The sequence below is a fragment of the Streptomyces sp. E11-3 genome, assembly GCF_046540415.1.
Classification (GTDB): domain Bacteria; phylum Actinomycetota; class Actinomycetes; order Streptomycetales; family Streptomycetaceae; genus Streptomyces.
On the sequence record NZ_JAZGRL010000002.1, the window covers coordinates 920311 to 975428 of the forward strand.

The following is a 55118-nucleotide window of genomic DNA, read 5'->3' on the forward strand; positions in this document are numbered from 1 at the left end:
TCTCATGCCCCGTGAAGGCCGGGGTGACGTCGGCGAAGGTGAATCCGTGGTCGGCGGCGCGCTTGGCGGTGGCGGTGTTCAGGTAGTCGGCGGCGCCGTTGATGGCGGCGCGCTTGGTCTCGGACAACCCCAGGAAGCAGCCGCCGCCGAGCTTGTAGAAGCGCGGATAGCCCAGCACGACCACATGGGCGTTGGACGCCCTGGACTCGATGGCCGAGTAGACGGAGTCGAGGCGGCCGGGCAGCGTGGTGTCGACGTACCGCTCGGCCTCCTCGATTCGGCTCAGGCAGGCGCTGTCGGACTGGAGCACACAGGTGAGCATGACGTCGGCGAAGCCCGCGTCATTGCCGCCGACCGAGATCGAGACCAGTCCGGTCGTCGAACTCAGCGGCCCCAGCTGGGAGTTCACCACATCACTGGTACGGGCGCCGGAGCAGGCGGTGAAGTGGAACGTCGAGGGTGCGTTGGCGGCCGCCCACAGGGCGGGGTAGGCACGGTTGCTGCGCTTGCAGTCGCCACTGCCGCTGTCGTAGTTACCGGCCCCGACGCCTGACGAGTAGGAGTCGCCGAGTGCCACATAGCCGGAGGCCGCCTGCTGTTCGGCGGATGCGGAGTGCGCCGCACTCGCCCCGGCGAGGGTGAGACCGGCGGCGAGGAGGAGCGAGGTCAGGTATGCCGTGAAACGGGATAATCTCATGGAACCTCCTTTAGCAGGATCACTGCCACAACTGTGGTAGCACGCACCCCATGGCGCCGATAGTGTCCATGCCAAGAAGTTTCAGTACAGAAGTCTTCACCCTGTACAGGTTTAAGTGACCGGTGCCGTTGGGCGGTTCAACTTTCGCTCTGTGTCCGACAAGTGACTCCCCGTCGAAGTCGAGGGGACCCACAGGGCCTTATGGCACCTTGACGGGCCCCCGCCGGTTGCGCGACATTGAAGCCCGCATCCGACGCTTCGGGGGGAAAAGTCGCGTATGCAGACCACCAGTGACACCTCATCAGCACAGCGGCCCCAGAGAGCCGGACCGATGGGCACCCGGCCTTCCGATCACGGGCCGCTGCCCGCACTCGCCGGGGCGGCCTGCGCTGTCGGCGCGGTCGGCGGCGTGCTCGCGTTCGCGGACATCGACGCCTCGCTGCGCGGCCCCTTCGCGCTCTTCTTCCTGCTCGCCGCGCCCGCGAGCGCGGTCGCCCTGGCCCTGCGAGGGCTGGAACCATGGGGCCGCCTGGTGGCGTCCTCGGCAGCAGCGGTAGCGGTCAACATCCTGGTCGCCCAGGCGATGCTGGCCCTGCGGCTGTGGTCGATACGGGGCGGAATCACGGCAGTCGCCGGGATCAGCCTCCTCATTCTGCTGCTGGCCCTGGTGCGGCGCCCACGTGGCGATCGCACGGCGAGAAGACGGACTCCCTGACGTGGACATCAGCGTGTACCGGCCCGGCGAACTGACCGCCGCCGATCGGGCGGCCTGGACCGCCCTGCAGTCCAAGGCACATCTGCAAGGCACACCCGAGCTGGCCAACCCGTTCCTGTCACCCGAGTTCGCCCTCGCGGTGAGCCATGTGCGACACGGGGTGCGGATCGCCGTCGTACGCGAGGACGGGGAGCCCGCGGCCTTCCTGCCGTACCAGCGCTCCCTCACCGGCGTCGGCCGGGCCATCGGTCTCGGCGTCTCCGACTGCCAGGGCCTGGTGCACCGGGCCGGTTTCGCGTGGGACGCCCGGGAGCTGCTCAAGGCCTGCGGGCTCGCGGTGTGGGAGTTCGACCACCTGGTCCAGGGCCAGCCGCCGTTCGCGGCCTTCGCGGCCGCCGACTTCCCGTCCCCGGTCATGGACATCGACCAGGGGTACGCGGCCTATCTCGCCGAACTCCGCTTACGGTCACCGAAGTTCACCAAGTCGACGCTCGCCAAGGAACGCAAGCTCGGCCGCGACACCGGCCAGGTGCGCTATGTGCACGACGAGCGTGACCCGGAGGCCTTACGCGTCCTGATGGAGTGGAAGTCCGCGCAGTACCGCAGGACGGGGCGCAGCGACCGCTTCGCGCACCCCTGGATCACCCAGCTCGTGGAGCGTCTCTTCCACACCCGTTCCACGCCGTCCAGCGGACTGCTGTCGGTGCTCTACGCGGGCGAGCGGCCGATCGCCGCCCACTTCGGACTGCGCTCCGAGCGCGTGCTCGCCTGCTGGTTTCCCGCGTACGACCCGGACTTTTCCAAGTACTCCCCCGGACTGATCCTGCATCTGCGGATGGCCGAGGCGGCCGCCGCCGACGGCATCGCCTATCTCGATCTCGGCCGGGGCCAGAAGGAATACAAAGACTCCCTCAAGACACGGGAACTGACCGTGTCCGAGGGCTGGGTGACCCGGCGTCACCCGGTGGCAATCGGACACCGGGCGCGCCGCGCCCCGGTCCGCGCGCTGCGCAACACCGTGGTGTCCAGGCCCGAATTGTTCGAGCCGGCCGATCGGTTGCTCAAACGGATCGGCAAGATCCGTTCAAAAGAATGAAGCCAGTGGACTCAAAAGAACAAGGAACCGGCCCGCGAACAACATGATCCGTTTGTGCCGGTGAAAACAACTCCAAAGCCAACAAATGCGAGGCCTTGTTCCAGGTCTTGCCATACCGACCCAGTCATCAATACCGTCGTACATCCACCCGCATCGGGCCATCATTCACGCGGATCTAGGGGAGGGCTCAAGAACCGCGATGGTCGTCGGCGCGGGGCGCGGTAGGGGGGTGCCGTGCTCGGTGACCACATGTGCCGAGTCGCGTGCCACGCGGCCAGCTTTGCCAGCTCACCTGGCATGTCCGGTGTTCCACACCGTCATGCCCTCGGTGAGGCCCCCTCTTTCGAACCGGAAACTCATCCGGGCTGCCCGGGGGCGGGCAGTCCACCGGACGAGAGGGAACAGACTCATGAGCTCGATTGTGCGCCCGGCCATACCGGGAAAAGATCCATTACCGTACCGTCCGATCTCCACCCACCTCGCGATAGCGCCTCCGGTGAGCGTCGTCATCCCCGCCATGAACGAGGCGGAGAATCTCCCGTACGTCTTCAAAACACTCCCGGACTGGATTCACGAAGTGGTCCTGGTCGACGGGAACTCCACCGATGACACGGTGCGCGTGGCCCGTGAACTGCGGCCGGACATCAAGGTCGTCCAGCAGCGCGGCAAGGGCAAGGGGGACGCCCTGATCACCGGCTTCGAGGCGAGCACCGGCGAGATCATCGTGATGGTCGACGCGGACGGCTCGGCCGACGGTGAGGAGATCGTCTCCTATGTCTCCGCGCTGGTCTCCGGGGCCGACTTCGCCAAGGGCTCCCGCTTCGCCAACGGCGGCGGCACCGACGACATGACGCCGATCCGTAAGCTGGGCAACCACGTCCTGTGCGCCGTCGTCAACGCCAAGTTCGGCGCCCGCTACACCGATCTCTGCTACGGCTACAACGCCTTCTGGCGGCACTGCCTCGACAAGATCGACCTCGACTGCACGGGCTTCGAGGTCGAGACCCTGATGAACATCCGGGTGGTCAAGGCCGGGCTCAAGGTGCAGGAGATCCCCAGCCACGAGTATCTGCGCATCCACGGCACCAGCAATCTGCGCGCGGTACGGGACGGCCTGCGGGTGCTGAAGGTGATCCTCAAGGAGCGCTCCAGCCGCCGCGCACAGCGCCGCCGTACCCGCGCGGCGGCGGTCCTGCGGGCCGGGCGAGGGGCGGCGTCTTGAGCCACCGGGACATCTCCGTGGTGATCTGCGTGTACACCGAGGACCGCTGGGAGGACATCCTCGCGGCGGTGTCCTCGGTGCGCGCGCAGTCGCTGCCCGCCCTGGAAACACTGCTGGTGGTGGACCACAACCAGCCGCTCCTGGACCGGCTCACGCGGGAATTCAAGGACGCGGACGACACGGACGGCGCAGGCGACCAGGTGCGGGTGCTCGCGAACGCGGGCCCCCGCGGGCTCTCCGCGGGCCGCAACACCGGGATCGCCGCCTGCCGGGGCGAGATCGTCGCCTTCCTCGACGACGACGCCGTCGCCGAGCGGGACTGGCTCCGGCACTTCGCCTCGGGGTACGAGGACCCCCGGGTCCTCGCGGTCGGCGGCCGCACCGAGCCCATCTGGGGCTCGGGCCGCCGCCCCGCCTGGTTCCCCGAGGAGTTCGACTGGGTCGTCGGCTGTACGTACCGTGGCCTGCCGCGTGGGCGCGTCCAGGTGCGCAACGTACTGGGCGGCAACGCGTCCTTCAGGCGCTCGGCCTTCGACATCGCGGGCGGCTTCGCGACCGGCATCGGCCGTGACGGCGACAAGCGGCCGCTGGGCTGCGAGGAGACGGAGTTGTGCATCCGGCTGACCGCGGCAAGGCCGGACGCGGTGCTGCTGATCGACGACCGCGCGGTGATCCACCACCGGGTGCCCAAGGCCCGCGAGCGGCTGCGCTACTTCCGTTCGCGGTGTTACGCCGAGGGGTTGTCCAAGGCGCTCGTGGCGCGAAGTGTGGGGAGCAGTAAGGGACTTGAGTCCGAACGCCGCTACACCACCCGGGTGCTGCCCGCGGGCGTGGGCCGCGGGGTGCGCGACGCACTGCTCGCCCGTCCCGGCGGCGCGGGGCGGGCGGGCGCCATCGTGACCGGCGTCGCCGCCGCGGCCGGCGGATACGTACTCGGCAGCATCCGCGCCCGGCGCTCCGGCGCCGTCTTCACGGCCGCGGAAGTACCGGCCATCGGGGGTCAGCGGCCGTCGCGGCCGCCGGCCGCGGAGGAGGGGGCCGCAGCGTGAACCAGCCCGTACCGGTCCTGATGTACCACGCCGTGGCGCGGACGCCCGCGCTCGCGACCCGTGACCTGTCGGTGTCGCCCGACGCCTTCTCCGAGCAGATGGCGGTACTGGCCGAGCGCGGCTTCACGCCCCTCACCACGCGGGGCCTCGCGGCGGCCTGGCGCGGTCACGGGCAGCTGCCGTCCCGGCCGGTGCTGATCACCTTCGACGACGGGTACCAGGGGGTGCACGGCCATGCCCTGGAGGCCTTGGTCCAGCACGGCTTCCCGGCCACGCTGTTCGTCTCCACGGGCTGGCTGCGCGGCTCGTACGACACCGGCGGCGCCCCGGACACCATGCTCGACTGGCCGCAGGTACGGGCGCTCGCCGACGCCGGTGTGGAGATCGGCGGGCACAGCCACACCCACCCCCAGCTCGACCAACTCGACGACGAGGCACTCTGGTTCGAACTGCTGCGGTGCCGCGAGATCATCGCTGACGAGCTCGGCGAGCGGCCGGTGTCCTTCGCCTACCCGTACGGCTACTCCAGCCGACGGGTGCGGCGCACCGTGCACGACGCGGGGTTCCGGCAGGCGCTGGCCGTGGGCAACGGGCTCGCCCGGCGCTGCCAGGGGCCGTACGCCCTGCGGCGGCTGACCGTGCGCCGCACCACGTCGGCCGAGACGTTCGCGCGCATCGTGGAAGGCCGCGCGATCGGGCGCGCCTTCGCCGCGGACCGTGCCCTGACCAAGGGGTACGCCGTGGTCCGCAGAGCCCGCTGGGCCCGTCGGAAGGCCATCCGTACCCGTGGCTGACACCACCACCCAGGCCGGAGCCGAGGCGACCGAAGCGACCGGGGCGGCCGGGCAACCGCCGGCCGGCCGGCGGTTGCGCCTGCCGCTGAAGAGCTCGGGCGGCAGCCCGCTGTTCCGCAACGCGTACGCGCTGATGCTCAACACCTGCATCAGCGGAGTGCTCGGCCTCGGCTTCTGGCTGGCCGCCGCCCGCTACTACTCGGACTCCGCGGTCGGCCAGGGCTCGGCCGCGATCGCCGCGATGAAGCTGCTCGCCGGGCTGACCGCGGTGACCCTGACCGGGGCGCTGGCCCGCTTCATCCCGGTCGCCGGCCGCGCCACCGGCAGATTCATCTTCCGTACGTACGCGGGCAGTTCGCTGCTGGTCGCGGTCGCGGCCGGGATCTTCCTGCTCACCCTGGACCTGTGGGGACCCTCGTACCGCTTTCTGCACGGGCCGCTGAACGGCATCGGGTTCATCCTGGCCGTCGTCGCCTGGTCGGTGCTGACGCTGCAGGACGGGGTGCTGACCGGGCTGCGCAACGCCATCTGGGTGCCGGTCGGGAACACCGTGTTCTCGGTGGTCAAGCTGGTGCTGCTGATCGCCTTCGCCGCGGCGATACCGACGGCCGGGGTGTTCGTCTCCTGGGTCGCGGCGATCGGGCTCTCCGTACTGCCGCTGGGCTGGCTGGTGTTCCGGCGCCTGGTGCCGCGCCATGTGCGGGCGACCGAAGGCAAGTCGACCCCGCCGACCGCGCGCGAGCTCGGCCGCTTCCTGGCGGGCGACTACACGGGGGCGCTGTTCTCGCTCGCCGTGGTCTATCTGGTGCCGGTGATCGTCGCCGCGCAGGTGGCCTCCGTCGACAACGCGTACTTCTACATCACCACCACGATCGGCGGCACCGTCAACCTGCTCGCCATCAACATGGGTGCCTCGCTGACCGTGGAGGGCTCGCACGATCCGGCGCGGCTGGCCGCGAACTGCCGGGCCGCGCTGCGCCGGATGGCGCGGATCATGCTGCCGGTGTGCGGGGTGCTGTTCATCGGCGCGCCGTACATCCTGGGGGCGTTCGGGCAGGGGTACGCGGACGCGGCGACCGGGCTGCTGCGGGTGTTCGCGGTGGGCGCGCTGCTGCGGGTGGTCATCGAGACGTACTTCGCCGTACTGCGCGCCCAGAGCCGTACGTCCGGGCTCGCCTATCTGCAGGGCGCGCTGTGTGCACTGGTCCTCGGCCTTACGCTGCTGCTGCTCCCCCGGATGGGGCTGATCGGCGCGGGGGTCGCGGAGGTCTCCAGCCTCGCGGTGATCGCGGCGATCGCCGGGTTCAAGCTGTACCGCATCGTCAGGTCGGTGCCGCCGTCGGAGGGGCGCCCGGCGACGGTGGCGCCCGACGGCGACCTCGCCGACCTGGGCACGGCGGAGACGACGGACTCCGACAGCGACACGGTCTCGCTGGCCAAGGACCTCGGGCAGCGCCCGACCTGGGCCCTGCGCCGGATGTTCGACTCGGAGACGCTGGAGCTCGGGGTCCGGATCGACATCGACCATCAGGAGCGCCGCCCTGACCTGCGGGTCGGCCGGGTCGGCCAGGTCGGCCACGGGCCGCCCGCGCCGGACGCACCGGACGTGCCGGACGTGCCCACTGAGCGGGACGACGGCGAAGGCGACGGTGGGAAGGCCGAGAGCGCCGAGCGCACCGGTCCCCCCGCCGACACCGGGACCGTCCAGATCCGCGGGCTCTTCTTCGGAGATGTCCAAGATTCCGTAAGCGAAGACGCCGTACGAGAAGACGCCGTACGAGAAGACGCGGTGCGAGAAGACGCGGTGCGAGAAGACGCGCCTCAACCAGCAGCCGAGGGGGACGAGATGGAGCACCGGCCCACCTGGGCGCTGAAGGCCCCGCTGACCCTGCCCGAACCCCGGCCCGCCTCGACCCCGGAGTCCGAGCCGTCCCAGGAGGTGAGCGCGGACCCCGGTCCCGCGCCGAGATCGCCGCACGCTGCTCCGATCCCCGACCCGACACCGCCAGACCCGCCCCAGGAGGAGCCGGAGCTCGCCCCGGCCGCCCCCAGGGGCTCGCGCGCGTACGGCGTCGGGCTGCTGTTCGCCGTGGCCCTGGCCCTGTTCTGGGTGCCCGTGTTCGGCATGGGCGAGGCCGATCTGGACGCCATGGGCGGGCTCGGCCTGGTCTCCGTGCTGCCGCCCGCGACCCTGGTCGGCGCCGGTCTGCTGGTCATCGCGTTCGCCTCGCTGCTGTGGCACGAGCGGCCGCACCGGCTGCTGCTCACCCTGGTGCTGCTGGCGACCCTGGTGTCGCTGCACGCCCTGCCCGCGGTGATCGAGGCCGAGCCGCGGTTCGCCACGGCCTGGCAGCACCTGGGTTTCCTGGAGTACATCGACCGGACCGGCACCGCCGCGCCCGACCTGGACGCGCGCTTCAGCTGGCCGGGCTTCTTCGCCGCCGCGGTCTTCGTCGCCGAGGCCTGCGGCATCTCCGATCTCAGCGGGGTGCTCCGCTGGTGGCCGTTGACCATCCAACTGCTGTACCTGGCACCGATGTTCCTGCTGATGCGCTCGATGCGGGCGGGCTGGCGCGCCCAGTGGACCGGTATCTGGATCTTCGTGCTGAGCGGCTGGGTCGGACAGGACTACTTCTCGCCGCAGGGCTTCACCTACCTGCTGTACCTGGTGTTCGTGGCGATCCTGCTGGTCTGGTTCCGGGCGCCCAGGATGCTGTGGACCAGACGGCGGCCCGGCGAGGCGGAGGTGGAGCCCACCACCCGCGGCCAGCGCGCCGCCTTGCTGCTCGTGCTGCTCGCGCTGTTCGCGGCGACCGTCCCCACGCACCAGCTCACGCCGTTCGTGATGCTCGGGGTGCTCGCCGCGCTGGTCATGGTGGGCCGCTCGGAGCTGCGCGGGCTGCCGATCCTGTTCTGCGTCCTGGTCGCCGTCTGGGTGGGCTTCTTCGCCGAACCGTACTGGTCAGGGCATTTCGACGAGCTGTTCGGCGGGGTCGGCGGCGTGGGCGGCAATGTCACCTCGTCGGTCTCGGGCCGGATCGAGGGCGGCAGCTCCACGCATCAGCTGGTGCTCTACGCGCGCGTGGCGCTGGCCGGTTCGGTGATGGCGCTGGCCTGCTGGGGCTGGCTGCGGCGCCGGACCCACCAGTACGCCGAGCGTTCCTTGCTGGTGCTCACCTTCGTGCCGTTCCTGGGCTTCGGTATGCAGTCGTACGGCGGCGAAATGGCCCTGCGCGTCTTTATGTTCGCCCTGCCGGGGGCGGCCCTGCTCGCGGGCCTCGCGCTGTTCCCGCGCACCGGCGTCACGGCCAAGGAGCGCGACAAGGACCGGGTGAGCCTGGCCCCGCTGGCCGCGCTGCTCGTGGGGCTGATCCTGGTCGGCGGCTTCCTGATCGCCCGCTGGGGCAACGAGCCCTTCGAACGCGTACGCCCCGGTGAGGTCGCGGCGATGGAGTACGTCTACGAGAACGACCGGCCGACCACGCGGCTGCTGTGGATGAGCAACGACACGCTGGAGAACGTGACGCCCGCGATGCCCTGGGGCAGCAGGGACATGGAACGGGTGCAGTACGTCCCCACCCTGGCGCCGCCCGACCCGGTGCTGGTCTCCGGTCTGGTCAAGGCGCTGAAGGACGCGGGCCCGAACTCCTACCTCATGGTCAACCGGAGCCAGGCGACCTACCTCTCCATGGACGTGGGCTATCCGCGGAACTGGGAGGCCAGGGTGATCCGCAGCCTCGACGACCGGCCCGAGCTGACGAAGGTGTTCGCCAACGACGACGCCTCGCTCTTCGTGTTGAAGAAGCAGCCGGACGGCCCGGTGGAGAAGCCCGATCCGGGGCCACCTGGCCCCAAGGTGACCTGGACGCCGTGGTCGGTGGTCGGCGGCTTCGCGGCGGTGGCGCTGATCGTCCTGCTGACGGCGCGCGAGGTGGTACGGGTGTCCGTGCGACCGAGTGCGCGGCAACTGCGGTGGCTGCAGAGCACGTTCTGGTTCTCACTGCCGCTGCTCGCGGTGCTGCTCGCGTCGCTGGTGCAGCGGTTCCTCACGATGGCGTAGGGCGTGGCACCGGGCGGCGCCAGGCCGCGTCAGCGCCGCTTGAGCCACTTCACCTCGTGGCCCCGCATGTCGAAGCGCCTGCCGTCGACCTTCGCACTGATCGGGCGGTCGAGGGTGTTCACCACCAGGACGGCCTTGTCGTCGGCGATGACCCGGACGTTCGGTACGTCGTCGGCCGCGATGTCCACGGTCTCGTACGTGGTGCCCGGCCCGAACTCCTTGTGGAAGCGGGAGATGAGCTCCAGCATCGGCAGCCCGCTTCCGCCGTCGCCCAGTTCGGTGGACCGCCACAGGCAGCCCGCGCACTTGGCGCCCTTGTTCTGCGGGTTCCAGTAGAAGCCGGTCGACGCCCCGCCCTTGGCCATGGCGATCAGCCCGGAGGCGTGGACCGCCACCCGGTGCGACTCCTCCCAGTCCTCGCGGGCGTCGTTGGCATCACCCGGCTCGACGTAGTACTCGGCCCACCACAGTGGCAGGTCGTCGGTCTGTTCACGCACCCAGCGGCTGACGGCCGTGAGTTTCTCGGTGGCCTGGAACTCGTCGGGGAGCAGTTCGTCGTCGACGGTGTAGCTGGAGCCGTCGACGACGACGAAGTCGGCGCCCTTCTTGTTCTCGTTCCAGTAGCGGAAGGCGTCCAGGACCCGCTGGTCGGCGCTCCCCCACGGGCCCTTGACCTCGGTGGAGGCGCCTTCCTTCTGGCGCGGGTCGAGGCTGTCCATGACCAGATAGGGCCCGCCGACCATGATGTCCTTGTTGACCTTCTTCAGCGCGTCGTAGACCAGGTTGTAGAGCTCGGTGTAGCCCTCGTAGTCCCAGCGGCCCTTGTCGGAGTTCCAGAAGCCCTTGAACTCGTTCCAGACGACGAAGTGGCGTACGTCGGGGTAGCGCTTGGCGACGGTGGCGGCGAGCCCCGCGAAGTCCTTGTAGTGGGCGCGGACGGGCGGCTTCTCGATCTCGTCCCAGTCGGTGTTGTTGACGCCCGCCTTGCCGCCCTTCATCCAGTCCGGCGAGCAGCACAGGGTGATCACGGGGGTGCCGCCGGTGGCGCGGATGAAGTCCATCCGGCGGTCCATCGCGTCGAAGTCGTAGTGGCCTGGGACCGGTTCGGGGTTGTCGGCGCCCCAGCCCATGATGTGCTGGATCTGTGGCAGCGGCTGTGCGGCCAGCAGCTTCTCGGCGCGGTCGACCGAAGCGGCCTTGCCCTCGTCGGCACTGTTGGCGGTGTGGGTGAAGCCCCAGCCGAGCTCGGGGCCCGGCTTGTCACGGGGCACTACGGGCGTGCCGTGGGGCTTGGCCCCGTCCTTGGTGGTGCCGGTCGTCGACGTGCCGTTGTCACGAAGTGTGCTGAGTGTCAGCACCAGGGCCAGTGCGGCCACACCTATGCCGAGCAGGGCGGTGAGCCGCCACCGCCGTACCCCCGAATCCCACCCATGACGTCCCATCACGGGCAAGGGTATCGGGGGTGGTTGTCCGAGCGGCGGGGTTCGCAGCCACAGGTCGGTAACAGGGGAAGCGCGAAGCTCGCCCCGGGAAATCCCGTGCGCGAAGGAGCACGGTGCCGGATCATGGGCGCATGCCAGCCACCCCTGACGATCCGCTGCACGCCCTGCCGGTCCGACTCAACGTCGACGACAGCGACTCGCCGTCGGACGTCGTCGACGCGCTGTTCCTGGGCCGTTTCGCGACCGGCGAGCAGCCGTACGCGCACAGCGCGTCGATCGACCGCGTCAAGCCGCGCGCCACCCTGCTGCCGCCGCACGCGACCGTACTGCGCGCCGCCCGCGACGACGACCGCAGCGCGACGCTCGCCGAGGGCGACGGCTGGACCCTGCTGATCTCCCGCTGGAGCCGGGGCGCCGACGTCACGGTCACGGCGGTCACCGCCGAGCTGGCCGAGAAGGTCGTGGGACAGGCCACGGACGGTGCGGCGGACGAGCCCGAGCCGCAGCCGGACAACGTCACCATGGGGTTCTGGTACGTCTCACCGCGGCGCGGCCCGCACCGCACCACGCGGCAGATCTCCGCGGGCACCTGGGACGAGGTGCGGTCCAACTACACGGCGCCGGTGGCGGACGCGATGGACGGGCTGATGAAGACCACGCCCGAGGACATCGCGGGGCGGCTGCTTCTGCTGCACGGCCCGCCGGGTACCGGGAAGACCTCGGCGCTGCGGACGCTGGCCCGGTCCTGGCGCGACTGGTGCCAGGTGGACTGCGTCCTGGACCCGGAGCGGCTGTTCTCGGACGTCGGCTACCTGATGGACATCGCGATCGGCGAGGACGACGGTACGGCCAAGGGGCGCTGGCGGCTGCTGCTTCTTGAGGACTGCGACGAACTCATCCGCGGCGAGGCCAAGCACACGGCGGGCCAGGCGCTCTCCCGTCTCCTGAACCTCACGGACGGGCTGCTCGGGCAGGGCCGCAACGTCCTGGTGGGCGTGACGACCAACGAGGACCTGGAGCGCCTGCACCCCGCGGTGGTACGCCCCGGCCGCTGCCTGGCCCGCATCGAGGTCGGCCCGCTGACCCGCACGGAGTCGGTGAACTGGCTCGGCACGGAAGAGGGCCTGAGCCGCGACGGCGCGACCCTGGCCGAGCTGTACGCCCTGCGCCGGGGCACCAGCCCGACATCGGTCCCGGACCAGCGAGCGGGCGCGGACGGCGGCCTGTACCTGTGAATCTCAGCCCGGCCGAAATCCGGCCCGGCCAAAATCCAGCCCGTCCGGCGATTGAGGACATCTTTTAGGCCGTCCGCAGGACTTTAGGGAAGGGGCGGGGTGGGGTGCTCATCTCTGACGCGCGCCACCCACCGCCGCAGGTGAACTACGAGTAGACCGCCCGCAACGCGTCCTCCACCGCCGCCAGCGCCGCCCTGCGGTCCAGGCCCAGCCGCTGGGCCTGGACCGCGTACTCCGAAGCCGCCGCGGCAACCCGCCGCGCCGCCGCATCCCCCGCCGCCGCCACAAACGTCCCGTTCCGCCCCCGCGTCTCCACCACCCCGTCGGACTCCAGCGCCCGATACGCCTTCGCCACGGTGTTCGCCGCCAGCCCCAGCTGCTCGGCGAGGCCCCGCACGGTCGGCAGTTTGTAGCCCACCGGCAGCGCCCCTGACCGGGCCAGCTCGGAGATCTGCGCGCGCAGTTGCTCGTACGGCGCGACGGCGGCGCCCGGGTCGATGTCAAGCTTCAAGGTCACGGTCCGATTGTCCCGCACGGACGGAAAATTGGGAGGCATGGGCGCGGGCGCCACACGTAGCGTGCCGGACCATGACTGTGATCGTCCGCGCCCTGCGCGCCGAAGACCCCGCAGACGCCGAGGCTTTCGCCCGGATCCGACGGGCGGCTCTCCCCTTCATGCTGGCCACCGCAGAGTCCGTGGCCTTCGACCTCACCCACGCCCATCCGGACTCCCACTTCCAGATGCTGGTCGCCGAGGTGGGCGGCGAGATCGTCGGCACCGCGCAGACGGGCCTCGCGTACGACAGCCCCGAGCCGGGGCAGGGTTTCGCCAACGTCTATGTGCACCCCGACCAGCAGCGGCGCGGCGCGGGTTCGCAGATCCTGCGCGCCGCCGAGGAGCGGCTGGCGGCGCTGGGCGCCACGGCCGTCTACTGCTGGGTCCTGGACGCCCCGGCGAACCTGGCCTTCGCCGAGAAGCACGGATACCGGTCGAGCCGCTCCGCCCACTTCCTCCGCCTCGACCTGGCGCACGGCACGCTGCCACCGCTGCCCGAGCTCCCCGAGGGGATCGAACTGCGCACCGGCGCGGACTTCGCCGACGACCCGCGTCCGCTGTTCGAGGTCGACGCCGAGACGATGGCGGACGAGCCGAGCGACATCGGCGTGGAGTTCACGGACTACGAGCACTGGCTGGCCGAGACCTGGGGACACCCCCTGTTCGACCACGAGCTGACCACGGTGGCGGTACGGGACGGCCGACCCGTGGCGTTCACCATGGCCCGCGGAGCCGGCACCCGCTACGGGTCGGTGATGACGGGCACGGCACGCGCGCACCGCGGTCTCGGCCTGGCCAAGCTGGCCAAGGCCCACTCGCTGCACCGCGCCCGCGCCGCGGGTCGCACGGAGGCCTTCACCGGCAACGACACGGGCAACGGCCCCATGCTCGCCATCAACAAGTGGTTCGGCTACGAGATCTGCGCGACGGAGGTACGCCATGTCCGCGAGCTCGGTTGAGGTTGAGGTCGTCCTCACCAAGGCGGGCCGTACGAAGATCCGCTACCCGGCGGCCGTCGTGAGCGACGACGGCACCCGCCTCACCGTCCGCGCCCCCTGGGCCGCCGACGGCACCCGCGACTTCGGCTTCGTCCGCTTCGAGCCGGGCGATGTCTTCACCGAGCACTACTGGCGCGACCGGTGGTACGCGGTCAAGGAGGTACGCACCGCCGATGGCACGCTGAAGGGCTGGTACTGCGATGTGACCCGCCCGGCTGTGCTGTCCGGCGGCAAGCTGACGGTCGAGGACCTGGATCTCGACCTGTGGTGCTCGGCGGACGGCGGCACGGTGCTGCGCCTGGACGAGGACGAGTTCGCGGCGAGCGGCCTGCCGGAAGCCGACCCGGAGACGGCGGCCCAGGCCCGCCAGGCCCTGGACGAGCTGGAACTCCTCGCGCGCCAGGGGTGGTTGGGCTCGCTGTCGGACTAAGAGCCTGTCTTTGAACCCCCGCCTGCGCCCCGACGCCCGCGCTCCGCGCGGACGAGAGCCTGTCTTTGAACCCCCGCCTGCGCCCCGACGCCCGCGCTCCGCGCGGACGACGGGGGTTCAAAGACAGGCTCTCTGCGCCCCGACGCCCGCGCTCCGCGCGGACGACGGGGGTTCAAAGACAGGCTCTAAGGATCAGGGCATGGCAGGGTCGGCGGACGCCGTGAGCGATACGGCACGGCGCTCTCCCTTCGGCTCGTACGCGACGGAGTCACCCGCCTCGTGCAGGTGCAGGACGAACCGCTCGGCAGTACGCCACCAGGTCGTCCGGGAGCGCGTCCAACGGGTGCCAGGTGAGCTCGGAGCACTTGTCCGGTTCGGCGTTGGTGGGTTCGCCGCCGACGCCGTACGCCGCCTCGAAGAACCAGCCGATACGGGACCCGCCACTCGGGGAGCGGTGCTGCATCACCAGCGCGACGCGGAGGTCGTCCGGGGCGAGCCGCAGGCCGATCTCCTCGTACGCCTCACGGATCATCGCCTCCCGGACGTCCTCGCCGTCCTCCAGGTGCCCTGAGGGCGCGTGCAGCAAGCCGTCCGCGTACCCGGTGTTGGCGCGCCGGGCGAGCAGTACCTCGTCGCCGCGGCGCACGAAGAGGTGGACGTCGACGACCTCCGCGTGCCGCCGCTTCCGAGCGAGGGTCGCCACCACCGCGTACCGCTCGTCCTCGACCTCGCGCCCCCACAGCCGCGCGTCGCCGGAGAGCCGCTCGGAGTGGACGCGATCGGCCAGTCGGCCCAGGGCTCCGGTCAGCCGGGCGGCCGGAATCCCGACCGGGCTGACCGTCCCCCACACCCCCTCGACCAGCACCAGCCGCCCGCCGGGGCGCAGCAGCGTGGCCCAGTGGCGCAGGGTCGCCTCCGGGTCGGGCAGCTGCCACAGCACGTGCCGGACCAGCACGACATCGAACCGTCGCCCCGCGACCGGGGGCCGTCCCGCGTCACCGACCAGCACCTCGGCCTCGGTCCCGGCCAGCTTGGCGCGGGCCTGTGCCGCCATCGCCGGCGCGGAGTCGACGCCGGTGACCCGGTGCCCCTGCTCCACAGCGAGCAGTGACAGGCTCCCGGTCCCACACCCGAGATCAAGCACATCGGACGGCTCCCTGGGCAGCCAGTCCTTCAGCCTGGCAGCCCAGGCCTCCCGCACCACAGCGTCCCGGAGCCCGTGGTCAGGCTCCTCGTCGAAGGTGGCGGCCTCGTCGTCCCAGTCGCGTACGGTCCAGTCGTCGGTCATGCGCTGATCGTCGCAGCCGCCACTGACAACAGCCGACGCGAATGTGACGAGCGCCACATAGATGCGTGACCAGCGCCACTGACAACCAGGCGGGCGATGAGTAAGGCTCCTTGTCTGGGTCCACCTCTGTGGAGGAGCGGAACCGGACGACTGCGCTAGGAGGCCGTTATGCGCCGCCAGACCGTTCAGAAGCCCGTCAGGAAGACCGCGAGCCGTCGGCAGCGGGACCGCGCCGAGGAAGCCGCACGCCCGCGCCCCGAGATCCGCAAAGACGTCCGTAGTACCTGGTGGCCCGACGGCTGAGTCAGCCGGAAGGGTCACCTTCCCCCCACGCGACCGGGGCTGTCGGCCCGAGCTGACGGCTCGGGCCGAGCGTGCCTGTGGTCCGGGACGAACCGCACCCGCACCGTCAGACCGCCCTCCGGGTTGGCCGCCGCCGTGACGTCCGCGCCGTGCGCGCGGGCGATCGAGTCGACGATGGACAGCCCGAGCCCGGCCCCCTCACCCGGCCCGAGGCGCCGCTCCTGGAGCCTGCGGAACGGTTCGAAGAGGTACGGCACATCCTCGGGCGGTACCCGGGGGCCGGTGTTGACGACCTCCAGGCCGCTCGGCCGGGTGCGCACCTCGACACGGCCGCCCTGGCGGTTGTGTCGTACGGCGTTCCCGACCAGGTTGCGGACCAGATGACCGAGCAGCACCGGGTCGCCGTCCACGGTCAGCGGCGCGAGCGAGGTCCGTACGGTGAGCCCCCGCTCGCGTGCCTGGTCCGCGCAGGCCGCCGCCTCGACCGCGGCGATCTCGTGCAGCGCGGTGGGTTCCGTATGCCGTAGCCCCTGGTCGCAGGCGGCCAGCAGGAGCAGCCCGAGCGGAGGATCAGCCGCAGTGTGCCCGTCGGCGCAACGGTGGTGTTCAGCGGGATACGCACAAGCTGTCGGCGTTCCAGGCCAGGTACTGCGAGCCAGACATTCCCGTCCTCGGTGAGGCGGTAGGCCTTGTACTGGTCGGCGCGCACCACGATCTGATTCGCAGTCTTGTTGCGACCGCGCCGCCAGTGCTTGCGCATCAGGCGGGACAGAAACGGGTCCGTAGTCCACTCGTTGCGCTTCAGTGCGATGAACAGGCGCTTCTGCTCGGCCGGGTCGCTGGTGCGGCGGAAGACGACCTGCTTCACCTTCGCTTTGGCCGCCTCACGGTTCGCGGCGATGTCCGCCGCCGCATCCCGCACGGTCTCCTCCACGCGTTCGCCAGCACGCCGAAGGTCTGCGCGGTGCCGTCGGCGATCCACAAATCACGGATCTGCCGGTCAGACCACGGCAGTCCGTTGACCGAGCCATATAGGCGCCATACCAGTGAACGCACCACGCCGAGGCGGCGCGCCTGCTCCTCGAGCTGGATGTACTTCCCGGCGTTGAGGTTCCTGCTGTAGGCGATGCGGGTGACCTTCACCGGTCACCGCCGGCCGACTCGTCCTTGAGCGTCTTCTCGTACCCTCGGAGCCCGTGCAGGCGGCAGAAGAAGCTGCGCACGACCGCCAGGAGGTCCTGGACCATCTCCTCTCGCGGAGACAGCGGCTCCTGATTGGCCACGATGATCTCGCAGCCGTTCTTCGCCGCGACGTGCTCCAGATAGTCGAACCCGAACCGGGCAAGTCGGTCCTTGTGCGCTATCACCAGCGTGCCGACCTCACCCCGCTCGATACGGTCCATCAAGGCGAGAAACTTCTTCCGCTGAAGGTCCATGCCGCCGCCGATCTCGCTGACCCACTGACTGACAGCGAAGCCCCGGCCCCGGCAGAACTCCTGCATCGCCCGCACCTGCGACACCAGATCGTCCTTCTGCGCATCCGCCCATACCCGCGGCGTGTCGGGATGCAGACCCACCCGACGCGCGGCTACGGACACACGAAGGAGTTCCATGCCCAAGAGGCTAGGGACGCCCAACGCGAGCTATCCACAGATCAGTTCGCCCGTCGCTCAATGATCTGAAAACAACGCAGACCGGCCTGGCCACCGGCAGACCGTGATACACAGCCAAACCGAGGAAGCACAGGTAAGACCAACGACTCCGATCAACCCTGCGGCTGTCCCGGGTCACCTGGCGGCCAGCGGTGTGTCCACGCGGCCCGGCTCTCGCCGACTCTAGCGCTGCACACGGCCTGAGTTCCCGTGGGCCTGCGCGCGCTCAGGCCCACGGACACCGGAGACTCCGGACATTCCCGACCCGTTCTTAATCACCTCTGAGTCGTTCCTTAAGCACACCGTAAGAGACCAACCCCCTTCCCTTCGCAGGTCAGGGGAAGGGGGTTGCTAGTCGCTGCGGCCCTGGGGAGCCAAACAGGGAGCCATCGAAGGTGGATCACGCGGATTCAGGGGGTTCAGTAGCCGTAGAATCCGCACCGCCACCGAAGATGTCGTCCATGGCCTCTGCGCCTGCGGTAATCACTGGTCGCAGCTGCTTGCGGTAGACGCGCTCAGTCGTGTTACTTCCGCTGTGGCCTACGACTCGGGCGATGACCTCAATTGCAATCCCGTGGTCGGAGAGCAGGGACACGAAGCTGGTGCGCAACTCCCGAGTTGTCCACTCATCCGGGATGTCGAAGGCATGCTCCTCGAACGGCGGCTCTCCCACCTTGGCCTCCCTCAGCAGCGCCCTGAAGTTCCGCCTGACGTTCAGCGCACTGCGCTGCTCGCCGTTGTCATCCGGGAAGACGAGACCGTCCGCGCACCACTCGGAACCAATCGCTAGACGCTCCTCTCGCTGCCGGTTCCGGTGCGCTTCCAGGACGTACGCGACTTGTCGCGGCATGGCCAGCGAACGGCGGCTCTTCCTCGTCTTGGTCTCTCCGTGCCGACGCACGGAACGCCAAACATCCACGTGGGGCTGAACGTCGTCCGAAACCTCAGTGTGCACATGTGCCCAGGTAAGGGGGCGCAACTCCTCGGTGCGGATGCCGACGAGAAGCGCGACGGCCACGTACGCGTTGATCCAAGTACCGGGTTTCGCACGGAGAACTGCCTCCGCCTGTTCCAGGGTCAGCGACTTGCTCGGACGTCCCGGTTTCCCGTCGGGCACCTCCACCCACTCCGCGACGTTGCGTACGGCCTTGCCTCTGCGCTGTGCGTGGGTGATCGACCTACGGAGGATCGAGTGCACCATCTTCAGGGACTGCGTTGCGAGATCGTCGGTCTTGGCCTCCAGCCATTCATCCAGTTCGTCTGCGTCAAGGTCACGCAGGTTCGCCTTGCCGAGGTCCGGGACGATGTGAGTGTCGGCAAGACTGCGGTACGTGTCGACGCTGCTCGCCTCCCGTCCCTTGAGCCCTTGGGCGAGCCAATCGGTCACCGCCTGACCGACGGTGTACCTGGCAGGGACATTGGCGCCCGCCGCCGCTTCGAGCTGCTTCCTTCGCTCTCGGAGCTTCCGACGCACTTCGGTCTTGGTCTTCCCAGACACCTTGGGTCGGTTGCGCTTTCCGGCAGGCGTGTACCCGAGCGACACGGCACCGATGTAGCGGTTCTTGGACTTGTCCCAGTAGATGGAGTCCTCTCCGTGGCCCGCCCTGCGAGGACGCTCCGGTGTCTCGGTCATGCTGTGCCTCCATGGGGCAGGGCCGCGCCCTGAAGGACGCGGCCCTGTGGAACTGAGGTGATGGGCAGTTCAGGCGGTGGCCTCTGCCTCGCGCTTGAGGAGTTCGACGTACCGTTCGATGTACTCAGGCGGGACGAGACGGCGGCGGCCGATGCGGACGGTCTGAAGTCGTCCGAGGCGTATCTCCTCGTAGACCATCGAGCGTCCGATCCTGAGAACCGTGGCCGCCTCTTCGGGGCGGTAGAGGATCTGTTCGGCAGGTTCGACAGCGGTGGCCATGCGGCGGTGCCTCCTGGGCAGGGTTCCGGGGGCACGGCCCCCTTCCCGTAGGTCCGCTACATCCGCTACGCCGCTACATCGCAGGTCAGGGCGGGGTTTTGTGTAGCGGATGCGCGGGGTGTAGCGGCTACGGCGCTACGCGGGGGCGTGGCCGTAGCCGCTACACCAGGTGGTTGCCGCTACACGTTTTACCCCTCTGACCTGGGGTGTAGCGGATGTAGCGGCTGTAGCGGACCTACGGGGTAGGGGGCGGGCAGTAGCGCGCCCACGCGTCGTCGAGATCCTCGCTGTAGTAGCCCTTGAGGACCCCACCGGCCGTGCGGATGTTCCGCGAGGCGACGGGGGTTCCGTCGGCGGTGACGTACTGGCTGAGCATCTTCGACAGGCGCCGGTTGTCCAGCGGCTTGCCGTCGAAGTCGGCCCACGGGGCGTCATCGAGAGCGTTGAGCCGGTCGAGCACGGCGATCGTGGGCAGCCGGTCGACACCCACCATCACGTGGTCGCGCAGGTCGGTCAGCAGCCGGATACCGATGCTGCCCTTGTCGTTGACCTGCGAGGCCTTGACCAGCTCGATGCAGGCTGCGCGGGCCCGCCGTGGCCAGCCGCCCCCCACGGCGTCGGCGACGGCGAGCAGCGGCTCCCACACATCGGCGGGCCGGTCGGTAACCCCGTCGGGCATCTCCGGCCATGCTCCCGAGATGTGCTCGCGGACCTGGTCGGCCCAGGTGGCGAGGCGGTCGCGCAGGGCGAAGCCTTCCTTTTCGTGGCTGCGCGAGCGGTACGGTTCGGCCTTCTCGTTCCTGGCCCGTCGGCGCATCCGGATGATGACGGAGCGGGTCAGGATGGTGTCCGGCAGCGAGCCGAGACCGGCGACCGCCACAGCGGTGTAGGAGGGGAATGCCTGCACGGTCTGGTTGGCGCCGTCGCCCACACACCGGTACATGACCTTGCCGCGGCGGTGGCCTGCGTTGATGAACCCACGGAGCTGCTCGTTCTCTCCGGCCTTGGGGCCGAAGATGGTGTCGATTTCATCGAACAGGATCGTGGGCCGCTGGCCGTCGACGCCGGACACCGCACGGAACAGTGCGGCGGCGGACGCGTCCACCGCGGCCATCGGGTGCGGCACGAGGGTTTCCACGATCTCCAGGGCCCGCGACTTGCCCGAGCCCGGCTCGGGGCTGAGGAAGGCCAGGCGCGGCGTGGACTCGAAGCTGTCGAGCAGGTGGGCGTGGGCGTCCCACAGGGCCACGGCGACGTAGGCGGCTTCGGTGGGGAAGACGTTGAAGCGGCGGTGGAAGGCTTCCACCTCGTAGAGCAGTGCGGCGCCGTCGGTGGTGTTGGTCATGCGGCGGCCCTTCCTTCCTGGGGAGCGCGCAGGGGGCATGCGTCGCGGTGGTTCTCGTGGTCGGCGATGAGGGCGAGCACCTTGCCGTGGCCCACGGCGCTGCGGTCACGGCCGCACAGGCACCGCGAGGTGGCGGTGGGCGCCGCGGGGCGCGGGGCGCAGATGCGCAGCCACGCGACGGGGAAACGCCCGTTGGGGCGGGGCGGCGTGGCCGCGTGCGGGTCAGGGCGGACAGCAATGGGGACGCCTTCGGCGACGCCCTTCGAGGCGCCCACGGCCGGACGCGGTCCGCCCTGCTTGGCGGAGCGCGGGCCGGTCGGGGCGGACGGGATGCTCTTCAGGCGGGGACGGTCGAGGGTGCTCATGCCGCCGTCCGGCGCTGCTGGTTGTGGGTGATGGACCAGTTGAGAGCGCTGCGCAGGGTCGAGCGGCACTGGGAGGCCGGTAGACCCGTAGCCTCGCCCGCCTCCTGAAGAGCAGCCTCGACCGACGACCGGGGAAGGTCGCCCCACGCGACGAACCGACCCAGGGCGCGCGCCGCCGCGAACAACTTCGCCTCGCGCTCTCCGAGTTGGGCCCCGCTCACGGTGCGCATCTCGTTGGCGAGCGCAGTGTCCGCGTATCGACGGGATTGCGCCGCTACGGCCATAGAGGGGGCCTGGGAGGGCTTGGGAGCCGGTTTCAGGACGCTCAGCAGCCATGCGGGCACAGGGGCCGCCACAGAGCCGCCCACGGCTTCGTAGGTCCCTGCGGGGGTGGCGCTGCCTGCCGCGACGACGTATCCGCCCCATGCGCGGGTGTCGACCAACGGGGCGATGGTGCCTGCTGTGTTGGTCAGCCGGACACCGTCCGGGGCGGTGAAGTACAGGTGTGTCCCGCCGCTCGCAGTCCGCACCCGGTAGGTGTCGGGGGCGGCGTGTCCGGCGCGCTCGCAGAGCGCCGTGAAGGTCGTCGCGCCGCAAGGCGCGTCCGAACTGCCCTTGTCCTTGTTCTTGGGCATGTCGAGGTCGACGACGACCAGCCCGGACGGGCCGGTGGCGATGCCGACGTTGAACGCGCCGCATGCCCAGGCAGCTTGGATGCGGCCGGGGTCGGTGGTGGCCCGCTGCTCCCACTTGGCGTGTCCGGCCGCGCACGCTCCGGTGCGGGGGCAAGACGCTTCCCCGTGCAGGGCCGGACGCTTGGTGCCGGGACGCAGGGGGAAGACGTGCCAGCCGCGCTCAGCGGCGGCGAGTGCGGCGTCCACCAGGGACGCTCGCTGTTTGTCGGTGGGTTGGGTCATGCTGGAGACCTCCACAGGTCTGTTGACGGGCTGGTGGACAAGGGCGGCCCCGTTTCTTTGGCGAGAGGGGGGCCGCCCTTGGCGTAGCTACAGGTCGTCGTCGACTCCGCTGGCGGTGGCGAGTTCGGGGCGCCAGGTGGCGAGGTAGTACATCTCCAGTACCTCGGCGAGGAGTTCGTCGGTCTCCCCGGTGGGGTCGTCGGGGTCGGTGACCAGGACGCGCGGCGGGCAGTTCAGGCGGGCCAGGACGTTCAGCCGGTAGGCGGGCGCGTCGTCGGGGTCGGTGTCCGAGCGCAGCGTCCAGCTCTGTCCGGCCTGGGCCAGCACGAGCGGGTCGCCGTGCAGGACGCGGCGGACCGTGAGCGCGTACGCGACGGGCTCGGGCAGCAGGTCGTTGCGGGTCAGCTCCTCGGCCCGTCCGCGAATGAACGCGTCGGCGGCCTCGGCCCCCAGGATCAGGTCCAGCGGGGTGGAGTAGGCAGTCATCATCGGTTCCTCTCCGGGGTCAGAAGGGCGGTTCGTCGCTGTACCCGTGGGCGGCCCACGGATCGCGGATGCTGCGCCGCAAACGCCGGGGCAGGGGCAGCAGGGCCCAGCGGCGGTGTTCGTTCCAGCAGGTGCAGGGCTCCCAGTCGGTGCCCTCGTACTCGCCGCTCTCGTAGTCGCCGTAGTCGTGCTCGATACCGCCGATGCCGTCGCACTCGCGGCAGTCGGGGCGGGGCGTGTCGGTCAGGACCAGCGCGCGTCGGGGGACGTCGGTGCGCTGGATACGCAGCCGGGGCAGGTGCCTCATACGGTGTACTCCTCGTGTGTGGTGGTGGGGAGTTGGGGCAGGCCCGCGGTGTGCAGGGCCTTCGGGTCGTAGCCGGGCAGGGTCGCGCGGGTGATGAGCGCGGCGGCGAGCTGCTCGGCGTAGGCCGCGCCTGAGCGGGCCACTTCGGTCTGCGCGTCGGCGCGCAGGGCTTCGACGCGTTCCACGTGCGCGTGCTCTGCGCGGCGCTCGCCCATGTGCCGCTCGAACGCCACCCGTTCGCGTCGGTCGGTGCGCCACAGCCGGGCGAGCAGCACGTAGGCGAGGATGGTGGCGATCGCCCACAGCAGCAGCGGCAGCGCGAGACCGTCGGCGTATCCGGCGACGGCGGCCAGGGCCAGGGCACCCGCGGCGCCGAAGCCGGTGGCGGCCAGTTCCGGACTGCCGTGGCGGCCGTTGATGGCGCTTGCCCCGGCCGCCGCGGCACCGAGGGCGAGGGCGCCCATCAGCACGGCGTTGCCGGTGGAGTGTTCGGCGCCGTTGGCGTTCCAGATCCGCGCCAGGGCCAGAACCGTGGACGTGGCCAGCGCGGGCGCGGCCTTGGGTGCGGCGTAGGTGAGCCAGTGGTGGGCGACGATGGGTTCGTTCACGACCGGCTCCTTAGGTGTCGATGCTGCGCAGGGCGTCGGTGACCGCGGTGACCAGGTCGTTGACGGTGGCGCTAGCGCCGGTGTCGGCGAGGTAGAAGCCGAACAGCACCGCGACGATCGCGGCGCCGGCACCGAGGGCCTTGAAGCGCAGCAGCACCAGCAAGNCCAGGCGGCGTCGCTACGTTCGGCATTACGGGCTCCTCTCGGGCAGTGGGTCCGGGACTGTCCCGGCTCCCCTCAGCGCTGCTCGTACGAAGAAGATCTGGACGAGCAGCGGAGGCAACCGGCCGCAGCGCTGAGCTGCGGAGTTGGGTAGTTCAGATGTCTCGTTCGGGGACGCGCCTGCCGTTTCACGGAACAGATCGCTAGGGCCCCGTCTCAGGTGAGACAGACCGTCCGGACTGACAAGGGATCGCCACCTCTCGGCGGCGACTGTCCGGCACCCTCCCCCCGTCCACCGCGGGGCTCCTGGGTCGTGCACTCACACCGCCGAAGCGGTGCGGGTACTGGGAGTTCTCAACTCTGCCTCAGGGTGCACTGTGAGGCAGAGTCAGTCAACCCCCCTCGCGGAACAAGTCAGCGAGGGCGCTGGTTCTACCTCTGAGGCTTGGGCACTATGAGGCAGAGACCGACGTGAGACTTGGGGTGCAGATGGTCGAGTGGACCGGCAAACCGGCCTACCAGCAGGTGGCGGAGAAACTCCGCAAGCGGATCGCGGCGGATGAGTTCGCCGCGTCCGGCAAGCTGCCGTCGCTGGCGGCGCTGATGAAGGAGTACTCGATCACAACGACGGTGGCCCGCGACGCCATCCGCCAACTGAATCGCGACGGGCTCGTTGTGAGCCACCAGGGCAAGGGAGCGTTCCTCACTTCGGACGCCGTCGATACCGCCCGCGGACCCGAGGACGTCGCCGAACTCCGCGCCGAAGTCGCGAAGCTCAGGAGCGAGGTCGGGGAGCTCCGGGAGCGAGTGGCGGAGCTGGAAACTTCCTGAGGGTCCGTCAACCCTGCTGCGGCTCATGTGCACCTCCTCGTTTGGATGTGCACTACTTCACAGCCTCGGCAGGGAATTCGGTATCACATGCCCTTACCTGACAGAGTCTCAGCGTTTTTACACATCCGCTTATACATGCGCTATCACGAGTTTCCATTGACCTACTCGGGCCGCTACACTCGCGGCTCCGACTAGCTATCTAGGAGGGGTAGATGGCTCGGCAACACCCAGACTGGAAGCCCGAACTTCTGCGCACGCACCGAGAGTCAATCGGCCTGACCCTGGAAGACACTGGGGAGAAGTTGCGCGAGATTGCCGAGCGGCACAGCTTCAACATTGCCGCCAACTTCCAAACAATCTGGGGACACGAGAAAGGTTCGGTGTATCCCGGACCGCATTATCGCCGGGCTTACTGTCGCCTCTACCAGCGCAACGAGGCTCAACTCGGCTTTCGCCGAGCCCTGCCCGGAGAGGATGCTCCCGTGCAATCCGTTCCTACGGTCACAGACAACTCCCTTCCTGATCAGTCCCGTGCGGTGCGGCAGGCACTCGGCAGCATCCGCGCGGGAACCGACGACGTGGACGGCGACCTTCTGCGTGAGCGCGTCGTTGATGCGTGGCGACGCCATACGACAGGCGGGGCCGTCGACAGTCCCGCTGTCGTCCTGGTGGGGGGCTTCGCCGGGTCGGGTAAGTCCGAGTTCGCTAAGTTCCTGGGAGGTCTGACGGGTTGGCCGATCCTCGATAAGGATTCACTCACCCGCCCATTGGTCGACCAGCTCTTGATTGCCCTTGGTGGCGAAGCGCACGATAGAAGTTCCGCCCTCTATCGCGAGAAGGTGCGGCCACTCGAATACCGGTGCCTTATGGAAGCCGCGTGGGACAACGTGGATTGCGGAATTTCGACGATCCTTGACGCCCCGTTCATCTCTGAGTTCTCCCAAGCCGAGTGGATGCAGCGCTTCTACAATCGCTGCCGCTCGAAGCGAGTGTCGGTGGCCACGATATGGGTCGAGTGTGACCCGGAGTCCATGCGGGAGTACATCGAATTCCGGGGCGCGGCCCGCGACGCCTGGAAGATGGAGGCATGGGAGGAGTACCTCTCCTCACTCGACTTGGAGATGCGCCCGCAGGGGCCGCACTTCGTGGTGGACAACCGGCTTGGTGCCGCCGTCGCCCTGGTCGACGAAGCTCGGGACGTACTGAGTGGAGGCGGACTATGACACCCACCGGCGTCATCCTGTACGGGCCCCCAGGCTCCGGTAAGGACACAGTGACAGCCGAGCTGGCTCGCCTTCGGCCGGAATACACGCTCTTCGAGCGGCTCAAGGCCGGACCTGGCAGGACCACCGGCTACCGGCTCACCACGGCAGACCACATTGAGGAACTGTCGCGAGCGGGAGACCTGCTCTATCGCAATGCGCGATACGGAGCCGACTACGCCATCGACCGACCTGGGGTCTCTGCTCTTCTCCAGTCCGGGCGCGTGCCCGTACTGCACATGGGCCAGGTAGCTGGAGCCAGTGCGGTCGCCACCTTCCCCATCCAGTGGGTGAAGGTCCTTCTGTGGTGCCCGCTGGAAGTAACAGAGCAGCGCTGCGAAGGGCGCGGCGACAAGAACGTAGACGCACGAGTCAAGGTCTGGCACGAAACACGGCAAGACCTCTTGGACCATGCAGCCGAGCCGTGGTCGCTCGTGGTCCGGACCGACCAGCTCAGCCCCGTCCAGGCCGCGCGGGCTGTCGACGAAGCACGGTCCGTCGGCAGGGCCGCCGCGCCGCTCGACATTCGGGGGCTGGTCGGGTGACCGTGCTCGGCATCCTGCATCCAGGAACCATGGGGACCGCCGTTGCCGCTCAGGCTCGGCTCCGAGGCGCTGAGGTCCTGTGGTGTCCAGCCGGGCGGAGCGCCGCGAGCAAGGAGCGAGCCCTACGGCATGGCTTCACGGCCGTAGGGGACCTTGGGCAGATGGCTGCGCGAGCCGACATCATCTTCAGCATCTGCCCACCGGCCCACGCTGAGGAAGTCGCGGCAGCAGTCGCGGCCTACCCCTTCTCGGGGGTCTACGTCGACGCGAACGCTGTCTCGCCTGCCACCATGGCGAGCATCAGCGCAATCATGCTCCGGACCAAGGCCACCGTCGTTGACGGTTCCATCATCGGCTCACCACCGTCCGAGTCAAAGGCCACGCGCCTGTACCTGTCTGGCCCGACAGAGGCACTGACGGCGCTGCCCCTCCTCTTCACCGGCTCAGCCGTTCGGGTCCACTCCTTGCCAGGCGGGATCGGACGGGCCTCCGCATTGAAGCTGTCTTACAGCAGCTACCAGAAGGCAAGCAGAGTGCTCGCCGCGGTCGCGTACGCCCTGGCTGCCGACTACGGCGTAGAAGAGGAGCTGCTCGACATCGCGCAGAGCCGCACGGGCAGCTACCTGAGCGAGACGGTGTACGTACCGAAGGTGGCAGCGCGAGCCTGGCGGTGGGCGCCCGAGATGCACGAGGCTGCGAGCGCGCTCACCGAGGCAGGCCTACCTACGGACCTAGTGGAGGCGGCAGCGCGGGTCATGCAGCGGTGGGGAGATGCGAAGGATCGGCCGTTGGAGCTACGCGAGGCCCTGGAATTGCTGCACGATCCGCCCGAGTGGCCGTAGGGACCGCGGCCTGAGCTTCCGTCTCACGGGCTCTGGGGAGCCAAACAGGGAGCCAAAGCCAGCGACACCACTCGGACGCGCACGGACTACTACGGACGGTCGGCGCTCGAAGCGCGCGGATTGGCAGTCTCTCGACCCGCGTTCCTGAGCCCCTGATTAGCACTCCCTTAAGCACACCATAAGGATCGCCTCCACCCCACCTCAGCAGGCGATTTCACGGTTTCGAGGGGCTAGTTTCCTGATCACCGGGGCGAGTTCGAACCACCGGCGCCGCGCGTCTCGGGGGGCGGCACCGCTGGTTCGTACGCGCCCCGTGACCCCCCGCAGTGAACTGCCAGAGGAGAACGTCACCATGACCGCCCGCCGCAAGGTCGCATCCATCGCCGCCGTCGGCATAGCGCCGCTCGCCCTCACCGCGCTCGGCACCACCCCGGCCGCAGCCCACGGTTCCATGACGGACCCGGTGAGCCGTGTCTCGGCCTGCTACGCGGAGGGCCCGGAGTCCCCGCAGTCGGCCGCCTGCAAGGCCGCGGTCGCCGCCAGCGGGGCGCAGGCCTTCTACGACTGGAACGAGGTCAACATCGGTGACGCCGCGGGCAAGCACCGCGAGCTCATCCCGGACGGCAAGCTGTGCAGCGCGGGCCGCGACAAGTACAAGGGACTCGACCTGCCCCGCGCCGACTGGCCGGCCAGCACCCTCTCGGCGGGCGAGCACTCCTTCCGCTACAAGGGCACGGCCCCGCACAAGGGCTCCTTCGAGCTGTACATCACCAAGGACGGCTACGACCCCACCAAGCCGCTGAAGTGGTCGGACCTGGAGGAGAAGCCCTTCGCCAAGGTCACCGACCCGTCGATGGAGAACGGCGACTACGTCTTCGACGGCACCATCCCCGACAAGTCTGGCCGCCACCTGATCTACAGCATCTGGCAGCGGTCGGACTCCCCCGAGGCCTTCTACACCTGCTCGGACGTCGTCTTCGGCAAGGACAACGGCGGCTCGGCGGGCGGCGAGGGCGAGAGCGGAAGCAAGGGCGAGGACAAGGGCGACGGAGCGACGGCCGCCCCGGCCCCCACCGCCTCCGCCCCGAGCCAGGAGCAGATCGACAAGGGCAGCGACAAGTCCTCCGTTGACCACAACGGGCACGGCGGCGACGACGGCGGCACCGACCACAGCGGCCACGACGACAGCAAGGACGCCAAGGACGCCTCCAAGGACACCGAGGGCACCAAGGACGCGGCCGCCGACGACGACGCCAACCAGCCCGAGGCCAACGGCGCCGCCGAGCAGCCCGCCGACACCGCCCCGAACCTCGCCGAGACCGGTGGCAGCAGCAGCACCTCGTACGTCGCGATCGGTGGCGCGGCCACCCTCGCGGTCGGTGCCGCGATCCTCTTCGCGACGGTCCGCCGCCGCGCCGCCGGGACCCGCCGCTGATCCCGGCCCCTGCCCGACGGTAGAAGGCTGAGACGGGNAAGGACCCGGTCGGCGGCCCAGGTGCGCACCGTGTCGCGGATCGCCAGGTCATCGGGGTCGAGCAGGTCATCGACGCCGAGCGGGTCGTGCGGGTCGAACGCGGGTGGGCGGGGCGGGTCAGACGGGCGGGTGGCGGACATGCTGGCCTCCGGACGGCGGGAAAACCAAGCGGTCTCGGGGAAGTGGGGTGCGTTCCCGCGTCGTCCGGTGCGGTGCATCGCAAGGCGGAGCAGTGCCCTCGTACTGGGCGTACTCGGGTGCTGCGACAACGCGGCGAGGTGCCGTGCCGGGCGGCGTGGGGGCGTGCCTCACTTCCCCGAGACCGCTTAGCAGTGGTAGTTAGGTGCGTGGCGCCGACGTTACGGCTCAGTGTCGCGCACGTCCAGAGTGCTCCCGCGTGGGGCGTGGGGCTCTCAGCTGCGGGACTCAGCCGCGACTCGCGCCTGCTCGCGTTGTTCCTGTTGCTGTTCCCGCGCCACCGGTACGACCGGTACGCCCGCCGCCTGCCCGAGCTCCTTGTCCGCGAGCCGTGGCAGTACCGGCTTCGGCGCCTGGGCCGGAACCACGGCCTTGCCGCCACCTGCGGGCGCGGCGCACTCCATACCGCGCGGCAGCCGCAGCGCCGCGAGCGCGCCGAGCAGCAGCAGCCCCGCGCTGACCAGCAGGGTGACCCGCATCCCGTGCACAAAGGAGTCACGGGCCGCGGCCCGCAGCACATCCCCGGCGCCACCGCCGAGCCCGGCCGCGACCTCGTACGCCTCCCCCAGCGAATGGCTCGCGGAGTCGCTCGCCCCGGCCGGGACGCCCGGCACCGAGGAGAGCCCCGGCGCGTACACCGCGTTCATGACGCTGCCGAGGAGGGCTATGCCTATGCCGCCGCCCAGTTGGTAGGAGGTCTCGCCGATCGCGGCGGCCCCACCGGCCTGCCCCTGCGGGGCGTCGCTGAGCATCGACTCGTACGCGCCGAAGAGTGTGGTCTGCAGGCCGAAGCCGAGGACGACGAAGGCCCCGAGCAGCAGCGGCGGGTTGTCCTGGTGGCCCAGGAGGGTGAGCGTGAGGACCGCGGACGCGGTCAGGCAGAAGCCGACGGAGACCATCGCGCGCGGGCCGACGCGTTCCAGGAGCGTGGAGCCCGCGAGCCCGCCCGCCATGGCGGCCAGCGTGAGCGGCACCATCCGCAGTCCGGTCTCCAGAGGCGAGAGGCCGAGCACCAGCTGGAGGTACTGGGCGGCGACCAGCATCAGGCCGACCAGGGCAAGCATCGCCAGCACGATGCAGCTGACGGAGGTGCCGAACGCGGGCCTGGAGAACATCGACAGGTCGACCAGCGGATGCCTGCGCCGCCGCTGCCTGCGGACGAACCCGGCCAGCAGCAGCGCGCCGAGCACCAGCGGCACCAGGGTCAGCGGGCTGACGATGCCCTCGCCGCCACCCGCGCGCTTCACACCGAGCACCACACCGAACAGACCGGCCGCCGCCATCAGGGCGCCCACCACGTCCCAGGGGCCGTCGTGGTCCCCGGTCGACTCGGGCAGCAGCCAGCGGCCGATGGGCAGGCTGGCGAGCATCAGGGGAATGTTGATCAGGAAGACGGAGCCCCACCAGAAGTGCTCCAGCAGCAGTCCGCCGAGCAGCGGCCCCCCGGCGGCACCCACGGCGGCGACCGCGGTCCACAGGCCGATGGCGACGGCGCGTTCCCGCCGGTCGGGAAAGACCTGGCGGAGGATCGACAGCGTCGCGGGCATGATCATCGCACCGCCGACGCCGAGCAGGGCACGGGCCGCGATCAGCACGGTGGGGGTGTCGGCCAGGGCGGCCATGACCGAGGCGAGGCCGAACAGCGCGTACCCGATGAGCAGCACCCGACGGCGGCCGACGCGGTCACCCAGGGTGCCGAAGAGGATCAGCAGAGACGCGCAGACGAGCGGATAGGCGTCGACGATCCAGAGCAGCTGGATGCCACCGGGCTTGAGGTCCTCGGTGACGGCCGGAACGGCGACATGCAGCACCGTCGAGTCGATGGCGACCAGCAGCAGGCTGGCGCACAGCACCGCGAGGACGACCCAGCGGTTGGCGCCACCAGGCGGCCGCTCGCAGAGGGAGGCTCGGGAAACACCAGCAGCCGACACCGAAGCGGCCGTGGGCGTCCCGGACATATACCTACCTCCCAGTGGATTCCTCTTGGATTCCTCGGATTCCGGCCGGCGCGGCGGCCCTGGCCCGGCGCTGAGGGGTGTCGGTCCTGGCCAGACCTCCGAGTACACGAGCGAGCGTCAGAGTACGCGAGTGAACGGCCGGGGTGAGTGGCGCACCTCTCACACAAGAGAGCGACGAAGTGTGGCATACGCCACACAAGGGACATCCCGCGGGCCGCCGCGAGCCCGGAAAACTCCACACAGAGCCGAGGTGAATGCATGAGAAAGGCAGTCCGAATGACAGTTATTAGCGACCATATGAATTAGGCACCAAGGGCCCTCCACATTGTGGGAGCGCAGCATTATCGCTCACCGCTGAGAGCAATCCCACATCACATCGTCATCACAAAACCACTGCTTCGACCGGACTCATCAGTAGCCCGCTGTAACGTCGATTGAGTGCGTACCGAACGAAACCTCACCCGTCTGGACCGGGTCTTCGCCCGGCTCGACCGTGAGCCGGAACGGCCGACCGACCTCGTCGTCCCGAGAATGAGCCCGCACAGGATCGTGCTCCTGGGCTCGACCCTGGTCTTCTACGTGCTCACCATCGTGGCCGTGATCAACACCTCGTGGCTGGTCCGGCTCGACTGGCAGATCATGTTCCTGCGGCCCTACCAGCAGTGGCCCGAGCTGCACGCCTCCCTCGACTACTTCGTCGTGCTCGGCCAGCGCGGCCCGACCGCGGTGATGGTCGCCGCCTGGCTGCTGTGGCGCTCCTGGCGGCAGCACACGCTCCGCCCGCTGCTGGTGCTCGGCGTCTCGCTGCTGCTGCTGAACGTCACCGTGGGCGCCGCCAAGCTGAGCATGGGCCGGCTCGGCCCGCACTACGCGACCACCATCGGCTCGAACGAGATGTGGCAGACCGGCGATATATTTCCTTCGGGCCACACCGCCAACGCAGTCGTGACGTGGGGCATTCTCGCCTACCTCGCATCCACTCCCCTGACCCGCCGCTACCTGTCGGCGGTCTCCGCGGTGGTCGCGCTCGGGGTGGGCCTGACCACGGTCTATCTCGGTACCCACTGGTTGAGCGATGTGCTCCTCGGCTGGGCAGCGGGCGTGCTGATCCTGTTGACGCTCCCGTGGTTCGAGCCGCTGATCGACCGCACCGAGGCAGCCATCTTCCGCTTGCGCGACCGCGTGCGCGCACAGCGTGCCGCAGGCAGGGCACCCGCCCCGGTCTGCGCCCCCGCGCTGGTCCCGCAGCGCCCCGGAGCCGGCGACTCGACACTGGCCCACGAGCCTGTGGCGACTGTACGCACCTACCGGCACACGACCCACCTGACGCAGCACGCCCACGCGGTGCGCTCGGAGCGGGCGCCGGCCACACAGGCCGGCAGCCGCAGGCCGCCGCAGGCGGAGCGGGTGGCGCGTGCGACGCCCACCCACCCGGTGGCAGGCGGCTGATCCCCCACAGAACCGCCAGGCCAGGTACGCACCACCCTGCCCGTCACGCGAAGGCCCCGGTTCCGCATCAGGAACCGGGGCCTCGGCCATGTCGGCAGGGTGCGGGGCTCGACAGGCCTCTTCAGCCCTGCCAGCAGCGGGTCACGATGTCGTCGCTGACCTCGAAGTTGATGCGCCCTTCGAGGAACTCCATGGTGATGAACGCCCCCGGCGGCACCGCCCTGACAACGCTCCAGCCGCGTGTGCGGGCCCGCCGCTCGGCGTCGGCGGCAGCTAGGCCGACGTACGCCTCGGGAACGTCCTGGGGTGCTGTGGGAGGGGTCGGTATGGGTGCCATGCCCTCACCGTAGGCGGGCGGTGCGCCAGACGAAAGGGACGGCCGTCGGGCACCCGCACCCCGGCAACGTCACACTCGCGTCACAGGATGTCGACACCTGCTCAACAGAGCTCCTTCACCCCACTGAGTGAATCGACTGCGTCAGTCGACCGAACGCGCTGATAGTAGACGGATTTGCCGACGCGGGTCCGCTTCAGCAGGCCTATTCGGTGGAGCTTGGCCAGATGATAGGAGACGGTGGACGGGCTCATATGATGCTGATCGGCGAGTTCGGTGGTCGTACGGGGAATGCCCAGGTGGGTCAGGAGTAGCGACCTGGAATAGCCGATCACTCCTTCAAGAGAGCCTCCGCCGGTGCGAGCCCTGTCACCAGGGTGAGCCCGACGGAAGGCGGGGTACACGACCATCGCTTCCTGCGGATCCCATGGATCTATGCTGACGCTTACTCGGCTTGTGGCAACAGTGGGGCAGAGCGTGACTCGCCCGACTTTCGACATATCGAAATTCTGCCCGCCTTCGAAGATTAAGACGTTCTTGCAATATCTGATGGACGGGTGCAGTGATTCGAGTGCGGCGCCGAGCCCCAGCTTACCGATGACGCTGGAACGGTGCTTCACGTCTGCCTCGACGCGCGCCTCGGCCATAGGCCATAACGGCGCCAGGTTCCGCCCCCAAAAGGCCTTCAGCTCAGCAGACAGCCGCTGCACGAAGGGTTTCCCGCCCCCCTGCGTAAGACCTGCCAGATCGGCAGCTACCGGACCACGCGCCTGAAGTGCTTCGACTTCACGGGCAACCCATTCCGTCGGCGCCTCACACATACGCTGCAGTTCGCACTCGATATGCGGATCTGGATTCACGGGAACGAGCGGAGAGCAGGTCGACACGCGCTGACGCAGGGAGGAAAGTAGGTGGAGTTCCTGCGCCGCGAGAGCTCCACCAACATTGAGCCGTTCAAGTCCAAACCCTCTGATCCCCCTGTTTTCCGGACTCAGTACGAGTAAAGTGTGCAGGAGCGGTGAAATAGCGAACCGAGTGGCCGCCATGACTTCCGCGGTGAGGTGCATACGAATCATCAAGACCTCGCTTATGGGTGGTCAAGCCATTGAGCGTGCCGTCGACGACGATCGAAACATGTGCTGCTGGGGATGTCAACCGAGTATCTTTCGGGCGGCATCGAGGTGCCGCTCCTTCACCAGCTTGAGTTTATTGAAATGATCCGGGTGACGACGAATTGCCTCTCGCTGCAGCGTGGTTTCCACGCGCGACCAGGCGGAAACAAGATTCACCTTCGTTTTGCACTGGACGTCAGCCTTGGCCACCGACAGTTCCCTGCGGGACGGCCGGTCCGTCTTTGACCACGCAGGATCCTCAGCCGCACTCAGCGGGTCAGGGTATGCGAATCCCTCTTCCTTCATGCACCTGCTCCACTTCCCCAGCGCGCGGACGACGTCAGGATGGCGCATGGCTTTGTCAAAATCCTTCTTGATCCATTTGTTCAGCAAGGAGTCGTCCACGGTGGGGACGTTACGGAGCAACGACTCATGCGCTCCCTCCCAGCACCCGCTGACACCGTCCGCTCCGTATGCAGCGAGCTGCACATCACGAGGTAGCTTGGACCTCGCGTCCCAGGCGTCACTACGGCGCGATACCTCTGGCCTTTCCGGCGGCAGATGGTAGCCAAACCGATCGGCCACTCCTGATTCGATCACTCCGTAGCGTCGTCGGTTCGGCGGATCGAGTACGCGACGGGAAGGCCTGGGAAGGTATGACCACTGCTTACGCTGATCCCTCATACAGTCGCGCACCAGGACATCTTCGGCGGATTCCACGGTGTGCACTTCGTAAGTGGAAAGAATGTATTCGTCGAACGGGAGGATCAGCCTCTTCGCCACGTCATTCGCCAGCGGAACACTTACCTGCGCCGGCGGCTTGGAGGCATCCGACGCCGTGGAACAGCCGGCAGCCGCAAGTGCCAGAAACAGCCACGCCGCTCTTGGTCGCATCGACACATCCCTCTCCCCTCGTCAGCGAGCAAAAAAGCAGGTGGTGTGGTGCCCGCCACGCGTCGGGCACCACACCACCTGAGGTCTGCCTACTTGAAGATCGCGCAGCTCGCCTTGTTGTCGAACCCGTTGTTGGACAGGTCCTTGTCCTCGCTCTTGGGCTTCGAGTTGTACTTCNCGATCATGGTGAATCCGGGCCCTCGGACGCGCTCCTTGAGGCGACCGAGGCGGAACACCACACCGCGTTCGTACTGTTTCACCACACGGGCCGCGGCCGCCACGTACACCGCTGCGGCGGACGCGACGGTCACTCCGACCGCCACCAGCTCCTCGACCATCACGGCCCCCCAGGGTCCGAACTGGACGTGTTCTTCGACGGTAGCCCCACCGCGGCTCAAGGGCGAGCCCCCGCCCGGGAGTTCGGACGGGGGCTCGGCTGCTGCTGGCTGCGGTTCGGTGTGTCGGTCAGTAGACGCTGACCCCGTACCTGTTCAGGGCCTCGGTGACGGGCTGGAAGAAGGTCGTACCGCCGGACCGGCAGTTCCCGCTGCCACCGGAGGTGAGACCGAGTGCGGTGCTCCCGGAGTAGAGCGGGCCACCGGAGTCGCCCGGCTCGGCGCACACACTGGTGCGGATCATGCCGTAGACGACGTCGCCGCCGCCGTAGTTGACCGTGGCGTTGAGGCCCGTGACCCGGCCGCTGTGGGTGCCGGTGGTGGAGCCGCGGCGGGTGACGTACTGGCCGACCGACGGGTTGGCCGCCCGGGTGATGTCCTGGCCACCGACGCTGCCCGGCTTGCTGATCGAGCCGTTGGTGTACCGGACGATGCCGTAGTCGTTGCCCGGGAAGCTCGATCCCGCCGTGGAGCCGAGCACGGTGCTGCGGCCGGAGTTGGCCCACCAGGTGCCCGCGCCGTCGGTGCAGTGACCCGCGGTCAGGAAGTAGTAGGCGCCGCTGCTGCTGCGGACGTTGAAGCCCAGGGAGCAGCGCCAGCTGCTCGCGTAGATGGCGTCGCCGCCGGATATCAGCTTGGTGAACTTTCCGGGGGTGCGCTCGATCTTGAGTGCGCCGGCGTGGGGGCCTGCCGCGCGCTTGATCTTGTTGAGTTCGGCCTGGGAGACGGTGCTGTCCACCGTCACCACCAGGCGGTTGGTCTTCGGGTCGATGTTCCAGGCGGTGCCGGCGATGTCGGCGTCGAGCACCGCGTCGCTGGCCTGCGTGAGCTGGGTCGCGCTGAAGCTGTCAGGTCTCGCTTCGCCTGCTTGCGCTGCGGGGACGGCCAGGGCACCTGCGGTCACCAGACCGACGGTCACGGCCAGCAGCCGGGTCCGTCTGGCTATACCACTGCGGGGGGTGGTGCGCTTGATCCTCACTTGTCGTTCCTCCAGAGGGGAATCGGGGGCCCGCTGAACGGCGGGCCCGTGAGGCGCAGTCAGGGACTCGTTCACTGTTCGGTATTTCGAATGCGTTGTGCCCCTGACAAGCACTGTTCGGGAGTATTCGGCGGCTCACCGCACGGCACAAGGGCGCCTTTCGGCCGTCCGTACCCGTGGTCGCACCACCACCCGACGCCAGTGGGTCAGCAGTCGCACCCACAGCCGTCACAGCAGGAGCAGCAGCCGTCGCCGCAGTTGCTGCAGTTGCTGCAGCAGTCACAGCACTCGCAGCAGTCATCGCAGTTGCTGCAGAGTCCCTCACGCCGCTGCCCCGTCCAGGGGTCTTCGTACGTCCCGCAGCACACCTGGCAGGTGCAGGCCAGCCCCGCCCACACCAGACAGCCCGCGAGCAGGCCGCGGCCCCGGCGGGGCGGCTCGGGAGGGCCGGGCGGTGGGCCGTACGGACCACCGGGACCGGGCGCGTACGGACCTCCAGGGCCCGGCGCGTACGGATTGCCGGGTGCGAACGGGTTGCCCGGAGGCGGCGGACCACCAGGACCCGGCTGGTGCGCGCAGGTCGTCGTGCCGAAGGCGCGGTCCACGGACTGGCGCAGCTCGTGCACCAGGAGCACATGCGCCAGCCTGGAATCCGTGAACTCGGCCTCCCGCAGCGCCAGCCGGATGCCGTGCAGGGCGTCGTCGGCCAGCCGTCGCGCCTCGGCCCGTGAGGTGTCGGTCGCGGTCAGCGGGTTCCAGGCACCCGACGCGGCGTCGGCGTCCTGGTCCTCGACGGCGTCCAGCAGATGGGCGAGCCGCCCGAAGAGCCGTCCGGCCTCCGCTAGCGGCTCCGCGTTGGCCGGGCGCCCGGCCAGTACGGCGGTGTGCGCGAAGGCCGCGGCGGTCGCGGTCTCGGTGGGCTCGGTGACCGTGAGCAGCGGGGTGCCTATCCCGGCCAGCGACTCGATGCCGCTCTGCCGGTCGACCGCGTCGAGCAGCACCGCGGTGTCGAACCCGACCCCGGCAGCTCCGCGCGCCCCGGCCCGGTCCCAGCTCCTGGCGACCCTGCGGGCCGCCGCGGCCACCGGTCGGCGCGCCAACAGCCCGTCGCGGTCGGCGACGTGGTCGCGTACCTTCGCCGACGCGAGGACCAGCGAGACCGCGGCCGCGAGCCGTGCGCCCTCGCCCTGGGCGACGGACGCGCTGCGCATACCGCGCAGCGGACAAGGCCCCGCGGTACGCCGCCAACCCGTGGCGCGCTCGGCCTGAGCCTCCGTCAGAACCGATACCAGCAGCCCGTCGTAGTTCGTGACGACCCGCGCGAACTGGCCATGATCACCCCGCAGCGCGAGACAGAGCCCGCACAGATGCGCCATCCACTGGGTCTTCAGACCCTCGCCAAGACGGTGGCTACAAGGCCTGACGATTCCGAACACGACCGCTCCCCCGTGACTCCCGCTCCATGCGCCTACGCATGATATCGGCCACACCAGTGCGCCGTGACACGCCCATCGTCACCCGTCTGCCAAACAAATCATATTTCACTCACTGTCAGCAGCCGTACGCTGCGGGGCCCTTGAAGAACCGGGGTGCCTTCTGCACCAGTACCGTCACGAAACCCGCGCGCGGCGACTATCCACTTGGCGCTGCATCCGCATCATGGACGACCATAGAGGTGCGGACAGCAGGAACCGCTGCGAGAGGAGGCGTCCATGGGATCGGTGCGCAAGGCGAGTGCCTGGCTTGGCCTCGTCGACGACAACGATGACGAGCGTTACTACGGCGGATACGAAGACGACTCGGCCGACTCGGCCGAGGGGCCCGAGCCCGGCAACGCCTGGGTGACCGACCCACGGGTACGGGTGGCCACCGAGGCCGCCGAGGAGAAGGGCCGCCGGATCGGCACGGTCACGCCGGACGGCTTCCGGGACGCGCGCGGCATCGGCGAGCTCTTCCGGGACGGTGTCCCGGTCATCATGAACCTCACGGCCATGGACCCCGCCGACGCCAAGCGCGTGGTGGACTTCGCGGCCGGACTGACCTTCGGGCTGCGCGGCTCGATCGAGCGCGTGGCCAACCGGGTCTTCCTGCTCACTCCCGCCGACACCCGGATCGTGAACGGCGAGAGCGAGAGCCGCCCGAGCGACGGCTTCTTCAACCAGAGCTGAGCGAGGCGTTCGCCGCCGCCTCGGCCGCGCCGCTCAGCGGAACGCGTCGAGACCGGTGAGCGCCTTGCCCAGCACCAGCTGGTGCATTTCGACGGTGCCCTCGTAGGTGAGCACCGACTCCAGGTTGGTCGCGTGGCGCATCACCGGGTACTCCAGTGAGATCCCGTTGGCGCCCAGGATCGTGCGGGACGTCCGGCAGATCTCGATCGCCTCGCGTACGTTGTTCAGCTTTCCGAAGCTGATCTGCTCGGGCCGCAGTCGGCCCGCGTCCATCCGGCGGCCGAGGTGGTGCGCCAACAGGATGCCCTTGTGCAACTCAAGCGCCATGTCGGCGAGCTTGGCCTGGGTGAGCTGGAAGCCGCCGATGGGCCTGCCGAACTGCTCACGCGTCTTGGAGTACTCGACCGCGGCCTCGAAGGACGAGCGGGCCGCGCCCATCGAGCCCCACACGATGCCGTAGCGGGCGTGGCTCAGGCAGCCGAGCGGTCCGCGAAGGCCGGTGACCTCGGGCAGTACGGCGTCGGCGGGCAGCCGCACCTCGTCGAGTACGAGCTCACTGGTCACCGAGGCGCGCAGAGACCACTTGTGCTTGATCTCGGGGGCGGAGAACCCGGGGGCGTCGGTCGGCACGACGAATCCCCTGATGCCGTCGTCGGTCTGCGCCCAGACGACGGCGACCGAGGCCACCGAGCCGTTGGTGATCCACATCTTGCGGCCGGTCAGCACCCAGTCGGTGCCGTCCCGCTTGGCGTAGGTACGCATCGACGCCGGGTCGGAGCCGATGTCGGGCTCGGTGAGACCGAAGCAGCCGATCAGTTCCCCGGCGGCCATCCCCGGCAGCCACCGCTGCTTCTGCTCCTCGGAGCCGAAGCGGTGGATCGCGTACATGGCGAGGGATCCCTGTACGGAGACCAGGGAGCGGATGCCGGAGTCCGCGGCCTCCAGCTCCAGGCAGGCCAGGCCGTACTGGACGGCGCTCGCACCGGCGCAGCCATAGCCGGTCAGGGACATCCCGAGGGCTCCGATGGCGCCCAGTTCGCGGGCCAGTTCGCGGATCTCGGGCAGCTCGCCGCGCTCGTACCAGTCGGCGATGTGCGGAAGGACCCGGTCGGCGGCCCAGGTGCGCACCGTGTCGCGGATCGCCAGGTCATCGGGGTCGAGCAGGTCATCGACGCCGAGCGGGTCGTGCGGGTCGAACGCGGGTGGGCGGGGCGGGTCAGACGGGCGGGTGGCGGACATGCTGGCCTCCGGACGGCGGGAAAACCAAGCGGTCTCGGGGAAGTGGGGTGCGTTCCCGCGTCGTCCGGTGCGGTGCATCGCAAGGCGGAGCAGTGCCCTCGTACTGGGCGTACTCGGGTGCTGCGACAACGCGGCGAGGTGCCGTGCCGGGCGGCGTGGGGGCGTGCCTCACTTCCCCGAGACCGCTTAGCAGTGGTAGTTAGGTGCGTGGCGCCGACGTTACGGCTCAGTGTCGCGCACGTCCAGAGTGCTCCCGCGTGGGGCGTGGGGCTCTCAGCTGCGGGACTCAGCCGCGACTCGCGCCTGCTCGCGTTGTTCCTGTTGCTGTTCCCGCGCCACCGGTACGACCGGTACGCCCGCCGCCTGCCCGAGCTCCTTGTCCGCGAGCCGTGGCAGTACCGGCTTCGGCGCCTGGGCCGGAACCACGGCCTTGCCGCCACCTGCGGGCGCGGCGCACTCCATACCGCGCGGCAGCCGCAGCGCCGCGAGCGCGCCGAGCAGCAGCAGCCCCGCGCTGACCAGCAGGGTGACCCGCATCCCGTGCACAAAGGAGTCACGGGCCGCGGCCCGCAGCACATCCCCGGCGCCACCGCCGAGCCCGGCCGCGACCTCGTACGCCTCCCCCAGCGAATGGCTCGCGGAGTCGCTCGCCCCGGCCGGGACGCCCGGCACCGAGGAGAGCCCCGGCGCGTACACCGCGTTCATGACGCTGCCGAGGAGGGCTATGCCTATGCCGCCGCCCAGTTGGTAGGAGGTCTCGCCGATCGCGGCGGCCCCACCGGCCTGCCCCTGCGGGGCGTCGCTGAGCATCGACTCGTACGCGCCGAAGAGTGTGGTCTGCAGGCCGAAGCCGAGGACGACGAAGGCCCCGAGCAGCAGCGGCGGGTTGTCCTGGTGGCCCAGGAGGGTGAGCGTGAGGACCGCGGACGCGGTCAGGCAGAAGCCGACGGAGACCATCGCGCGCGGGCCGACGCGTTCCAGGAGCGTGGAGCCCGCGAGCCCGCCCGCCATGGCGGCCAGCGTGAGCGGCACCATCCGCAGTCCGGTCTCCAGAGGCGAGAGGCCGAGCACCAGCTGGAGGTACTGGGCGGCGACCAGCATCAGGCCGACCAGGGCAAGCATCGCCAGCACGATGCAGCTGACGGAGGTGCCGAACGCGGGCCTGGAGAACATCGACAGGTCGACCAGCGGATGCCTGCGCCGCCGCTGCCTGCGGACGAACCCGGCCAGCAGCAGCGCGCCGAGCACCAGCGGCACCAGGGTCAGCGGGCTGACGATGCCCTCGCCGCCACCCGCGCGCTTCACACCGAGCACCACACCGAACAGACCGGCCGCCGCCATCAGGGCGCCCACCACGTCCCAGGGGCCGTCGTGGTCCCCGGTCGACTCGGGCAGCAGCCAGCGGCCGATGGGCAGGCTGGCGAGCATCAGGGGAATGTTGATCAGGAAGACGGAGCCCCACCAGAAGTGCTCCAGCAGCAGTCCGCCGAGCAGCGGCCCCCCGGCGGCACCCACGGCGGCGACCGCGGTCCACAGGCCGATGGCGACGGCGCGTTCCCGCCGGTCGGGAAAGACCTGGCGGAGGATCGACAGCGTCGCGGGCATGATCATCGCACCGCCGACGCCGAGCAGGGCACGGGCCGCGATCAGCACGGTGGGGGTGTCGGCCAGGGCGGCCATGACCGAGGCGAGGCCGAACAGCGCGTACCCGATGAGCAGCACCCGACGGCGGCCGACGCGGTCACCCAGGGTGCCGAAGAGGATCAGCAGAGACGCGCAGACGAGCGGATAGGCGTCGACGATCCAGAGCAGCTGGATGCCACCGGGCTTGAGGTCCTCGGTGACGGCCGGAACGGCGACATGCAGCACCGTCGAGTCGATGGCGACCAGCAGCAGGCTGGCGCACAGCACCGCGAGGACGACCCAGCGGTTGGCGCCACCAGGCGGCCGCTCGCAGAGGGAGGCTCGGGAAACACCAGCAGCCGACACCGAAGCGGCCGTGGGCGTCCCGGACATATACCTACCTCCCAGTGGATTCCTCTTGGATTCCTCGGATTCCGGCCGGCGCGGCGGCCCTGGCCCGGCGCTGAGGGGTGTCGGTCCTGGCCAGACCTCCGAGTACACGAGCGAGCGTCAGAGTACGCGAGTGAACGGCCGGGGTGAGTGGCGCACCTCTCACACAAGAGAGCGACGAAGTGTGGCATACGCCACACAAGGGACATCCCGCGGGCCGCCGCGAGCCCGGAAAACTCCACACAGAGCCGAGGTGAATGCATGAGAAAGGCAGTCCGAATGACAGTTATTAGCGACCATATGAATTAGGCACCAAGGGCCCTCCACATTGTGGGAGCGCAGCATTATCGCTCACCGCTGAGAGCAATCCCACATCACATCGTCATCACAAAACCACTGCTTCGACCGGACTCATCAGTAGCCCGCTGTAACGTCGATTGAGTGCGTACCGAACGAAACCTCACCCGTCTGGACCGGGTCTTCGCCCGGCTCGACCGTGAGCCGGAACGGCCGACCGACCTCGTCGTCCCGAGAATGAGCCCGCACAGGATCGTGCTCCTGGGCTCGACCCTGGTCTTCTACGTGCTCACCATCGTGGCCGTGATCAACACCTCGTGGCTGGTCCGGCTCGACTGGCAGATCATGTTCCTGCGGCCCTACCAGCAGTGGCCCGAGCTGCACGCCTCCCTCGACTACTTCGTCGTGCTCGGCCAGCGCGGCCCGACCGCGGTGATGGTCGCCGCCTGGCTGCTGTGGCGCTCCTGGCGGCAGCACACGCTCCGCCCGCTGCTGGTGCTCGGCGTCTCGCTGCTGCTGCTGAACGTCACCGTGGGCGCCGCCAAGCTGAGCATGGGCCGGCTCGGCCCGCACTACGCGACCACCATCGGCTCGAACGAGATGTGGCAGACCGGCGATATATTTCCTTCGGGCCACACCGCCAACGCAGTCGTGACGTGGGGCATTCTCGCCTACCTCGCATCCACTCCCCTGACCCGCCGCTACCTGTCGGCGGTCTCCGCGGTGGTCGCGCTCGGGGTGGGCCTGACCACGGTCTATCTCGGTACCCACTGGTTGAGCGATGTGCTCCTCGGCTGGGCAGCGGGCGTGCTGATCCTGTTGACGCTCCCGTGGTTCGAGCCGCTGATCGACCGCACCGAGGCAGCCATCTTCCGCTTGCGCGACCGCGTGCGCGCACAGCGTGCCGCAGGCAGGGCACCCGCCCCGGTCTGCGCCCCCGCGCTGGTCCCGCAGCGCCCCGGAGCCGGCGACTCGACACTGGCCCACGAGCCTGTGGCGACTGTACGCACCTACCGGCACACGACCCACCTGACGCAGCACGCCCACGCGGTGCGCTCGGAGCGGGCGCCGGCCACACAGGCCGGCAGCCGCAGGCCGCCGCAGGCGGAGCGGGTGGCGCGTGCGACGCCCACCCACCCGGTGGCAGGCGGCTGATCCCCCACAGAACCGCCAGGCCAGGTACGCACCACCCTGCCCGTCACGCGAAGGCCCCGGTTCCGCATCAGGAACCGGGGCCTCGGCCATGTCGGCAGGGTGCGGGGCTCGACAGGCCTCTTCAGCCCTGCCAGCAGCGGGTCACGATGTCGTCGCTGACCTCGAAGTTGATGCGCCCTTCGAGGAACTCCATGGTGATGAACGCCCCCGGCGGCACCGCCCTGACAACGCTCCAGCCGCGTGTGCGGGCCCGCCGCTCGGCGTCGGCGGCAGCTAGGCCGACGTACGCCTCGGGAACGTCCTGGGGTGCTGTGGGAGGGGTCGGTATGGGTGCCATGCCCTCACCGTAGGCGGGCGGTGCGCCAGACGAAAGGGACGGCCGTCGGGCACCCGCACCCCGGCAACGTCACACTCGCGTCACAGGATGTCGACACCTGCTCAACAGAGCTCCTTCACCCCACTGAGTGAATCGACTGCGTCAGTCGACCGAACGCGCTGATAGTAGACGGATTTGCCGACGCGGGTCCGCTTCAGCAGGCCTATTCGGTGGAGCTTGGCCAGATGATAGGAGACGGTGGACGGGCTCATATGATGCTGATCGGCGAGTTCGGTGGTCGTACGGGGAATGCCCAGGTGGGTCAGGAGTAGCGACCTGGAATAGCCGATCACTCCTTCAAGAGAGCCTCCGCCGGTGCGAGCCCTGTCACCAGGGTGAGCCCGACGGAAGGCGGGGTACACGACCATCGCTTCCTGCGGATCCCATGGATCTATGCTGACGCTTACTCGGCTTGTGGCAACAGTGGGGCAGAGCGTGACTCGCCCGACTTTCGACATATCGAAATTCTGCCCGCCTTCGAAGATTAAGACGTTCTTGCAATATCTGATGGACGGGTGCAGTGATTCGAGTGCGGCGCCGAGCCCCAGCTTACCGATGACGCTGGAACGGTGCTTCACGTCTGCCTCGACGCGCGCCTCGGCCATAGGCCATAACGGCGCCAGGTTCCGCCCCCAAAAGGCCTTCAGCTCAGCAGACAGCCGCTGCACGAAGGGTTTCCCGCCCCCCTGCGTAAGACCTGCCAGATCGGCAGCTACCGGACCACGCGCCTGAAGTGCTTCGACTTCACGGGCAACCCATTCCGTCGGCGCCTCACACATACGCTGCAGTTCGCACTCGATATGCGGATCTGGATTCACGGGAACGAGCGGAGAGCAGGTCGACACGCGCTGACGCAGGGAGGAAAGTAGGTGGAGTTCCTGCGCCGCGAGAGCTCCACCAACATTGAGCCGTTCAAGTCCAAACCCTCTGATCCCCCTGTTTTCCGGACTCAGTACGAGTAAAGTGTGCAGGAGCGGTGAAATAGCGAACCGAGTGGCCGCCATGACTTCCGCGGTGAGGTGCATACGAATCATCAAGACCTCGCTTATGGGTGGTCAAGCCATTGAGCGTGCCGTCGACGACGATCGAAACATGTGCTGCTGGGGATGTCAACCGAGTATCTTTCGGGCGGCATCGAGGTGCCGCTCCTTCACCAGCTTGAGTTTATTGAAATGATCCGGGTGACGACGAATTGCCTCTCGCTGCAGCGTGGTTTCCACGCGCGACCAGGCGGAAACAAGATTCACCTTCGTTTTGCACTGGACGTCAGCCTTGGCCACCGACAGTTCCCTGCGGGACGGCCGGTCCGTCTTTGACCACGCAGGATCCTCAGCCGCACTCAGCGGGTCAGGGTATGCGAATCCCTCTTCCTTCATGCACCTGCTCCACTTCCCCAGCGCGCGGACGACGTCAGGATGGCGCATGGCTTTGTCAAAATCCTTCTTGATCCATTTGTTCAGCAAGGAGTCGTCCACGGTGGGGACGTTACGGAGCAACGACTCATGCGCTCCCTCCCAGCACCCGCTGACACCGTCCGCTCCGTATGCAGCGAGCTGCACATCACGAGGTAGCTTGGACCTCGCGTCCCAGGCGTCACTACGGCGCGATACCTCTGGCCTTTCCGGCGGCAGATGGTAGCCAAACCGATCGGCCACTCCTGATTCGATCACTCCGTAGCGTCGTCGGTTCGGCGGATCGAGTACGCGACGGGAAGGCCTGGGAAGGTATGACCACTGCTTACGCTGATCCCTCATACAGTCGCGCACCAGGACATCTTCGGCGGATTCCACGGTGTGCACTTCGTAAGTGGAAAGAATGTATTCGTCGAACGGGAGGATCAGCCTCTTCGCCACGTCATTCGCCAGCGGAACACTTACCTGCGCCGGCGGCTTGGAGGCATCCGACGCCGTGGAACAGCCGGCAGCCGCAAGTGCCAGAAACAGCCACGCCGCTCTTGGTCGCATCGACACATCCCTCTCCCCTCGTCAGCGAGCAAAAAAGCAGGTGGTGTGGTGCCCGCCACGCGTCGGGCACCACACCACCTGAGGTCTGCCTACTTGAAGATCGCGCAGCTCGCCTTGTTGTCGAACCCGTTGTTGGACAGGTCCTTGTCCTCGCTCTTGGGCTTCGAGTTGTACTTCGCGCCGCTGCAGCTGCCGGGGCGGTCCCACAGAACCACGGTCTTGGTGGTCTGGTTCTGTACCGAACTGGTGCCGTTGTGGACCGTTCCGCCGGCCCAGGTGTTGTTCCTGAGGTCCTTGTCGGTCTTCGAGAGGGATGCGTGCGCGCCCTTGAAGTTGTCGTGCTTGAAGACGTGGAACTTGGCTGCCTGGATCCCGACGTCGCCCGCAGGAGCGGCCCCGGCGGTCGAAACGGAACCGACCAGCCCCGCAGCTGCCATCGACATGACACCAAAGGCCACAGCAATCTTGCGCTTCACGAGATTCATTCCTCCGTTGTTGGCGTCCCACCTGGCCAAAACCAGCCCGGCGACAGACAGGATTCAAACAGCCGTTGGTACTGAAGTGATCACGATTCGAGGAGTCTCGAAGGGATGGTGATCTCGTCATCCTCGGAGCGCCCTCTGTCGGAGTCGGGTGTACGGCGAGCATCATGGCGGATGCGTTCGGGGCCCATGCCGTGGCAAGCGAGGAGCAGTGATGGGGACGGAGACCGCTCAGGCGGAGGCTCGACCGGAAGGCATGCGGCAACGGCCCCGGCCGGTGATCGTCGACTGGATGACCACCACCGATCACAAGAAGATCGGGTACCTCTACCTGGTCACGTCGTTCGCCTTCTTCATGATCGCCGGGTTGATGGCCCTGCTGATGCGGGCCGAGCTCGCCCGCCCCGGCATGCAGCTGCTCAGCAACACCGAGTTCAACCAGATGTTCACGCTGCACGGCACGATCATGCTGCTGCTCTTCGCCACCCCGACCTTCGCGGGCTTCGCCAACGCGATCATGCCGCTGCAGATCGGCTCGCCCGATGTGGCCTTCCCGCGGCTGAACATGCTCGCGTACTGGCTGTTCCTGTTCGGCGGGCTGATGGTGCTCGGCTCGCTGCTGGTGCCGAGCGGTCCGGCCGACTTCGGCTGGTTCGCCTACTCGCCGCTGAACAGCCTGGAACGCTCCCCGGGGATCGGCGCCGACCTGTGGATCATGGGCCTGGCGCTGTCCGGGTTCGGCACGATCCTCGGTTCGGTCAACTTCATGACCACCATCATCGGGATGCGGGCCCCCGGCATGACGATGTTCCGGATGCCGGTCTTCACCTGGAACGTGCTCTTCACCTCGATCCTCGTGCTGGTCGCGTTCCCGGTGCTGGCGGCCGCGCTGCTGGTGCTCGAGTCGGACCGGCGGCTCGGCTCGCAGATCTTCGCCTCGGAGAACGGCGGCGCGCTGCTGTGGCAACACCTGTTCTGGTTCTTCGGCCATCCCGAGGTCTACATCATCGCTCTGCCGTTCTTCGGCATCATCAGTGAGATCCTCCCGGTGTTCTCCCGGAAGCCGATCTTCGGCTATGTGATGCTGGTCGGCGCCACGATGGCCATCACCGGGCTGTCGATCGTGGTCTGGGCGCACCACATGTTCGCCACCGGGGCGGTGCTGCTGCCGTTCTTCTCCTTCATGTCCTTCCTGATCGCGGTCCCGACCGGGGTGAAGTTCTTCAACTGGACGGGCACGATGCTCAGAGGCTCGCTGTCCTTCGAGACACCGATGCTGTGGTCCATCGGCTTCCTGGTGTCCTTCCTGTTCGGCGGGCTGACCGGGGTGATCCTGGCCTCGCCGCCGATGGACTTCCATGTCACCGACTCGTACTTCGTGGTGGCGCACTTCCACTACGTGGTCTTCGGCACCGTGGTCTTCGCGATGTTCGCCGGGTTCTACTTCTGGTGGCCCAAGTTCACCGGCAAGCTGCTGGACGAGCGGCTCGGCAGGATCCAGTTCTGGACGCTCTTCGTCGGCTTCCACACCACGTTCCTGGTGCAGCACTGGCTGGGCGCCGAGGGCATGCCGCGGCGGTACGCGGACTATCTGGACGCGGACGGGTTCACCGTGCTCAACACCGTCTCGACGATCGGCGCGTTCCTGCTCGGCCTGTCGACGCTGCCGTTCCTCTACAACCTCTGGAAGACCGCCAAGTACGGCGAGCGGGTCGACGTCGACGACCCCTGGGGGTACGGCAGGTCGCTGGAGTGGGCGACCTCGTGTCCGCCGCCGCGGCACAACTTCGTCACGCTGCCCCGGATCCGCTCCGAGTCTCCCGCGTTCGATCTGCATCACCCGGAGTACGCCGCGCAGCCGGGCCGTCCCCGCTCTCCCGCTCCCTCCGCGCTCCCCGCTCCAGAGCCCGGGACATCAGATCCCGAGCGGCCCTGATGTGGTCGGTGAGCTCCGCGGGTTCGACGACCTCGAACTCCAGGCCCATCAGCGTCACATGCACCACCATCACGTCCAGGCTCGCCGCCCCGGTCCGCAGCAGGCAGCTGTCCTCGCCCTCGGCCTCCAGCGTGCCGGCCGACGGCGAGATCCGCTGCGCCGCCTCGGCCAGCGGCACAAGGAGCCGGACCACCGCCTGCGTGGCGTACGCGCCCGTCGACACGCCCTTTGACACATAGGCCGCGAGGTCGTCGGCCGGAGCCGGACGCGGGGCGAAGCGCGGCCCGTGCGGCGGTCTGGGCGTGATCCGGTCCGCCCGGAACGTACGCCAGTCGCCGCGGTCCAGGTCCCAGGCGACGAGGTACCAGCGGCGCTCGGTGCACACCAGGCGGTGCGGCTCGACGGTACGGCGGGTGCCGGTGCCGGTGTGGTCGCGGTACTCGAAGCGGAGCCGCTCACTGTCGCGGCAGGCGTACGCCAGCTCGGTGAGCACCTCCGGCTCGACTGTGGAGGGCGCGGGCCCGCGGAGTATCGGCACGGTGAAGGCGTTGAGCGCGCCGACCCGTCGGCGCAGCCGGTTCGGCAGCACCTGTTCCAGCTTGGTCAGGGCGCGTACCGAGGTCTCGCCGATGCCCTCGATGCCCTGCCCCGCGGCCGTGCGCAGTCCGACCGCCACCGCGACGGCCTCGTCGTCGTCCAGGAGCAGCGGCGGCATCTCGGCGCCCACTCCCAGCTGGTAGCCACCACCGGTGCCGGGGCTCGCGTGCACCGGATAGCCGAGCTCCCGCAGCCGGTCGACGTCCCGGCGTACGGTGCGCGGCGTGACGCGCAGCCGGTCCGCCAGGTCGGCGCCCGACCATTCGCGGTGGGCCTGCAGCAGTGAGAGCAGGCGCAGCAGTCGTGCCGATGTCTCCAACATGCGGCCGAGTCTGCCAGCCCTTGCGGACAGCCACGGTCCGCAAGGGGGGTGCGTCCCGCGCTCAGTCCGCCGCCCCGACCCGCACCGACAGGTCGTTGTCGACCGTGTAGTACGGCCCGGCCTCGACCGGCCCGCCCTCGGTGTCCAGGCGCGTCACGGGATACGTGAAGATCGGCTTCTTGTCGGCCACGTCGTCCAGAAGCCGGGCGATCCGCACCTCGGGCCCCGCAGCGCCCGCCGGGCTCAGCCACAGGTCCCAGGAGCCTGGCCCCTCGACCAGTGCCTTGTACGCCACCGTGCAGGTGAAGTCGGCGCCCTGGGTGGTCACTTCCGTCCGGTGCACCAGCGCGGGCCACCGGCGGTTGCGCGCCTCGACGTACGCGCCGTCGGTGGGCGCGATGCCGAAGACCCGGCCGCGCACGGTCAGTTCCGCGTCACCGAGGAGCAGTTCGCCCGCCTCGGCGTGCGGGGCGCGATGCCAGGCGCGCACCGTGAGGTTGCCGTACTTGGTGACGTACGGGATGCGGACCGCGACATGGCCGCGGGCGCCCGTGGGAACCCGGTCGACCAACGACCGCAGATCGTTGAGCCCGGGCACCAGGCGCCGCGGGGCGCTCCCGCCGTACTCGGCGTACGCGTCCCACCGGCCCTCTGGCAGCCCGACGCTGCTGGGCAGTACGGCCCGCAGCCGTCCGTCGCCCGCCGGGGTGAGCGGGAGTCGCACCTCGTCGGCGGCGTCGTCGGTGTCGGGGTCGGTTTCCGTCTCCCGCAGCCGCAGCAGCAGATGGGCGGCGCCCTTGGCTCCGGGGTCGGCCAGGTCGAAGGTGAGGCCGCCGGCGGAGTCGGCGACACAGTCGGTGCTGAGCGGCACGGGTGCGTCCTTCGGGGTGTCCGCAGCGGGTGTGCGGAGCAGTGCGGTCATGTCGTACGGCCCTTGTGCAGCGCGGCGCGCGCGGTGTAGGCGCTGCCGAGCAGCGTGCCGCGGGTGCGGTGCAGCGAGCCGCGTATTCGGCCGACGGCGGTGGTGCGTCGGCTCAGGTCCGTGAAGAGCGACTCGTAGCGCTCGGCGATCCGGGCGGGGTCGAAGCGCTCGGAGTCCTGGAGCGCCGCGTGCGCCATCCGCTCGCGCAGCGCGTCGTTGTTGATCAGCTCAAGCAGGCCGTCGGCGATGGCGTCCACATCGCCGACGGGCACCAGCCGTCCGTCGACGCCGTTCTCGATGATCTCGCCCGGCCCGTGCGGGCAGTCGGTGGAGACCACGGGCAGGCCGCAGCGCATCGCCTCGACGATGGTCATGCCGAAGGACTCCAGGCTGGAGGTGACCGCGGCGATCGAGCCCTTGGCCCACTCCGGGTCGATGGGGTGGGCCGGGCCCATCAGGAACACGTGGTTGTACAGGCCCAGTTCGTCGATCAGGGCGCGCAGCCGCGCCTTCTGCTTGCCGCCGCCGTAGATCCTCAGCCGCCAGTCCGGGCGCTCGCTGCGCACCCGGTCGAAGGCCCTGATCAGCAGGTCGTACCGCTTGACCGGGGCCAGCCGGCCGGCCGCGACGACCCACTTGCCGGTGCCGTCGGCGGGCGTGACGGCGGGCCGGGGCACGGAGTTGGGCACCGCCTCGACGCGTACGCCGGGCAGCCGCATCGTGCCGCGGTAGGCCCGGGCGTCGGCCTCGGTGGTGGTGGTGAGCGCGTCAAGGCGCGGGTACACACCGCGGAGTTGGGTGCGCAGCGCCTTGGAGTGGCTGTCGAGAGTGAGGTGTTCCTGGCCGACCCGCAGCGGGCCGCGCCGGGTCTGCCGGGCCAGGTGCACATTGAGTCCCGGCCTGGTACCGATGACGACATCTGCCTCGGCGGTCGCGAGGTGGTCGGCGATGCGTCGGTCGGTGAGGGCGTTGTACTGCCCGTAGCGGCCTTCGGCGTGCGGGAAGACCCGCGCCGGGCTGCGGTACTCGGGGCTGTCCCCCTCGTAGCCCGTACTGCCTTCACGGATGTCGACCAGATGTCGCATCCGGACCTGCGGGTCGAAGCCGAAGACCGGCTCGTCGCGGTGCCGGAACACCGACACGACCTCCACGTCGTGCTGCTCGGCCAGTGTGTTGGCGAGATTGCAGGTCGTCCGGATCGTCCCCCCGATTCCGTACGCATTGTGAATCAGGAAAGAGATATGCATGCGTCCCCCTATCCCACGCTTTCCTGCGGATCATGCTGCTCGTCCGCCTACCGCATGGTGAGACCCGGGTTCTGCTCCGATGGTTGGCCGCGGGTTGGCCATCAACATCAACTTGTTTTGGAACGGTTGTCCGATTGATAGCCGTTTTATGGAACGGATATGCCGTTTCGCGCATCAGGGCTCGTAGAACAGTTGCGGCACCTCGAAGCAGTTGTCGTTCATGTCGCCGCCCTGGGTGACCCAGCCCTGCCCGTCCTTCCAGCGTGCCACCGACAGACAGGTCCGCAGGGTCCTGGGCGGCTCGGGCCGCTGCTCGAAGACCACCGGGACCAGCAGTCCGCGCGCGCTGTACGGCTCGGCGCGCTCCATGAACCGGTCCACGCACGCCCGCGTGACGTCCGCGCCACAGGACCGGGCGGCGTCCGTGAACCACATGGCGGCCGCCCAGCCCTCCAACTGCCACTGGGAGCGCGTCTCGGCGCCCTTCGTCGCCTCGCGGAACTCCCGTACCGCGGGGTGCTTCTCGTCGTCGTGGTTGCGGCTCGACCCGGTCACCCACAGGTTGTTGCGGCAGCGCGGCGCGTCCTTGTAGTCGTCGGCGACCGTGGACGTCCAGTTCTGCGCGTTGGTGACCTTGGCTGTGACGTTCGCGCCCACGGCGTCCATCGCCCGGCACAGCTGGGCGTTGCCGTGGGTGTCCATGGCGTCGAAGACGAGGTCAGCGCCCTGCTGCTTCAGATCGGCCGCCACCGCACGGAAGTTGGGCAGCGCGAAGTCCACCTGCTGGGTGACCACCTTGTAGCCCTCCGCCTTCAGTCCGCGGGTGATCAGCCGGGCGTACGCGGCCGACGCCGACTGGTTGTACGAGACGACCGCGGCCGTCTTGGCTCCGTGCTCGCGCTTGAAGTAGCGGTAGACCTCGGTGCCGCCGTACTGCTTGCCGTTCCAGCCCGGTTTGCCGCCCTCGCGCGGCGCCCGGCTGCCGTAGATCGAGTACAGGTGCGGATAGGTGTCGTACGCGGGTCCGATCGGCTGGCCCCCGATGTCCGGCACACCCGCGGCGGAGACCCGCGGAGCGCCCGCGTAGTCCAGGACCGTGGTGCCGACCAGGGCGACCACCTTCTGCTCGTCGACCAGCTTGTGCACGCACTCGTTGTTGCCGACGCCACTGCCGCCGTCGTCGCAGGTGCGCACCTCGACCTTGCGGCCGTCGATGCCGCCGCGCGCGTTGAGCCGCGCGAAGTAGGCCTGGGCGCCGTCCCTGGGCCCGGTGAAGGCCTGGCCGCCGACCGGGCTGGTGGCGCTGGCGATGATGCCGACGCGGATCGGCTCCGCGCCCGCCGGGGGCGCGGGACCTGTACCCCGGCCCCCTTCGAAGTCGCTCTCCGGGAGGCGGCTGCCGCAGGCCGTACTCAGCAGGACCAGCAGGCCCGCGGCGACGGCCTCAGCAGCCAGGAGCCGGCGACGCATTGCCGCTCAGCTGCACCAGCGCACAGAGTGTCTTGACGGACACCTTCCAGGTGTCGTCCTGGTTCACCGAGGTCCCCGAGGCGTCGGGCATCACCGTGGCCCCGGACAACTCGAGCGAGTACGTCACATCGGCCTCCTTGTCCGAGGTGAAGTCCACCTCGGTGACCTTCGCGGTCACCTGCTGCCCACGCTCGTCACCGCTGAAGGACCGCAGTACCTCGCGCATCTCGGGGCCGTTCTCCAGCACGGCCTCCTTGTCCGCCAGCTTCACCTCCGGGTCGAAGAACTTCTCCCAGTTCGCCCTGACCTCCTTCTCGGCCGCCACCGGGTCCGCCGGGGCGTCCGCGTCGGTCGGTGTCGGATCCTGGGGCGCGCTCGTGGTCTCGTCCGCCGTAGGCTCGGGCGGCGGTGTGTCGGTTCCTCCGTCGTCACTGTCCCCGCACGCTGTGGCGGCCCCTCCCACTACCAGGACCGCGGCTGCCGCCCACGCCGCAATCCCTGACCTGCCCCGCCTGGGGCTACTCCCGCGGACCATCTGGCTCACCACCGGGTGTCAGACCGGGCCGGGATCGCCCGGTGCTTTCAGGGTCAGCTTGCAGAAGGCATAGTGCAAGCGATCGGCTGACATGAACAGACGCGCACCCATATCCCCAGGGAGTCCCCGGATGCGGACCGCTCGACTGCGTACTGTGCACCCCCTGCTCTGGGCCGGCTGGGCCGCCGCCGCGACCGGCGCCGTGCTCTGCGTGATCGGCTGGTACGGGGTTTCGGGCGAGCGCTTCGCGGAGCGGCAGATGCCGTATCTGGCCTCGTGCACGGTGCCGGGTGCGGCGCTGCTCATCGCGGGCGCGGTGCTGCTGGTGGGGGGCCGCAACCAGCTCGCGGCGGCGCGTGTCGAGGAGCTGTACCGGCTGCTGGTGACGGCCGGGGCCGCGAACACCGCGCCGGCCCAGGAGCTGGTGGCGGAGCCCGTGGCCACCAGCGAGGAGCTGCGCGCCGTGCCCGGTGGCACCTTGTGGCACCGCGCGGACTGCCCGCTGGTCGCGGGGAAGCCGGAGGCGGTGCCGGTGAGCGCCGGGGGCTCCGGACTCGGCCCCTGCCCGATCTGCGAACCGGAGGCCGGGACACCGGCCACGGAGTCCTGACCGGTGGGGTCGTTGACGTATGACCTCACCCTGGCGGGTCTCGCGGTCGGCAGTGCAGCCGCGCTCACCGGCATCGGACTGATCGTCACCTACCGCGCGACCGGGGTGCTCAACTTCGCGCACGGCGCGGTCGCGATGGTGTGCGCCTATCTGCTGCGCCAGCTCACGGTCGAGTGGGGCTGGCCGCTGTGGCTCGCGGCGTCGCTCACCCTGCTGGTGGTCGCGCCGGGCATCGGTCTTGTGCTGGAGCGCGCGGTGTTCCGTCCGCTGTCGGTGCTCGGCAGCGACCCGGCGCAGACCCTGGTGGCCTCGATCGGCGTCTTCGTGCTGCTGGTCGGCGGGGCCGCGCTGTTGTGGGGACAGGGGGCGCGGGCGGACGCTCCGGAGCTGCTCGGGGCGGAGCCGTGGGGGCAGCTGGCGGCGGTGCTCGCGCTGGCGGTCGGGGTGTGGGCGGTGACCCGCTGGACCCGGTTCGGGGGTGAGCTGCGGGCCGTGGTCGACAACCGCCGGCTCGCCGTACTGGGCGGGATCGACGCGGACCGGGTGGCGGCGGCGGGCTGGGCGTTCGGCTCGTTCACCGCGGGTCTGACGGGCGTACTGCTCGCACCGTACGTACGCCTGGACCCGTACGGCCTGCCGCTGCTGGTGATGGAGGTGGTGGCGGTCGCGGTGGGCGCCGGGATGCGCAGTCTGCCGATCGCCGTGGCGATCGCGCTGGGGATCGGCATCGTGCAGAGCCAGCTGACCCGGCTGCACCCGTCGGGGTGGGGCGAGCCGCTGCTGCAGGCCGTGGGCGCCAACCTGTTCGTGGTGGCGCTGCTGGTCTCGGCGCTCGTGCTGCCCGGCGTGGGCGGCCGCGACGCGCTGCCGCGCACGGCGACGGCGCGGGTACGGACCCCACCGGGCGCGTGGATAGTGGCGGGCGTGCTCTTCCTGCTCCCGCTGGGCTTCGCGGGGTCCGACCTGCATACGTCGGTGCAGGTCCCGGCGCTCGCGGTGATCCTGCTGTCCCTGGTCGTGGTCACCGGGCGGGGTGGCCAGATCTCGCTGGGCCAGGCGGCGTACGCGGGTCTGGGGGCCCTGTTCACGGCGCTGCTCGCGGCGGGCCGGTTCCCGGGGCTGCCCGCGCTGCCGCTGCTGGTCGCGCTGGGAGTCGCCGTGCTCCTTGTGGCGCCGCTCGGGCTGCTCACCGGATGGCCCGCGATCAGCCGCCACGGCCTGGCGCTGGCGCTGGCAACCTTCGCGGTCGGGGTGGGGGTGAGCCGCTTCGTCTTCGCCCAGCCGTACGCGACGTCCGGGCTCGGCCTTGACCGCCCTGCGGGCTTCGCCGGTGACCGGGTCTACTACGTACTCGAACTGGCTCTGCTGGCCGGGGCGCTGCTGGTGGTGACGGCGCTGCGCCGGGGGCGCACGGGCCGTGCGCTGGCGGCGATGCGGGACCACGAGTCGGGGGCGTCGGCGGCGGGCGTGCCGGTCCCGGCCCTGAAGCTGGCCGCCTTCGTGGTGGGCGCCGCGCTGGCCGCGCTGGGCGGCGGGATGCTCGGCATGGGGGTGCGGGCCTTCGACCCGGCGGCGTTCGATCCGGTGCGCGGCCTGCTCTGGTTCGCGGCGATCGTGGTCCTGGGCTCGGACTCGCTGATCGGCGCGCTGGCCGCGGCCGCCCTGCTCGTCGGCCTGGACGCGGGCACGCGGGGCGGTGTCGCGGCGGCGGTCATCGGCATCCTGGCCGTCCTGATCGGCCGCTTCCCTGGCGGCCCGTACGACGCCGTCCGCTCCACCCTGACCCGCTTGCGCCTCCGTGCGCAGAGCGCGGCCCGGCTGACGCCGCTGGGGGGCAGGGTGCGCGCGCGGCTGGCGGTGGCGGTGGCGGGAG

The 55118-nt window shown here is 69.4% G+C and carries 52 protein-coding genes and 4 pseudogenes (1 of these 56 running past the window's edge); 21 read left to right on the forward strand and 35 right to left on the reverse strand.

The annotated features are described in order from the left end of the window. A protein-coding gene (locus U9R90_RS22995) for an SGNH/GDSL hydrolase family protein (RefSeq protein WP_411058550.1) crosses the window boundary here: on the reverse strand, positions 1–697 show its 5' portion. Its footprint begins 119 nt before the window's first position; only the first 697 of its 816 coding nucleotides appear in the window; it begins with the start codon at positions 695–697; its stop codon lies beyond the left edge, outside the window. Positions 698–1028: 331 nt separating this feature from the next. Here U9R90_RS22995 and U9R90_RS23000 point away from each other — a divergent pair, with 331 nt between their 5' ends. The 6 genes from U9R90_RS23000 (at position 1029) to U9R90_RS23025 (ending at position 9633) form a co-directional block, all read left to right on the forward strand. After that, positions 1029–1412: a hypothetical protein gene (locus tag U9R90_RS23000; protein ID WP_411058551.1), complete on the forward strand. Its 384-nt coding sequence runs from the start codon at positions 1029–1031 to the stop codon at positions 1410–1412. A 1-nt stretch (position 1413) separates the two neighbouring features. Further along, positions 1414–2508, forward strand: coding sequence for a GNAT family N-acetyltransferase (locus tag U9R90_RS23005; RefSeq protein WP_411058552.1), 1095 nt, complete (start codon positions 1414–1416; stop codon positions 2506–2508). A gap of 409 nt (positions 2509–2917) precedes the next feature. Beyond that, positions 2918–3730: a glycosyltransferase family 2 protein gene (locus U9R90_RS23010; protein ID WP_411058553.1), complete on the forward strand. Its 813-nt coding sequence runs from the start codon at positions 2918–2920 to the stop codon at positions 3728–3730. After that, a complete protein-coding gene (locus U9R90_RS23015; protein WP_411058554.1) occupies positions 3727–4779 on the forward strand; it encodes a glycosyltransferase family 2 protein in 1053 nt (350 codons plus the stop codon). Before U9R90_RS23010 ends, U9R90_RS23015 begins: the two co-directional genes overlap by 4 nt. A 20-nt stretch (positions 4780–4799) precedes the next feature. Next, positions 4800–5573, forward strand: coding sequence for a polysaccharide deacetylase family protein (locus tag U9R90_RS23020; RefSeq protein ID WP_411059777.1), 774 nt, complete (start codon positions 4800–4802; stop codon positions 5571–5573). Then, a complete protein-coding gene (locus tag U9R90_RS23025) occupies positions 5566–9633 on the forward strand; it encodes a polysaccharide biosynthesis C-terminal domain-containing protein (RefSeq protein ID WP_411058555.1) in 4068 nt (1355 codons plus the stop codon). The genes U9R90_RS23020 and U9R90_RS23025 overlap by 8 nt, the downstream gene beginning before the upstream one ends. 29 nt (positions 9634–9662) lie before the next feature. Here U9R90_RS23025 and U9R90_RS23030 read toward each other — a convergent pair whose 3' ends face one another. Next, positions 9663–11075, reverse strand: coding sequence for a GH39 family glycosyl hydrolase (locus tag U9R90_RS23030; RefSeq protein ID WP_411058556.1), 1413 nt, complete (start codon positions 11073–11075; stop codon positions 9663–9665). A gap of 131 nt (positions 11076–11206) precedes the next feature. Here U9R90_RS23030 and U9R90_RS23035 point away from each other — a divergent pair, with 131 nt between their 5' ends. Next, entirely contained in the window at positions 11207–12310 is a 1104-nt protein-coding gene (locus U9R90_RS23035; RefSeq protein ID WP_411058557.1) for a DUF5925 domain-containing protein, read from the forward strand. Positions 12311–12455: 145 nt separating this feature from the next. Here the strand turns inward: U9R90_RS23035 and U9R90_RS23040 are convergent, their stop codons facing one another. Next, positions 12456–12866, reverse strand: a complete 411-nt coding sequence (locus U9R90_RS23040; protein WP_411058558.1) for a GntR family transcriptional regulator — start codon at positions 12864–12866, stop codon at positions 12456–12458. A 32-nt stretch (positions 12867–12898) separates the two neighbouring features. On the opposite strand from U9R90_RS23040, the gene U9R90_RS23045 reads away from it, so the two are divergent. Together U9R90_RS23045 and U9R90_RS23050 are read left to right on the forward strand one after the other, a co-directional pair. Continuing rightward, complete coding sequence (locus U9R90_RS23045) at positions 12899–13825, forward strand: GNAT family N-acetyltransferase (protein WP_411058559.1); 927 nt, start codon at positions 12899–12901, stop codon at positions 13823–13825. Next, on the forward strand, positions 13806–14294 hold the full coding sequence (locus tag U9R90_RS23050; RefSeq protein ID WP_411058560.1) for a DUF402 domain-containing protein: 489 nt from the start codon (positions 13806–13808) through the stop codon (positions 14292–14294). The genes U9R90_RS23045 and U9R90_RS23050 overlap by 20 nt, the downstream gene beginning before the upstream one ends. 268 nt (positions 14295–14562) lie before the next feature. On the opposite strand, the gene U9R90_RS23055 is transcribed toward U9R90_RS23050, so the two are convergent. Further along, positions 14563–15582, reverse strand: a complete 1020-nt coding sequence (locus U9R90_RS23055; protein ID WP_411058561.1) for a methyltransferase domain-containing protein — start codon at positions 15580–15582, stop codon at positions 14563–14565. Between the two features lie 168 nt (positions 15583–15750). Here U9R90_RS23055 and U9R90_RS23060 point away from each other — a divergent pair, with 168 nt between their 5' ends. Further along, positions 15751–15885, forward strand: a complete 135-nt coding sequence (locus U9R90_RS23060; protein WP_411058562.1) for a hypothetical protein — start codon at positions 15751–15753, stop codon at positions 15883–15885. A 14-nt stretch (positions 15886–15899) separates the two neighbouring features. Here the strand turns inward: U9R90_RS23060 and U9R90_RS23065 are convergent, their stop codons facing one another. The 12 genes and pseudogenes from U9R90_RS23065 to U9R90_RS23120 all read right to left on the reverse strand — a co-directional run bounded on the left by U9R90_RS23065 (position 15900) and on the right by U9R90_RS23120 (position 23634). Further along, positions 15900–16295, reverse strand: coding sequence for a sensor histidine kinase (locus U9R90_RS23065; RefSeq protein WP_411058563.1), 396 nt, complete (start codon positions 16293–16295; stop codon positions 15900–15902). 2 nt (positions 16296–16297) lie between these two features. Continuing rightward, the gene (locus U9R90_RS23070) at positions 16298–16807 is read right to left on the reverse strand and encodes a hypothetical protein (protein WP_411058564.1); all 510 of its coding nucleotides are present in this window, start codon (positions 16805–16807) and stop codon (positions 16298–16300) included. A gap of 217 nt (positions 16808–17024) precedes the next feature. After that, positions 17025–17498, reverse strand: coding sequence for an IS607 family transposase (locus U9R90_RS23075; RefSeq protein WP_411058565.1), 474 nt, complete (start codon positions 17496–17498; stop codon positions 17025–17027). A 439-nt stretch (positions 17499–17937) separates the two neighbouring features. Beyond that, positions 17938–19170 (reverse strand): tyrosine recombinase XerC, encoded by a 1233-nt coding sequence (gene xerC, locus U9R90_RS23080; RefSeq protein WP_411058566.1) that lies wholly within the window; start codon positions 19168–19170, stop codon positions 17938–17940. Positions 19171–19239: 69 nt separating this feature from the next. Further along, a complete protein-coding gene (locus U9R90_RS23085; RefSeq protein WP_411058567.1) occupies positions 19240–19449 on the reverse strand; it encodes a helix-turn-helix domain-containing protein in 210 nt (69 codons plus the stop codon). Positions 19450–19637: 188 nt separating this feature from the next. Continuing rightward, a pseudogene (locus U9R90_RS23090) lies at positions 19638–20794 on the reverse strand (DUF3631 domain-containing protein). Then, on the reverse strand, positions 20791–21159 hold the full coding sequence (locus tag U9R90_RS23095; protein ID WP_411058568.1) for a hypothetical protein: 369 nt from the start codon (positions 21157–21159) through the stop codon (positions 20791–20793). The pseudogene U9R90_RS23090 and the gene U9R90_RS23095 overlap by 4 nt, the downstream one beginning before the upstream one ends. Then, positions 21156–22076, reverse strand: coding sequence for a bifunctional DNA primase/polymerase (locus tag U9R90_RS23100; RefSeq protein ID WP_411058569.1), 921 nt, complete (start codon positions 22074–22076; stop codon positions 21156–21158). The genes U9R90_RS23095 and U9R90_RS23100 overlap by 4 nt, the downstream gene beginning before the upstream one ends. A gap of 87 nt (positions 22077–22163) precedes the next feature. Beyond that, positions 22164–22562, reverse strand: a complete 399-nt coding sequence (locus tag U9R90_RS23105; RefSeq protein ID WP_411058570.1) for a hypothetical protein — start codon at positions 22560–22562, stop codon at positions 22164–22166. 19 nt (positions 22563–22581) lie between these two features. Further along, on the reverse strand, positions 22582–22869 hold the full coding sequence (locus tag U9R90_RS23110; protein WP_411058571.1) for a hypothetical protein: 288 nt from the start codon (positions 22867–22869) through the stop codon (positions 22582–22584). Next, positions 22866–23477: a hypothetical protein gene (locus U9R90_RS23115; RefSeq protein ID WP_411058572.1), complete on the reverse strand. Its 612-nt coding sequence runs from the start codon at positions 23475–23477 to the stop codon at positions 22866–22868. The genes U9R90_RS23110 and U9R90_RS23115 overlap by 4 nt, the downstream gene beginning before the upstream one ends. A gap of 10 nt (positions 23478–23487) precedes the next feature. Next, on the reverse strand, positions 23488–23634 hold the full coding sequence (locus tag U9R90_RS23120; RefSeq protein WP_411058573.1) for a hypothetical protein: 147 nt from the start codon (positions 23632–23634) through the stop codon (positions 23488–23490). A gap of 494 nt (positions 23635–24128) precedes the next feature. Here U9R90_RS23120 and U9R90_RS23125 point away from each other — a divergent pair, with 494 nt between their 5' ends. From U9R90_RS23125 to U9R90_RS23145, 5 genes are all read left to right on the forward strand, one after another. Beyond that, on the forward strand, positions 24129–24470 hold the full coding sequence (locus tag U9R90_RS23125) for a winged helix-turn-helix domain-containing protein (protein ID WP_411058574.1): 342 nt from the start codon (positions 24129–24131) through the stop codon (positions 24468–24470). A gap of 212 nt (positions 24471–24682) precedes the next feature. Then, complete coding sequence (locus U9R90_RS23130; RefSeq protein ID WP_411058575.1) at positions 24683–25693, forward strand: AAA family ATPase; 1011 nt, start codon at positions 24683–24685, stop codon at positions 25691–25693. Next, positions 25690–26277 (forward strand): guanylate kinase, encoded by a 588-nt coding sequence (locus U9R90_RS23135; RefSeq protein WP_411058576.1) that lies wholly within the window; start codon positions 25690–25692, stop codon positions 26275–26277. Before U9R90_RS23130 ends, U9R90_RS23135 begins: the two co-directional genes overlap by 4 nt. Before the next feature lie 29 nt (positions 26278–26306). Further along, positions 26307–27119 carry a DUF1932 domain-containing protein gene (locus U9R90_RS23140; RefSeq protein WP_411059778.1) on the forward strand — a complete coding sequence of 271 codons (813 nt, stop codon included), beginning with the start codon at positions 26307–26309 and terminating at the stop codon, positions 27117–27119. 352 nt (positions 27120–27471) lie between these two features. Further along, the gene (locus U9R90_RS23145) at positions 27472–28554 is read left to right on the forward strand and encodes a lytic polysaccharide monooxygenase (RefSeq protein ID WP_411058577.1); all 1083 of its coding nucleotides are present in this window, start codon (positions 27472–27474) and stop codon (positions 28552–28554) included. Between the two features lie 26 nt (positions 28555–28580). Here U9R90_RS23145 and U9R90_RS23150 read toward each other — a convergent pair. Then, positions 28581–28733: pseudogene (locus tag U9R90_RS23150) on the reverse strand (acyl-CoA dehydrogenase); the annotation flags it as partial. Positions 28734–29006: 273 nt separating this feature from the next. Continuing rightward, positions 29007–30749, reverse strand: coding sequence for an MFS transporter (locus U9R90_RS23155; protein WP_411058578.1), 1743 nt, complete (start codon positions 30747–30749; stop codon positions 29007–29009). 438 nt (positions 30750–31187) lie between these two features. On the opposite strand from U9R90_RS23155, the gene U9R90_RS23160 reads away from it, so the two are divergent. Then, positions 31188–32198: a phosphatase PAP2 family protein gene (locus tag U9R90_RS23160; protein WP_411058579.1), complete on the forward strand. Its 1011-nt coding sequence runs from the start codon at positions 31188–31190 to the stop codon at positions 32196–32198. 121 nt (positions 32199–32319) lie between these two features. Here the strand turns inward: U9R90_RS23160 and U9R90_RS23165 are convergent, their stop codons facing one another. The 6 genes and pseudogenes from U9R90_RS23165 to U9R90_RS23190 all read right to left on the reverse strand — a co-directional run bounded on the left by U9R90_RS23165 (position 32320) and on the right by U9R90_RS23190 (position 37348). Then, positions 32320–32535 (reverse strand): proteinase inhibitor I78, encoded by a 216-nt coding sequence (locus U9R90_RS23165; protein ID WP_411058580.1) that lies wholly within the window; start codon positions 32533–32535, stop codon positions 32320–32322. A 101-nt stretch (positions 32536–32636) separates the two neighbouring features. Next, positions 32637–33599 carry an ArsR/SmtB family transcription factor gene (locus U9R90_RS23170; RefSeq protein ID WP_411058581.1) on the reverse strand — a complete coding sequence of 321 codons (963 nt, stop codon included), beginning with the start codon at positions 33597–33599 and terminating at the stop codon, positions 32637–32639. Between the two features lie 84 nt (positions 33600–33683). Beyond that, entirely contained in the window at positions 33684–34544 is an 861-nt protein-coding gene (locus U9R90_RS23175; RefSeq protein ID WP_411058582.1) for a hypothetical protein, read from the reverse strand. 173 nt (positions 34545–34717) lie between these two features. Then, positions 34718–34876, reverse strand: a pseudogene (locus tag U9R90_RS23180) (slipin family protein); the annotation flags it as partial. 127 nt (positions 34877–35003) lie between these two features. After that, positions 35004–35912, reverse strand: coding sequence for a S1 family peptidase (locus U9R90_RS23185; protein WP_411058583.1), 909 nt, complete (start codon positions 35910–35912; stop codon positions 35004–35006). A 206-nt stretch (positions 35913–36118) separates the two neighbouring features. Further along, complete coding sequence (locus U9R90_RS23190; RefSeq protein WP_411058584.1) at positions 36119–37348, reverse strand: DUF5685 family protein; 1230 nt, start codon at positions 37346–37348, stop codon at positions 36119–36121. 276 nt (positions 37349–37624) lie between these two features. On the opposite strand from U9R90_RS23190, the gene U9R90_RS23195 reads away from it, so the two are divergent. Beyond that, positions 37625–38080 (forward strand): cell division protein SepF, encoded by a 456-nt coding sequence (locus U9R90_RS23195; RefSeq protein WP_411058585.1) that lies wholly within the window; start codon positions 37625–37627, stop codon positions 38078–38080. Between the two features lie 33 nt (positions 38081–38113). Here the strand turns inward: U9R90_RS23195 and U9R90_RS23200 are convergent, their stop codons facing one another. Continuing rightward, positions 38114–39319, reverse strand: a complete 1206-nt coding sequence (locus U9R90_RS23200) for an acyl-CoA dehydrogenase family protein (protein ID WP_411058586.1) — start codon at positions 39317–39319, stop codon at positions 38114–38116. A 273-nt stretch (positions 39320–39592) separates the two neighbouring features. Beyond that, entirely contained in the window at positions 39593–41335 is a 1743-nt protein-coding gene (locus U9R90_RS23205) for an MFS transporter (RefSeq protein WP_411058578.1), read from the reverse strand. Between the two features lie 438 nt (positions 41336–41773). Between U9R90_RS23205 and U9R90_RS23210 the strand changes: the two genes are divergently transcribed. Then, entirely contained in the window at positions 41774–42784 is a 1011-nt protein-coding gene (locus U9R90_RS23210; protein WP_411058579.1) for a phosphatase PAP2 family protein, read from the forward strand. A 121-nt stretch (positions 42785–42905) separates the two neighbouring features. On the opposite strand, the gene U9R90_RS23215 is transcribed toward U9R90_RS23210, so the two are convergent. The 4 genes from U9R90_RS23215 to U9R90_RS23230 all read right to left on the reverse strand — a co-directional run bounded on the left by U9R90_RS23215 (position 42906) and on the right by U9R90_RS23230 (position 45609). Continuing rightward, on the reverse strand, positions 42906–43121 hold the full coding sequence (locus U9R90_RS23215) for a proteinase inhibitor I78 (RefSeq protein WP_411058580.1): 216 nt from the start codon (positions 43119–43121) through the stop codon (positions 42906–42908). A 101-nt stretch (positions 43122–43222) separates the two neighbouring features. Further along, entirely contained in the window at positions 43223–44185 is a 963-nt protein-coding gene (locus U9R90_RS23220) for an ArsR/SmtB family transcription factor (RefSeq protein ID WP_411058581.1), read from the reverse strand. Between the two features lie 84 nt (positions 44186–44269). After that, complete coding sequence (locus tag U9R90_RS23225) at positions 44270–45130, reverse strand: hypothetical protein (RefSeq protein WP_411058582.1); 861 nt, start codon at positions 45128–45130, stop codon at positions 44270–44272. An 83-nt stretch (positions 45131–45213) separates the two neighbouring features. Continuing rightward, positions 45214–45609: a peptidase inhibitor family I36 protein gene (locus U9R90_RS23230; RefSeq protein ID WP_411058587.1), complete on the reverse strand. Its 396-nt coding sequence runs from the start codon at positions 45607–45609 to the stop codon at positions 45214–45216. 289 nt (positions 45610–45898) lie between these two features. Here U9R90_RS23230 and U9R90_RS23235 point away from each other — a divergent pair. After that, positions 45899–47350, forward strand: a pseudogene (locus U9R90_RS23235) (cbb3-type cytochrome c oxidase subunit I); the annotation flags it as partial. A 46-nt stretch (positions 47351–47396) separates the two neighbouring features. Here U9R90_RS23235 and U9R90_RS23240 read toward each other — a convergent pair. The 5 genes from U9R90_RS23240 to U9R90_RS23260 all read right to left on the reverse strand — a co-directional run bounded on the left by U9R90_RS23240 (position 47397) and on the right by U9R90_RS23260 (position 52563). Further along, on the reverse strand, positions 47397–48461 hold the full coding sequence (locus U9R90_RS23240) for a helix-turn-helix transcriptional regulator (protein WP_411058588.1): 1065 nt from the start codon (positions 48459–48461) through the stop codon (positions 47397–47399). A 61-nt stretch (positions 48462–48522) separates the two neighbouring features. Next, the gene (locus U9R90_RS23245) at positions 48523–49383 is read right to left on the reverse strand and encodes a hypothetical protein (RefSeq protein WP_411058589.1); all 861 of its coding nucleotides are present in this window, start codon (positions 49381–49383) and stop codon (positions 48523–48525) included. After that, the gene (locus tag U9R90_RS23250) at positions 49380–50630 is read right to left on the reverse strand and encodes a glycosyltransferase family 4 protein (protein WP_411058590.1); all 1251 of its coding nucleotides are present in this window, start codon (positions 50628–50630) and stop codon (positions 49380–49382) included. Before U9R90_RS23250 ends, U9R90_RS23245 begins: the two co-directional genes overlap by 4 nt. Positions 50631–50804: 174 nt before the next feature. Next, positions 50805–52100, reverse strand: coding sequence for an ABC transporter substrate-binding protein (locus U9R90_RS23255; protein WP_411058591.1), 1296 nt, complete (start codon positions 52098–52100; stop codon positions 50805–50807). Continuing rightward, positions 52075–52563: a hypothetical protein gene (locus U9R90_RS23260; RefSeq protein ID WP_411058592.1), complete on the reverse strand. Its 489-nt coding sequence runs from the start codon at positions 52561–52563 to the stop codon at positions 52075–52077. Before U9R90_RS23260 ends, U9R90_RS23255 begins: the two co-directional genes overlap by 26 nt. A 202-nt stretch (positions 52564–52765) precedes the next feature. On the opposite strand from U9R90_RS23260, the gene U9R90_RS23265 reads away from it, so the two are divergent. Further along, positions 52766–53245: a hypothetical protein gene (locus U9R90_RS23265; RefSeq protein ID WP_411058593.1), complete on the forward strand. Its 480-nt coding sequence runs from the start codon at positions 52766–52768 to the stop codon at positions 53243–53245. Between the two features lie 3 nt (positions 53246–53248). Continuing rightward, positions 53249–55118: ABC transporter permease subunit (locus tag U9R90_RS23270; RefSeq protein WP_411058594.1), on the forward strand; the 1870-nt coding region annotated here is incomplete at its 3' end.

Excerpts from the sequence above, each read along its gene's own strand:
- U9R90_RS23000 (WP_411058551.1), top strand. The coding sequence starts at position 1,029 with ATGGGCACCCGGCCTTCCGATCACGGGCCGCTGCCCGCACTCGCCGGG.
- U9R90_RS23010 (WP_411058553.1), top strand. The coding sequence starts at position 2,918 with ATGAGCTCGATTGTGCGCCCGGCCATACCGGGAAAAGATCCATTACCG.
- U9R90_RS23020 (WP_411059777.1), top strand. The coding sequence starts at position 4,800 with ATGTACCACGCCGTGGCGCGGACGCCCGCGCTCGCGACCCGTGACCTG.
- U9R90_RS23030 (WP_411058556.1), bottom strand. The coding sequence starts at position 11,075 with ATGGGACGTCATGGGTGGGATTCGGGGGTACGGCGGTGGCGGCTCACC.
- U9R90_RS23035 (WP_411058557.1), top strand. The coding sequence starts at position 11,207 with ATGCCAGCCACCCCTGACGATCCGCTGCACGCCCTGCCGGTCCGACTC.
- U9R90_RS23040 (WP_411058558.1), bottom strand. The coding sequence starts at position 12,866 with ATGCCTCCCAATTTTCCGTCCGTGCGGGACAATCGGACCGTGACCTTG.
- U9R90_RS23045 (WP_411058559.1), top strand. The coding sequence starts at position 12,899 with ATGACTGTGATCGTCCGCGCCCTGCGCGCCGAAGACCCCGCAGACGCC.
- U9R90_RS23050 (WP_411058560.1), top strand. The coding sequence starts at position 13,806 with ATGTCCGCGAGCTCGGTTGAGGTTGAGGTCGTCCTCACCAAGGCGGGC.
- U9R90_RS23055 (WP_411058561.1), bottom strand. The coding sequence starts at position 15,582 with ATGACCGACGACTGGACCGTACGCGACTGGGACGACGAGGCCGCCACC.
- U9R90_RS23060 (WP_411058562.1), top strand. The coding sequence starts at position 15,751 with ATGCGCCGCCAGACCGTTCAGAAGCCCGTCAGGAAGACCGCGAGCCGT.
- U9R90_RS23075 (WP_411058565.1), bottom strand. The coding sequence starts at position 17,498 with ATGGAACTCCTTCGTGTGTCCGTAGCCGCGCGTCGGGTGGGTCTGCAT.
- xerC (WP_411058566.1), bottom strand. The coding sequence starts at position 19,170 with ATGACCGAGACACCGGAGCGTCCTCGCAGGGCGGGCCACGGAGAGGAC.
- U9R90_RS23085 (WP_411058567.1), bottom strand. The coding sequence starts at position 19,449 with ATGGCCACCGCTGTCGAACCTGCCGAACAGATCCTCTACCGCCCCGAA.
- U9R90_RS23095 (WP_411058568.1), bottom strand. The coding sequence starts at position 21,159 with ATGAGCACCCTCGACCGTCCCCGCCTGAAGAGCATCCCGTCCGCCCCG.
- U9R90_RS23100 (WP_411058569.1), bottom strand. The coding sequence starts at position 22,076 with ATGACCCAACCCACCGACAAACAGCGAGCGTCCCTGGTGGACGCCGCA.
- U9R90_RS23105 (WP_411058570.1), bottom strand. The coding sequence starts at position 22,562 with ATGACTGCCTACTCCACCCCGCTGGACCTGATCCTGGGGGCCGAGGCC.
- U9R90_RS23110 (WP_411058571.1), bottom strand. The coding sequence starts at position 22,869 with ATGAGGCACCTGCCCCGGCTGCGTATCCAGCGCACCGACGTCCCCCGA.
- U9R90_RS23125 (WP_411058574.1), top strand. The coding sequence starts at position 24,129 with ATGGTCGAGTGGACCGGCAAACCGGCCTACCAGCAGGTGGCGGAGAAA.
- U9R90_RS23130 (WP_411058575.1), top strand. The coding sequence starts at position 24,683 with ATGGCTCGGCAACACCCAGACTGGAAGCCCGAACTTCTGCGCACGCAC.
- U9R90_RS23135 (WP_411058576.1), top strand. The coding sequence starts at position 25,690 with ATGACACCCACCGGCGTCATCCTGTACGGGCCCCCAGGCTCCGGTAAG.
- U9R90_RS23140 (WP_411059778.1), top strand. The coding sequence starts at position 26,307 with ATGGGGACCGCCGTTGCCGCTCAGGCTCGGCTCCGAGGCGCTGAGGTC.
- U9R90_RS23145 (WP_411058577.1), top strand. The coding sequence starts at position 27,472 with ATGACCGCCCGCCGCAAGGTCGCATCCATCGCCGCCGTCGGCATAGCG.
- U9R90_RS23155 (WP_411058578.1), bottom strand. The coding sequence starts at position 30,749 with ATGTCCGGGACGCCCACGGCCGCTTCGGTGTCGGCTGCTGGTGTTTCC.
- U9R90_RS23165 (WP_411058580.1), bottom strand. The coding sequence starts at position 32,535 with ATGGCACCCATACCGACCCCTCCCACAGCACCCCAGGACGTTCCCGAG.
- U9R90_RS23170 (WP_411058581.1), bottom strand. The coding sequence starts at position 33,599 with ATGCACCTCACCGCGGAAGTCATGGCGGCCACTCGGTTCGCTATTTCA.
- U9R90_RS23195 (WP_411058585.1), top strand. The coding sequence starts at position 37,625 with ATGGGATCGGTGCGCAAGGCGAGTGCCTGGCTTGGCCTCGTCGACGAC.
- U9R90_RS23200 (WP_411058586.1), bottom strand. The coding sequence starts at position 39,319 with ATGTCCGCCACCCGCCCGTCTGACCCGCCCCGCCCACCCGCGTTCGAC.
- U9R90_RS23205 (WP_411058578.1), bottom strand. The coding sequence starts at position 41,335 with ATGTCCGGGACGCCCACGGCCGCTTCGGTGTCGGCTGCTGGTGTTTCC.
- U9R90_RS23215 (WP_411058580.1), bottom strand. The coding sequence starts at position 43,121 with ATGGCACCCATACCGACCCCTCCCACAGCACCCCAGGACGTTCCCGAG.
- U9R90_RS23220 (WP_411058581.1), bottom strand. The coding sequence starts at position 44,185 with ATGCACCTCACCGCGGAAGTCATGGCGGCCACTCGGTTCGCTATTTCA.
- U9R90_RS23230 (WP_411058587.1), bottom strand. The coding sequence starts at position 45,609 with ATGAATCTCGTGAAGCGCAAGATTGCTGTGGCCTTTGGTGTCATGTCG.
- U9R90_RS23240 (WP_411058588.1), bottom strand. The coding sequence starts at position 48,461 with ATGTTGGAGACATCGGCACGACTGCTGCGCCTGCTCTCACTGCTGCAG.
- U9R90_RS23245 (WP_411058589.1), bottom strand. The coding sequence starts at position 49,383 with ATGACCGCACTGCTCCGCACACCCGCTGCGGACACCCCGAAGGACGCA.
- U9R90_RS23250 (WP_411058590.1), bottom strand. The coding sequence starts at position 50,630 with ATGCATATCTCTTTCCTGATTCACAATGCGTACGGAATCGGGGGGACG.
- U9R90_RS23255 (WP_411058591.1), bottom strand. The coding sequence starts at position 52,100 with ATGCGTCGCCGGCTCCTGGCTGCTGAGGCCGTCGCCGCGGGCCTGCTG.
- U9R90_RS23265 (WP_411058593.1), top strand. The coding sequence starts at position 52,766 with ATGCGGACCGCTCGACTGCGTACTGTGCACCCCCTGCTCTGGGCCGGC.